At 69.9% G+C, this 56495-nt stretch carries 55 protein-coding genes (2 of these 55 running past the window's edge); 47 read left to right on the top strand and 8 right to left on the bottom strand.

What is annotated here, in order from left to right; all coding sequences use genetic code 11:
• Window positions 1-93 carry the beginning of a LysR substrate-binding domain-containing protein gene (locus WG212_RS02190; RefSeq protein WP_337185418.1) on the bottom strand. The gene continues 855 nt to the left of window position 1, outside the view, so the window shows 93 of its 948 coding nt (coding positions 1-93); it begins with the start codon at window positions 91-93; its stop codon lies beyond the left edge, outside the window.
• Between the two features lie 112 nt (window positions 94-205).
• On the opposite strand from WG212_RS02190, the gene WG212_RS02185 reads away from it, so the two are divergent.
• The 20 genes from WG212_RS02185 to WG212_RS02090 all read left to right on the top strand — a co-directional run bounded on the left by WG212_RS02185 (window position 206) and on the right by WG212_RS02090 (window position 20186).
• Window positions 206-1597 carry a cytochrome P450 gene (locus tag WG212_RS02185; RefSeq protein WP_337185417.1) on the top strand — a complete coding sequence of 464 codons (1392 nt, stop codon included), beginning with the start codon at window positions 206-208 and terminating at the stop codon, window positions 1595-1597.
• A 132-nt stretch (window positions 1598-1729) separates the two neighbouring features.
• Window positions 1730-2107: an NADH-quinone oxidoreductase subunit A gene (locus WG212_RS02180; RefSeq protein WP_337185416.1), complete on the top strand. Its 378-nt coding sequence runs from the start codon at window positions 1730-1732 to the stop codon at window positions 2105-2107.
• Window positions 2077-2685, top strand: a complete 609-nt coding sequence (locus WG212_RS02175; protein WP_337185428.1) for an NADH-quinone oxidoreductase subunit B family protein — start codon at window positions 2077-2079, stop codon at window positions 2683-2685. Before WG212_RS02180 ends, WG212_RS02175 begins: the two co-directional genes overlap by 31 nt.
• On the top strand, window positions 2682-3314 hold the full coding sequence (locus tag WG212_RS02170; RefSeq protein ID WP_337185415.1) for an NADH-quinone oxidoreductase subunit C: 633 nt from the start codon (window positions 2682-2684) through the stop codon (window positions 3312-3314). Before WG212_RS02175 ends, WG212_RS02170 begins: the two co-directional genes overlap by 4 nt.
• Window positions 3314-4543, top strand: a complete 1230-nt coding sequence (locus WG212_RS02165; RefSeq protein WP_337185414.1) for an NADH-quinone oxidoreductase subunit D — start codon at window positions 3314-3316, stop codon at window positions 4541-4543. The genes WG212_RS02170 and WG212_RS02165 overlap by 1 nt, the downstream gene beginning before the upstream one ends.
• The gene (locus tag WG212_RS02160) at window positions 4540-4890 is read left to right on the top strand and encodes a nuclear transport factor 2 family protein (protein ID WP_337185413.1); all 351 of its coding nucleotides are present in this window, start codon (window positions 4540-4542) and stop codon (window positions 4888-4890) included. Before WG212_RS02165 ends, WG212_RS02160 begins: the two co-directional genes overlap by 4 nt.
• A gap of 7 nt (window positions 4891-4897) precedes the next feature.
• The gene (gene nuoE, locus WG212_RS02155; RefSeq protein WP_337185412.1) at window positions 4898-5569 is read left to right on the top strand and encodes an NADH-quinone oxidoreductase subunit NuoE; all 672 of its coding nucleotides are present in this window, start codon (window positions 4898-4900) and stop codon (window positions 5567-5569) included.
• Entirely contained in the window at window positions 5569-6882 is a 1314-nt protein-coding gene (nuoF, locus tag WG212_RS02150) for an NADH-quinone oxidoreductase subunit NuoF (protein WP_337185411.1), read from the top strand. Before nuoE ends, nuoF begins: the two co-directional genes overlap by 1 nt.
• Before the next feature lie 5 nt (window positions 6883-6887).
• A complete protein-coding gene (gene nuoG / locus WG212_RS02145) occupies window positions 6888-8927 on the top strand; it encodes an NADH-quinone oxidoreductase subunit NuoG (protein WP_337185410.1) in 2040 nt (679 codons plus the stop codon).
• Between the two features lie 9 nt (window positions 8928-8936).
• Window positions 8937-10016, top strand: coding sequence for an NADH-quinone oxidoreductase subunit NuoH (gene nuoH / locus WG212_RS02140; protein WP_337185409.1), 1080 nt, complete (start codon window positions 8937-8939; stop codon window positions 10014-10016).
• Window positions 10013-10213, top strand: a complete 201-nt coding sequence (locus tag WG212_RS02135) for a hypothetical protein (protein ID WP_337185408.1) — start codon at window positions 10013-10015, stop codon at window positions 10211-10213. Before nuoH ends, WG212_RS02135 begins: the two co-directional genes overlap by 4 nt.
• Window positions 10213-10704 carry an NADH-quinone oxidoreductase subunit NuoI gene (gene nuoI / locus WG212_RS02130; protein ID WP_293377300.1) on the top strand — a complete coding sequence of 164 codons (492 nt, stop codon included), beginning with the start codon at window positions 10213-10215 and terminating at the stop codon, window positions 10702-10704. The genes WG212_RS02135 and nuoI overlap by 1 nt, the downstream gene beginning before the upstream one ends.
• A 159-nt stretch (window positions 10705-10863) precedes the next feature.
• Window positions 10864-11484 (top strand): NADH-quinone oxidoreductase subunit J, encoded by a 621-nt coding sequence (locus WG212_RS02125; RefSeq protein WP_337185427.1) that lies wholly within the window; start codon window positions 10864-10866, stop codon window positions 11482-11484.
• Window positions 11485-11602: 118 nt separating this feature from the next.
• Window positions 11603-11908: an NADH-quinone oxidoreductase subunit NuoK gene (gene nuoK / locus WG212_RS02120; protein ID WP_337185426.1), complete on the top strand. Its 306-nt coding sequence runs from the start codon at window positions 11603-11605 to the stop codon at window positions 11906-11908.
• 7 nt (window positions 11909-11915) lie between these two features.
• The gene (gene nuoL / locus WG212_RS02115) at window positions 11916-14045 is read left to right on the top strand and encodes an NADH-quinone oxidoreductase subunit L (protein WP_337185407.1); all 2130 of its coding nucleotides are present in this window, start codon (window positions 11916-11918) and stop codon (window positions 14043-14045) included.
• A gap of 18 nt (window positions 14046-14063) precedes the next feature.
• Window positions 14064-15548, top strand: coding sequence for an NADH-quinone oxidoreductase subunit M (locus tag WG212_RS02110; protein ID WP_337185406.1), 1485 nt, complete (start codon window positions 14064-14066; stop codon window positions 15546-15548).
• A gap of 9 nt (window positions 15549-15557) precedes the next feature.
• On the top strand, window positions 15558-16988 hold the full coding sequence (gene nuoN / locus WG212_RS02105) for an NADH-quinone oxidoreductase subunit NuoN (RefSeq protein WP_337185405.1): 1431 nt from the start codon (window positions 15558-15560) through the stop codon (window positions 16986-16988).
• Window positions 16989-16991: 3 nt separating this feature from the next.
• Window positions 16992-17732 carry a biotin--[acetyl-CoA-carboxylase] ligase gene (locus WG212_RS02100; protein ID WP_337185404.1) on the top strand — a complete coding sequence of 247 codons (741 nt, stop codon included), beginning with the start codon at window positions 16992-16994 and terminating at the stop codon, window positions 17730-17732.
• Window position 17733: 1 nt separating this feature from the next.
• Window positions 17734-18507: a type III pantothenate kinase gene (locus WG212_RS02095; protein WP_337185403.1), complete on the top strand. Its 774-nt coding sequence runs from the start codon at window positions 17734-17736 to the stop codon at window positions 18505-18507.
• The gene (locus WG212_RS02090) at window positions 18507-20186 is read left to right on the top strand and encodes a ribonuclease J (protein ID WP_337185402.1); all 1680 of its coding nucleotides are present in this window, start codon (window positions 18507-18509) and stop codon (window positions 20184-20186) included. Before WG212_RS02095 ends, WG212_RS02090 begins: the two co-directional genes overlap by 1 nt.
• A 60-nt stretch (window positions 20187-20246) precedes the next feature.
• On the opposite strand, the gene WG212_RS02085 is transcribed toward WG212_RS02090, so the two are convergent.
• Entirely contained in the window at window positions 20247-20600 is a 354-nt protein-coding gene (locus WG212_RS02085) for a GIY-YIG nuclease family protein (RefSeq protein ID WP_337185401.1), read from the bottom strand.
• A 244-nt stretch (window positions 20601-20844) separates the two neighbouring features.
• On the opposite strand from WG212_RS02085, the gene WG212_RS02080 reads away from it, so the two are divergent.
• The 7 genes from WG212_RS02080 to WG212_RS02050 all read left to right on the top strand — a co-directional run bounded on the left by WG212_RS02080 (window position 20845) and on the right by WG212_RS02050 (window position 28808).
• Window positions 20845-23181, top strand: a complete 2337-nt coding sequence (locus tag WG212_RS02080) for a CoA transferase (protein WP_337185400.1) — start codon at window positions 20845-20847, stop codon at window positions 23179-23181.
• A gap of 67 nt (window positions 23182-23248) precedes the next feature.
• Window positions 23249-23671, top strand: a complete 423-nt coding sequence (gene mce, locus WG212_RS02075; RefSeq protein ID WP_337185399.1) for a methylmalonyl-CoA epimerase — start codon at window positions 23249-23251, stop codon at window positions 23669-23671.
• Entirely contained in the window at window positions 23671-23931 is a 261-nt protein-coding gene (locus WG212_RS02070) for a DUF1467 family protein (protein WP_337185398.1), read from the top strand. The genes mce and WG212_RS02070 overlap by 1 nt, the downstream gene beginning before the upstream one ends.
• A 98-nt stretch (window positions 23932-24029) precedes the next feature.
• Complete coding sequence (locus tag WG212_RS02065; RefSeq protein WP_337185397.1) at window positions 24030-25346, top strand: proline--tRNA ligase; 1317 nt, start codon at window positions 24030-24032, stop codon at window positions 25344-25346.
• Between the two features lie 86 nt (window positions 25347-25432).
• The gene (locus WG212_RS02060; protein ID WP_337185425.1) at window positions 25433-26668 is read left to right on the top strand and encodes a lipoprotein-releasing ABC transporter permease subunit; all 1236 of its coding nucleotides are present in this window, start codon (window positions 25433-25435) and stop codon (window positions 26666-26668) included.
• Entirely contained in the window at window positions 26661-27359 is a 699-nt protein-coding gene (locus WG212_RS02055; RefSeq protein ID WP_337185396.1) for an ABC transporter ATP-binding protein, read from the top strand. The genes WG212_RS02060 and WG212_RS02055 overlap by 8 nt, the downstream gene beginning before the upstream one ends.
• A 93-nt stretch (window positions 27360-27452) precedes the next feature.
• Window positions 27453-28808: an amidohydrolase family protein gene (locus WG212_RS02050; RefSeq protein ID WP_337185395.1), complete on the top strand. Its 1356-nt coding sequence runs from the start codon at window positions 27453-27455 to the stop codon at window positions 28806-28808.
• Between the two features lie 6 nt (window positions 28809-28814).
• Here the strand turns inward: WG212_RS02050 and WG212_RS02045 are convergent, their stop codons facing one another.
• A complete protein-coding gene (locus tag WG212_RS02045; RefSeq protein ID WP_337185394.1) occupies window positions 28815-30044 on the bottom strand; it encodes a hypothetical protein in 1230 nt (409 codons plus the stop codon).
• A 130-nt stretch (window positions 30045-30174) separates the two neighbouring features.
• On the opposite strand from WG212_RS02045, the gene sidA reads away from it, so the two are divergent.
• The 18 genes from sidA (at window position 30175) to lpxB (ending at window position 49138) form a co-directional block, all read left to right on the top strand.
• The gene (gene sidA / locus WG212_RS02040; protein ID WP_337185393.1) at window positions 30175-30264 is read left to right on the top strand and encodes a cell division inhibitor SidA; all 90 of its coding nucleotides are present in this window, start codon (window positions 30175-30177) and stop codon (window positions 30262-30264) included.
• 11 nt (window positions 30265-30275) lie between these two features.
• On the top strand, window positions 30276-33731 hold the full coding sequence (gene dnaE, locus WG212_RS02035) for a DNA polymerase III subunit alpha (RefSeq protein WP_337185424.1): 3456 nt from the start codon (window positions 30276-30278) through the stop codon (window positions 33729-33731).
• A gap of 55 nt (window positions 33732-33786) precedes the next feature.
• A complete protein-coding gene (locus WG212_RS02030; RefSeq protein WP_337185392.1) occupies window positions 33787-34083 on the top strand; it encodes a hypothetical protein in 297 nt (98 codons plus the stop codon).
• 182 nt (window positions 34084-34265) lie between these two features.
• Window positions 34266-35141: a 30S ribosomal protein S2 gene (gene rpsB, locus WG212_RS02025; RefSeq protein ID WP_337185391.1), complete on the top strand. Its 876-nt coding sequence runs from the start codon at window positions 34266-34268 to the stop codon at window positions 35139-35141.
• Window positions 35142-35246: 105 nt separating this feature from the next.
• Window positions 35247-36185 carry a translation elongation factor Ts gene (gene tsf, locus WG212_RS02020; protein WP_337185390.1) on the top strand — a complete coding sequence of 313 codons (939 nt, stop codon included), beginning with the start codon at window positions 35247-35249 and terminating at the stop codon, window positions 36183-36185.
• Between the two features lie 86 nt (window positions 36186-36271).
• Window positions 36272-36991 (top strand): UMP kinase, encoded by a 720-nt coding sequence (gene pyrH, locus WG212_RS02015; RefSeq protein ID WP_337185389.1) that lies wholly within the window; start codon window positions 36272-36274, stop codon window positions 36989-36991.
• Between the two features lie 42 nt (window positions 36992-37033).
• Complete coding sequence (gene frr / locus WG212_RS02010; RefSeq protein ID WP_337185388.1) at window positions 37034-37600, top strand: ribosome recycling factor; 567 nt, start codon at window positions 37034-37036, stop codon at window positions 37598-37600.
• A 27-nt stretch (window positions 37601-37627) separates the two neighbouring features.
• Window positions 37628-38419, top strand: coding sequence for a polyprenyl diphosphate synthase (uppS, locus tag WG212_RS02005; protein WP_337185387.1), 792 nt, complete (start codon window positions 37628-37630; stop codon window positions 38417-38419).
• Window positions 38397-39224, top strand: coding sequence for a phosphatidate cytidylyltransferase (locus WG212_RS02000; protein WP_337185423.1), 828 nt, complete (start codon window positions 38397-38399; stop codon window positions 39222-39224). The genes uppS and WG212_RS02000 overlap by 23 nt, the downstream gene beginning before the upstream one ends.
• Entirely contained in the window at window positions 39212-40408 is a 1197-nt protein-coding gene (gene dxr / locus WG212_RS01995) for a 1-deoxy-D-xylulose-5-phosphate reductoisomerase (protein WP_337185386.1), read from the top strand. The genes WG212_RS02000 and dxr overlap by 13 nt, the downstream gene beginning before the upstream one ends.
• Before the next feature lie 16 nt (window positions 40409-40424).
• Window positions 40425-41642 (top strand): RIP metalloprotease RseP, encoded by a 1218-nt coding sequence (gene rseP, locus WG212_RS01990; RefSeq protein WP_337185385.1) that lies wholly within the window; start codon window positions 40425-40427, stop codon window positions 41640-41642.
• Between the two features lie 29 nt (window positions 41643-41671).
• On the top strand, window positions 41672-44125 hold the full coding sequence (gene bamA / locus WG212_RS01985; protein ID WP_337185384.1) for an outer membrane protein assembly factor BamA: 2454 nt from the start codon (window positions 41672-41674) through the stop codon (window positions 44123-44125).
• Window positions 44126-44132: 7 nt separating this feature from the next.
• The gene (locus WG212_RS01980) at window positions 44133-44771 is read left to right on the top strand and encodes an OmpH family outer membrane protein (RefSeq protein WP_337185383.1); all 639 of its coding nucleotides are present in this window, start codon (window positions 44133-44135) and stop codon (window positions 44769-44771) included.
• Window positions 44772-44811: 40 nt separating this feature from the next.
• Window positions 44812-45828 carry a UDP-3-O-(3-hydroxymyristoyl)glucosamine N-acyltransferase gene (gene lpxD / locus WG212_RS01975; RefSeq protein WP_337185382.1) on the top strand — a complete coding sequence of 339 codons (1017 nt, stop codon included), beginning with the start codon at window positions 44812-44814 and terminating at the stop codon, window positions 45826-45828.
• Window positions 45825-46295: a 3-hydroxyacyl-ACP dehydratase FabZ gene (gene fabZ / locus WG212_RS01970; RefSeq protein WP_337185381.1), complete on the top strand. Its 471-nt coding sequence runs from the start codon at window positions 45825-45827 to the stop codon at window positions 46293-46295. Before lpxD ends, fabZ begins: the two co-directional genes overlap by 4 nt.
• A 4-nt stretch (window positions 46296-46299) precedes the next feature.
• Window positions 46300-47097 carry an acyl-ACP--UDP-N-acetylglucosamine O-acyltransferase gene (gene lpxA, locus WG212_RS01965; protein ID WP_337185380.1) on the top strand — a complete coding sequence of 266 codons (798 nt, stop codon included), beginning with the start codon at window positions 46300-46302 and terminating at the stop codon, window positions 47095-47097.
• Window positions 47097-47954, top strand: a complete 858-nt coding sequence (gene lpxI, locus WG212_RS01960) for a UDP-2,3-diacylglucosamine diphosphatase LpxI (RefSeq protein WP_337185379.1) — start codon at window positions 47097-47099, stop codon at window positions 47952-47954. The genes lpxA and lpxI overlap by 1 nt, the downstream gene beginning before the upstream one ends.
• A complete protein-coding gene (gene lpxB / locus WG212_RS01955; protein WP_337185378.1) occupies window positions 47951-49138 on the top strand; it encodes a lipid-A-disaccharide synthase in 1188 nt (395 codons plus the stop codon). Before lpxI ends, lpxB begins: the two co-directional genes overlap by 4 nt.
• A gap of 250 nt (window positions 49139-49388) precedes the next feature.
• Here the strand turns inward: lpxB and gltA are convergent, their stop codons facing one another.
• Together gltA and gltX are read right to left on the bottom strand one after the other, a co-directional pair.
• Window positions 49389-50669, bottom strand: a complete 1281-nt coding sequence (gene gltA / locus WG212_RS01950; protein WP_337185377.1) for a citrate synthase — start codon at window positions 50667-50669, stop codon at window positions 49389-49391.
• A gap of 52 nt (window positions 50670-50721) precedes the next feature.
• Window positions 50722-52143, bottom strand: a complete 1422-nt coding sequence (gene gltX, locus WG212_RS01945; protein WP_337185376.1) for a glutamate--tRNA ligase — start codon at window positions 52141-52143, stop codon at window positions 50722-50724.
• A 177-nt stretch (window positions 52144-52320) separates the two neighbouring features.
• Here gltX and WG212_RS01940 point away from each other — a divergent pair, with 177 nt between their 5' ends.
• Complete coding sequence (locus tag WG212_RS01940; protein WP_337185375.1) at window positions 52321-54480, top strand: ComEC/Rec2 family competence protein; 2160 nt, start codon at window positions 52321-52323, stop codon at window positions 54478-54480.
• Window positions 54480-54788 carry an ASCH domain-containing protein gene (locus WG212_RS01935; protein WP_337185374.1) on the top strand — a complete coding sequence of 103 codons (309 nt, stop codon included), beginning with the start codon at window positions 54480-54482 and terminating at the stop codon, window positions 54786-54788. The genes WG212_RS01940 and WG212_RS01935 overlap by 1 nt, the downstream gene beginning before the upstream one ends.
• Here the strand turns inward: WG212_RS01935 and lexA are convergent.
• The 3 genes from lexA to trpD form a co-directional block, all read right to left on the bottom strand.
• Window positions 54769-55458 carry a transcriptional repressor LexA gene (gene lexA / locus WG212_RS01930; protein ID WP_293377409.1) on the bottom strand — a complete coding sequence of 230 codons (690 nt, stop codon included), beginning with the start codon at window positions 55456-55458 and terminating at the stop codon, window positions 54769-54771. The genes WG212_RS01935 and lexA overlap by 20 nt on opposite strands.
• Window positions 55459-55578: 120 nt before the next feature.
• Entirely contained in the window at window positions 55579-56355 is a 777-nt protein-coding gene (gene trpC, locus WG212_RS01925) for an indole-3-glycerol phosphate synthase TrpC (RefSeq protein WP_337185373.1), read from the bottom strand.
• A protein-coding gene (gene trpD, locus WG212_RS01920) for an anthranilate phosphoribosyltransferase (protein WP_337185372.1) crosses the window boundary here: on the bottom strand, window positions 56352-56495 show its end. The gene runs 885 nt beyond the window's last position; only the last 144 of its 1029 coding nucleotides appear in the window; its start codon lies off the right edge, out of view; it ends in the stop codon at window positions 56352-56354. Before trpD ends, trpC begins: the two co-directional genes overlap by 4 nt.

Here is a 56495-nt window from a genome sequence, read left to right as displayed (position 1 = left end):
GGCCAGCGTCATCTGGCCCAGGCGGGCGAAGGCTTCGAAAGCCCTGAGCGCGGTCAGGGAGGGAAGCGGGCGCCTCTCTGTCCGGACGGTCACCAGCGACGGCCTCCTGTGACGTCAGCTCACAAGAAAACCGCGGTTATATCGTTTTGCGGATCGCGGCAATCCGCCGATGGTCCGGGACGTCGAACGCGAGGTCTCCCCACCAATGCCCGACGCCGTCGCCGCCGCCGCAATCGCCCTCCCCACCCCGCGATTCCGGCCCCCGGCGCCGGAGCCGCTCGAACGCGATCCCGGCGTGATGATGCTGTTCAACCCGCGCATGACGCGCAATCCGTTGACGGCGATCCCCCGGGAGGCGTTCGAGCGGCCTTACCGCAAGGCGCGGTTCCTCCACCTGACCTATCACGGCGTCTACGAGCCCGACGCGATCAAGCGGGTCCTGCTGGACCGGGCCGACGCCTATGTGAGGCCGGGGCTGGTGCAGAGAATCCTGCGGCCCCTGCTGGGCGACAGCCTGCTGAGCGCCAACGGCGAGGACTGGCGGCGCCAGCGCCGGCTGATGGCGCCGGCGTTCGCGCCGCCGGCCGTGGCCGGCGCGGCTCCGCAGATCGACGCCGCGGCGGGCCGGAGCTGCGCCCGGATGGCGGACGGCGGGGGGACGGTCGACGTGGCCGTCGAGGCCACGCGGGCGACCTTGGAGATCATCGACGCCACGCTGTTCTCGGGCGCCAGCGGGATGCCGTTCGAGGACACCGCCAGCGACGTGCGCGACCTGCTGGCGGGCGGCGGCGAGCTGCGGCTGTCGCAGGTGTTCGGCCTCCAGGCGCTGGACTGGGGCGTCGCCCAGCGGCGCGGCCGGCGCGCGCAGACGCGGCTGAGATCGCGGATGGCCGCGATGATCCGGGCGCGGGCCGAGGCCGACGATCCGCCCGACGACTTCGTCACCCGGATGCTGCGGGCCTTCCTGGCCGAACATCCGCGCGAGGCGGCCGAGCGCCTGACGCTGGACAACGCCATGACGTTCTTCGTCGCCGGCCACGAGACCACGGCGAACGGCCTGGCCTGGGCGCTGTACCTCCTGAGCCGGGACCCTCAGGCCCAGGCCTGGGCGCGGGAGGAGGCGGTCGAGGCGTGGCGCGGCGGCGATCCCGCCGCCGTGGCAGACCGCCTGATGTACCTGCGCATGGTGTGGGACGAGACGCTCAGGCTCTATCCGCCGGTGCTGCGGATCGACCGGCAGGCCACCGAGGACGACGAACTGTGCGGCGAGCCGGTGAAGGCCGGCGACATGGTGACGATCTGGCCCTGGGTGCTCCACCGGCACCGACGGCTGTGGGACGAGCCGGACGCCTTCAACCCGGAGAACTTCGACCCCGAGGCGCGGGCCGGGCGCCATCGCTACCAGTACCTGCCGTTCGGGGCGGGGCCGCGGATCTGCATCGGCATGGGACTGGCCAACACCGAGGCGCTGATCCTGCTGTCGCGGTGGCTGACGGCGTTCCGCTTCGAGCCCGCGGGCGGCGCCGAACCCTGGCCGCGCGCGGACATCGCGCTGCGCGCCGACGGCGGAATTCCGCTCAGGGTCAGCCGCCTCTGAGAACGGCATTCTCCGGTAGTTGCGAAGCGTTCGCAAGTATTCGGAACCGCGTCATTTCGCGTCGCACAAGGGCTGTTTGAAACCCCGGGATGATCGGTCTAGAAGGGCGCCGCGACTCCCGCCGGAGACTCCATGGAAGCCTATCTGACAGAGTACCTGCCCATCGTGATCTTTCTCGGGATCGCGGCGGCGCTGGGCGTCATCTTCATCGTCGCGGCCCTGGTGCTCGCGCCGAAGGCGCCCGACCCGGAAAAGCTGTCGTCGTACGAATGCGGCTTCAACGCCTTCGACGATGCGCGGATGAAGTTCGACGTCCGGTTCTACCTGGTGTCGATCCTGTTCATCATCTTCGACCTGGAAGTCGCGTTCCTGTTCCCGTGGGCGGTGTCGCTGATGAAGCTGCCGGCGGAAACGGCGCAGTTCGCCTTCTGGTCGATGATGACCTTCCTGGGCGGGCGGACGGTGGGCTTCCTTTACGCCTGGAAGAAAGGGGCGCTGGACTGGGAGTGATCGTTCCGGCCGGCCACCCGTCTCCGGTCGCGCCCGCCGGCGCCGCCGGGCGCACGGGCGTCGAGGGCTACGACCCCAAGCTCCACGACCCGTTCTTCGACGGCGTCTCGCAGCGGCTGGCCGACAAGGGCTTCGTGACCGCCAGCGTGGACGACCTCATCACCTGGGCCCGCACCGGCTCGCTGATGTGGATGACGTTCGGCCTGGCGTGCTGCGCGGTCGAGATGATGCAGGCCTCGATGCCGCGCTACGACCTGGAGCGGTACGGCTTCGCGCCGCGCGCCAGCCCGCGGCAGAGCGACGTGATGATCGTGGCCGGCACGCTGGTGAACAAGATGGCTCCGGCCCTGCGCAAGGTCTACGACCAGATGCCCGAGCCGCGGTACGTGATCTCGATGGGCTCGTGCGCCAACGGCGGCGGCTACTACTACTTCAGCTATTCGACCGTGCGCGGCTGCGACCGGATCGTGCCAGTGGACGTCTACGTGCCCGGCTGCCCGCCGACCGCCGAGGCGCTGGTCTACGGCGTGCTCCAGCTCCAGAAGAAGATCCGCCGCACCGGGACGATCGTCCGATGAGCTGGCCGACGACCCCCGCCGAGCTGGACGCGCTGGGCCAGGAGATCCTGGCCGGCGCGCCGGGCGTGATCACCGGCGCCGAGGTGGCGTTCGGCGAGCTGACGCTGACCGGGCCGGCGGCGACGGTCGTCGAGGCTCTGACCTACCTGCGGGACGCGCAGGGCTTCCACCAGCTCATCGACCTCTCGGGCGTGGACTATCCCGAGCGGGCGAAGCGGTTCGACGTGGTCTACCACCTGCTGTCGATGACGAAGAACCGGCGCGTCCGGATCAAGGTGCAGACCGACGAGGACACCGCCGTCCCGTCGGCCGTTCCGGTCTTCCCGGCGGCCAACTGGTACGAGCGCGAGACGTTCGACATGTACGGCGTGTTCTTCGACGGGCACCCGGACCTGCGGCGTATCCTCACCGACTACGGCTTCCACGGCCATCCGCTGCGGAAGGACTTCCCGATGACCGGCTACGTCGAGGTCCGCTACGACGAGGAGCTGAAGCGGGTGGTCTACGAGCCCGTGAAGTCGGTCGAATGGCGCAACTGGGACTTCCTGTCGCCGTGGGAGGGCGCCGAGCGCGGGTTCGCCGCGATCCTGCCCGGCGACGAGAAGACCGCCGAAGAGGGCGCGAAGTGATGGCCGAGACCGCGATCATTCCGTCGGACCCGTCTTCCCTGTTTGGGGGCGAGACCCCGGTCCGCAAGTTCAACATCAACTTCGGCCCGCAGCACCCGGCGGCGCACGGCGTGCTGCGCCTGGTGCTGGAGCTGGACGGCGAGGTGGTGGAGCGGGTGGACCCGCACATCGGCCTGCTGCACCGCGGCACCGAGAAGCTGATGGAGGCGCGGCCCTATCAGCAGACGATCCCGTACATGGACCGCCTCGACTACGTCGCGCCCATGAACCAGGAGCACGCCTACTGCCTGGCGATCGAGAAGCTGCTGGGCGTGGAGGTCCCGTACCGCGGGCTGCTGATCCGCACGCTGTACGACGAGATCGGCCGCATCCTGAACCACCTGCTGAACGTGACGACCCAGGCCATGGACGTGGGCGCGCTGACGCCGCCGCTCTGGGGCTTCGAGGAGCGCGAGAAGCTGATGATCTTCTACGAGCGTGCGTCGGGCGCCCGGATGCACGCCAACTACTACCGCGTCGGCGGCGTGCGGCAGGACCTGCCCGAGGCCCTGGTCCGCGACATCGACGACTGGTGCGACCACTTCCCGAAGATCTGCGACGACATCGAGACGCTGATCACCGACAACCGCATCTTCAAGCAGCGCAACGTCGACATCGGCGTGGTGACGCGCCAGGAGGCGATCGAGCATTCGTTCTCGGGCGTCATGGTGCGCGGCTCGGGCATCGCCTGGGACCTGCGCCGGGCGCAGCCTTACGCGGCCTATGACGAGATGGAGTTCGACGTCCCCCTGGGCGTGAACGGCGACTGCTACGACCGCTACCTCTGCCGGATGCAGGAGATGCGGGAGTCGACGAAGATCATGAAGCAGTGCTGCGAGCGCCTGCTGAAGACGCCGGGACCGGTGCTGACCGAGGATAACAAGATCGGCGCGCCACGGCGGGGCGAGATGAAGCGCTCGATGGAAGCGCTGATCCACCACTTCAAGATCTTCACCGAGGGCTACCGGACGCCGCCCGGCGAGGTGTACGCCGCCGTCGAGGCGCCCAAGGGCGAGTTCGGCGTCTTCCTGGTCTCGAACGGCACGAACAAGCCGTACCGGGCCAAGATTCGCGCGCCGGGGTATCCGCACCTCCAGGCCATGGACTGGATGAACCGCGGCCACATGCTGGCGGACGTCTCGGCCATCCTGGGTTCGCTGGACATCGTGTTCGGGGAGATCGACCGGTGAGCGCGAACGCGACCCTCCAGCCCCTCGATATCATTCAGGGCCAGCTCGACGCCTACAACCGCCAGGACCTGGACGCGCACTGCGCCTTCTTCGCCGACGACGTGGTGGTGGCCGACCTGAACGGGGCCGTGACGATCCAGGGCGCCCAGGCCTATCGGGCGAAGTACACGCAGGTCTTCGCCGACTTCCCCCGGAACCGGGCCGAACTGGTCAACCGGATCCGGGTGGGGAACACCGTGATCGACCACGAGCGCGTCTTCCGCCAGGGCGAAGGCGAGAGCTTCGAGGTCATCGCCATCTACACCCTCGCCGGCGGCCGGATCGCCCGCGTGGACTTCGCGAAGTGAGGCCGGCTTGAGCGTCCGCAGGCTTTCCCCGAACCAACCCGCCAGCTTCGCCTTCAAACCGGCGACGCTGAAGGCCGCGCAGGGCTGGATGGCGAACTTCCCGCCCGGCAAGCAGCAGTCGGCCGTGGTGCCGGTGCTGTGGCTGGTCCAGAAGCAGGACGGCTGGATCAGCGAGCCCGCGATCCGGGCCGTGGCCGAGCTGCTGGGCATGCCGGTGATCCGGGTTCTGGAGGTGGCGACCTTCTACACCATGTTCATGCTGGAGCCGGTGGGCACGCATGCGCTGGTGCAGGTGTGCGGCACCACGCCGTGCCAGAGCCGGGGCGCGGAAGGCCTGATGGACGTCTGCAAGCGCCGCATCGGGCCGCAGAACCACAAGAGCCCCGACGGCAAGTTCTACTGGCAGGAAGTGGAATGCCTGGGGGCGTGCTCGAACGCCCCGATGGCGGCCATCAACGACTACTACTATGAGGACCTCACGCCCGAGAGCCTCGAGAAGCTGCTGGACGACTTCGCCGCCGGCAAGGCGCCCAGGCCGGGCTCGGCGATCGGCCGCCAGGGGGCCGCGCCCGAGGGCGGGCCGACCACGCTGACCGATCCCAAGCTCTACGACGGGTCGCTGGGCAGGAAGATCAAGATCCCGAACCTGCCGCCCAAGGCGAAGAAGGAGACGGCGTGATGGCGGGCATCCTCGCCGACAAGGACCGTATCTTCCTCAACCTCTACGGGGTCCACGACTGGACGCTGGAGGGCGCGAAGGCGCGCGGCGCGTGGAACGGGACGAAGGACATCGTCGCCCAGACGCCGGAATGGATCTGCGACCAGATCAAGGCCTCGGGCCTGCGCGGCCGGGGCGGGGCGGGGTTCGCCACCGGCCTGAAGTGGACCTTCATGCCCAAGCAGGAGAGCGAGCGTCCGCACTACCTGCTGGTCAACGCCGACGAGTCCGAGCCGGGGGCGTGCAAGGACCGCGAGATCCTGCGCAACGACCCGCACCTGCTGATCGAGGGCTGCGTGATCGCCTGCCGGGCGATGCGGTCGCACCAAGCCTACATCTACATCCGCGGCGAGTACGTGCACGAGCGCGAGCGCCTGCTAGCCGCGATCCGCCAGGCGTATGACGCGGGGCTGCTCGGGAAGGGCAGCGTCCTGGGCTACGACGTCGACGTGGGTGTCCAGCACGGGGGCGGGGCCTACATCTGCGGCGATGAGACCGCCCTGATGGAGAGCTTCGAGGGCAAGAAGGGCCAGCCGCGCCTGAAGCCGCCGTTCCCGGCCGGCGCCGGCATCTACGGCTGCCCCACCACGGTGAACAACGTCGAGACGATCTCGGTGGTGGGCACGATCCTGCGCCGCGGGGCCGACTGGTTCGCCGGCTTTGGCACCGAGAAGTCCACCGGCACCAAGCTGTTCGCGGCCTCGGGCCACGTGAACACGCCGTGCGTGGTCGAGGATGCCGTCGGCATCAGCGTGAAGCAGCTCATCGAGGACCATTTCGGCGGCGTGCGCGGCGGCTGGGGCAACCTGAAGGCCGTGATCCCGGGCGGGATCTCGGTGCGGATGATCCCGGCCGACCAATGCGACGAAGCCATCATGACCTACGAGGACCTGGCCGCCCGCGGCTCGGGCCTGGGCACCGGCACCCTGATCGTGTTCGACAAGGACGCCGACCTCGTCAAGGCGATCGCCCGCGCGGCCTATTTCTACAAGCACGAGAGCTGCGGCCAGTGTACGCCGTGCCGCGAAGGCACCGGCTGGATGTGGCGGGTGATGGAGCGGATGGTCACCGGCGAGGCCGAGATGTCCGAGATCGACCTGCTGCTGGACGTGGCCAGCCAGGTCGAGGGCCACACCATCTGCGGCCTGGGCGACGCGGCCGCCTGGCCGATCCAGGGCCTGTTCCGCCACTTCCGCCACGAGGTGGAGGACCGGATCAACAGTTACCGCGCGCGCAAAGGCGTCTACGCCGGCGCCTCCATCGCGGCGGAGTAAGCGGCATGCCTATCGCCAAGGTCGACGGGGTCGAGGTCGAGTTCGAGCCGGGGATGAACGTCCTCCAGGTGTGCGAGCTGGCCGGCAAGGAGATCCCGCGGTTCTGCTATCACGAGCGGCTGAGCATCGCCGGCAACTGCCGCATGTGCCTGGTCGAGGTGAAGCCCGGCCCGCCGAAGCCGCAGGCCAGTTGCGCGCTGCCGGCCGCCGAGGGGCAGGAGATCTTCACCGACACGCCGATGGTGAAGAAGGCGCGCCACGGGGTGATGGAGTTCCTGCTCATCAATCATCCGCTCGATTGCCCGATCTGCGACCAGGGCGGCGAGTGCGACCTGCAGGACCAGGCCATGGGCTATGGCCGCGACGACAGCCGCTACGAGCTGAACAAGCGGGCCGTCGAAGAAAAGCACATGGGTCCGCTCATCAAGACGGTGATGACCCGCTGCATCCAGTGCACGCGCTGCGTCCGCTTCATCACCGAGGTGGCGGGCGTTCCGGACATCGGTCTCATCTCTCGCGGCGAAGATGTTGAAATCACGACCTATCTCGACAAGGCCGTGGCGTCGGAGCTGTCGGCCAACGTGATCGACCTGTGCCCGGTGGGCGCGCTGACCAGCAAGCCGTACGCGTTCAACGCGCGGCCCTGGGAGCTGAAGAAGACCGAAAGCGTCGACGTGATGGACGCCCTGGGCTCGGCGATCCGGGTGGACGCCCGCGGGCCGGCGGTGCTGCGCGTGCTGCCGCGCACCCACGAGGCGGTCAACGAGGAGTGGATCTCGGACAAGACCCGCTATGCGGTCGACGGCCTGGCGCGCCAGCGCCTGGACCGGCCGTTCGTGCGCGAGAACGGCAAGCTGCGCCCGGCGAGCTGGGCCGAGGCCCTGGACACGGTGGCGGCGAAGATCAAGGCGGCGTCGCCCGACCGCATCGGCGTGATCGCCGGCGACCTGCAGGACGCCGAGTCGATGAAGGCGGCCAAGGACCTGTTCGGCGGCCTGGGCGTGACGAGCCTGGACTGCCGGCAGGACGGCATGGTGCTGGGCGACGGCGCGCGCGAGAGCTGGCTGTTCAATTCCTCGATCCAAGGCATTGAAGACGCTGACTTCATCCTGTTCGTCGGCGCCAATCCGCGGCTGGAGGCGCCGGTGCTGAACGCCCGCGTCCGCAAGCGCTGGATGGCCCAGGCGACGCAGGTGGGCTTGGTCGGCGAGGCGGTCGACCTGACCTATGGCTACGAGCACCTGGGCGCCGGGCCGGCCTCGCTGGCGAACCTGGCGAAGTCCAAGTCCGAGTTCGTGAAGGGGCTGAAATCGGCCAAGGCGCCGGCGATCGTCGTGGGCGCGGGCGCGCTGAACCGGCCCGACAGCCTGGCGGTGCTGGCCGCCGCGGCCGGGGTCGCCAAGGCGTTCGGCATGACCTGGAACGTGCTGCACACGGCCGCGAGCCGGGTCGGCGGCCTGGACCTGGGCTTCGTTCCCGGCGAGGGCGGCCGGACGGCGGTCGAGCTGGCGGCGAAGGGCGGGGCCGAGGTGCTGTTCCTGCTGGGCGCCGACGAGATCGACCTGTCGAAGACCGACGCCTTCGTGGTCTACCTGGGCACGCATGGCGACGCGGGCGCGCACCGCGCCGACGTGATCCTGCCGGGCGCGGCCTACACCGAGAAGAACGGCCTCTACGTCAACACCGAGGGCCGGGTGCAGATGGGCTTCCGCGCCGTATTCCCGAAGGGCGAGGCCAAGGAGGACTGGGCGATCCTGCGCGCGCTCAGCGAGCGCCTGGGCGCCAAGCTGCCCTACGACACCCTGGACCAGCTTCGCAGCCGCCTGTTCGAGGAGCATCCCACGTTCGGCCGCATCGACTATGTGGCCGAGGCGCCGGCGGCGATGGACCTCGCTGCCCTGGGCCGCAAGGGCGACCTGTCCGACGCGCCGTTCCGCAGCGCGGTCTCGAACTTCCACCTGACGAACCCCATCGCCCGCGCCAGCGTGACGATGGCCGAATGCGCCGCGCTCGCCTCGGGCCCGGCCAAGATCGCCGCGGAATAGGGGGCGGGCGTGACGGATTTCTGGACCACTCCCGCAGGCTGGACCCTGATCACCGTCGGCCAGATCCTGGCCGTCACCATCTGGATCCTGCTGTCGCTCGCGTTCCTGCTGCTGGCCGACCGGAAGATCTGGGCCGGCGTGCAGATGCGCAAGGGGCCGAACGTTGTGGGCCCCTTCGGCCTGCTCCAGTCGTTCGCCGACTTCCTGAAGTTCCTGCTGAAGGAGGTCGTGGTCCCGGCCGGGGCGGACAAGAGCGTCTTCCTGCTGGCCCCGCTGATCACCTTCATCCTGGCGTTCGGCGCCTGGGCCGTGGTGCCGCTGGCGCCGGGCTGGGTGATCGCCGACCTGAACGTCGGCATCCTCTACCTGTTCGCCGTCAGTTCGCTGGGCGTCTACGGCATCATCATGGGCGGCTGGGCCTCGAACTCGAAGTATCCGTTCCTGGGGTCGCTCCGCTCGGCGGCGCAGATGGTCAGCTACGAGGTCTCGATCGGCTTCGTCATCATCACGGTGATCCTGCTGGCGGGGTCGATGAACCTGACCGCGATCGTGGACCGGCAGGCCGGGGGCTTCTGGAACTGGAACGTCCTGGGCGGGGGCGGCGGCCTGGGCGGCCTGCTGGGCGCGGTGGTGATGGTCCCGATGACGGTGATCTTCTTCATCTCGGCGCTGGCGGAGACGAACCGCCCGCCGTTCGACCTGCCGGAAGCGGAGTCGGAACTGGTGGCCGGCTACCAGGTGGAATACAGCTCCACGCCGTACCTGCTGTTCATGATCGGCGAGTACGCGAACATCGTGCTGATGTGCGCGATGATCACCATCCTGTTCTTCGGGGGGTGGCACGCGCCGTTCCCGACCGGGTTCACCGACTCGTGGGCGCCGACGGCGGCCAGCTTCTTCTACTTCCTGTGGTTCTTCGGGAAGGTGATCTTCTTCTTCTTCATGTTCGCCATGGTGAAGGCGATCGTGCCCCGCTACCGCTACGACCAACTGATGCGGCTGGGCTGGAAGGTCTTCCTGCCGACCTCTCTGGCGGCGGTGTGCCTCGTGGCCGGCTGGCTGGTCTACGTCCGGGGGCCGGTGGCATGAGGACGCTCGCCATCGCCTGCGCCCTGATGCTCACCGCGTGCTCGAGCGGCGCCGGCTACGGCCGGAGCGGCGGCCTGGCCACCTACGACGACCTGCGCGCGGCGCAGGCGGCGTGCGAAGCCCGCGGCGGCGCGCTGCGCCTGAAGCGCAACGGCGACGCCAAGTACCTCGACGACTACGCCTGCGAGACGAAATGATGTTTGACCGGATCGGACAGGCGCTGAAGGGCGCCGCGCTGCTGGACTTCGCGGGCGCCTTCGGGCTGGGCCTGAAGTACATGGCCGCGCCCAAGAAGACGGTGCAGTACCCGCACGAGCGGGGGCCGCAGAGCCCGCGCTTCCGCGGCGAGCACGCGCTGCGCCGCTATCCCAACGGCGAGGAGCGCTGCATCGCCTGCAAGCTGTGCGAGGCGATCTGTCCCGCCCAGGCGATCACCATCGAGGCCGAGCCGCGCGCCGACGGCAGCCGCCGGACGACCCGCTACGACATCGACATGGTGAAGTGCATCTATTGCGGCCTGTGCCAGGAGGCCTGCCCGGTGGACGCCATCGTGGAAGGCCCGAACACCGAGTTCGCCGTGGAGACCCGCGAGGAGCTCTACTACGACAAGGCCCGGTTGCTGGACAACGGCGACCGGTGGGAACGGGAAATCGCGAAGAATCTGGAACTGGACGCACCGTACCGATAGGACGTGCGGCGCGATTCCGCGCCGCCACGACGCACGTCATGGCCGGGCTTGTCCCGGCCACCTATGAACACCCTGGAGAGGCTGGTGTTCATGGGTCCCCGGGACAAGCCCGGGGATGACGATCCGAGCAAATGGATTGAGGGGTTGAACGAAGGCCCAATGGCCCTGCAGGCGATCGCATTCTATCTGCTGGCGGCGGTGACCGTGGCGTCCGGATTCTGCGTGGTCTCGGCCCGCAACCCGGTGCATTCGGTGCTGTGGCTGATCCTGGCCTTCTTCTCGGCCGCCGGTCTCTTCGTCCTGATGGGCGCGGAGTTCCTCGCGATGCTGCTGGTGGTGGTCTATGTGGGCGCCGTCGCGGTGCTGTTCCTGTTCGTCGTCATGATGCTGGACGTGGACTTCGCCGCCCTGCGGCAGGGCTTTGCGCGATACATGCCCGTGGGCCTGCTGATCGCGGGCTTCCTGGCCGCCGAGATGGTTCTGGTGTCGAGCACGGTGGCGGCGCGGGGCGCGGCCGGGGCCGACGCCGTCCCGATGGCGTCGGGCGGGGCCGACGTGACCAACGCCGAGGCGATCGGGCGGGTGCTCTACACGGACTACGTCTACTTCTTCCAGGCCGCGGGCTTGGTGCTTCTGGTGGCCATGATCGGCGCCATCGTGCTGACGCTGCGCCACAAGCCCGGCGTGAAGCGCCAGTCGGTCATGGAGCAGATGCGGCGGACGCCCGCCACGGGCATGAAGCTCGTCAATCCGAAGCCGGGCGAGGGGATCGGGGAATGATCCTCCTTCGCCAGGGCTTCGGAGGACACGCCCTCCACACCGCTCTCCAACTCGCCATAGCGGCCGAACGCCTTCGGAGGACCGATCCTTCGAAGCTCCAACGGAGCGTAGAAGGATGATCATCGGCCTTTCGCACTATCTGGCGGTCGCCGCGATCCTGTTCACGATCGGCGTGTTCGGGATCTTCGTGAACCGCAAGAACGTCATCGTCATCCTGATGTCGATCGAGCTGATCCTGCTGGCGGTCAACATCAACCTGGTGGCCTTCTCGGTCTATCTCGGCAACGTGGTGGGGCAGATCTTCGCCATGTTCGTGCTGACCGTCGCCGCCGCCGAGGCGGCGGTGGGCCTGGCGATCCTCGTCACCTTCTTCCGCACCCGCGGCGACATCGCCGTGGACGACGCCTCGATGATGAAGGGCTGATCCGGTCGTGAACGCAGAAGCCCTCGTCACCATCATCCTGTTCGGGCCGCTGATCGGCGCGATCACGGCCGGCCTGTTCGGCAAGCTGATCGGCGACAAGCCGGCCATGGCCGTCACCACCGGCTTCCTCTTCCTGTCGGCGATCCTGTCGTGGGTGGTCTTCAGCCAGTGGACCTGGGGCGGCCTGCAGCCGTTCACGCTCACCTATGCGCCCTTCATCCATGTGGGCGACTTCGTCTCGAACTGGTCGTTCCGCCTGGACGCGCTGTCGGCGGTGATGCTGGTGGTGGTGACCACCGTCTCCTCGCTCGTGCACCTGTATTCCTGGGGGTACATGGCCGAGGACCCCAGCAAGCCGCGGTTCTTCGCCTACCTGTCGCTGTTCACCTTCGCCATGCTGGCGCTGATCAGCGCCGCCGACTTCATGCAGCTCTTCTTCGGCTGGGAAGGCGTGGGGCTGGCCAGCTACCTGCTGATCGGCTTCTGGCATCACAAGGATTCGGCCAACGCCGCCTCGATCAAGGCGTTTGTGGTCAACCGCGTGGGCGACTTCGGCTTCGTGCTGGGGATCATGACGGTGTTCTGGGCCTTCGGGACCATCGAGTTCGCCAAGCTGTTCCCGCTGATCCAGGGCGCGGTGGGCGAGGGCTGGGACTTCGCCGGCGGCCATTTCTCGCTGATCGACCTGGCCTGCGCGCTGCTGTTCGTGGGCGCGATGGGCAAGTCGGCGCAGTTCTTCCTGCACACCTGGCTGCCCGACGCGATGGAGGGCCCGACGCCGGTGTCGGCCCTGATCCACGCCGCCACCATGGTGACGGCCGGCGTCTACATGGTCTGCCTGCTGTCGCCGATGTTCGAATACGCCCCGGTGACCAAGACCATCGTGACCGTGATCGGCGCGGTGACGGCCCTGTTCGCCGCTACGGTCGGCCTGACGCAGAACGACATCAAGCGGGTGATCGCCTACTCGACCTGCTCGCAGCTCGGCTACATGTTCTTCGCCGCCGGCGTGGGGGCCTACCAGGCGGCGATGTTCCACCTGTTCACCCACGCCTTCTTCAAGGCGCTGCTGTTCCTGGGCGCCGGCTCGGTGATCCACGGCATGGCGCACGAGCAGGACATGCGCCGCTACGGCGCGCTGCAGAAGTACCTGCCGATCACCGCGGTGGTGATGATGATCGGCACCATCGCCATCACCGGCCTGGGCATCCCCGGCGTGGGCCTGGGCGCGCCCGCGCTGGAGCTGGGCTTCGCCGGCTTCTATTCCAAGGACGCGATCATCCACGCCGCCTACGAGGCCGGCGGGGCGGGCCATGCGGTAGGCTACTTCGCCTTCTTCATCGGCGTTCTGGTGGCGGGCCTGACGGCGTTCTATTCGTGGCGGCTGGCGTTCTTCACCTTCAACGGCCACGCGCGCTGGACGCCCGAGGACCTGGAGCACCACTGGCACAACCGCGACCACCACACGCACGACGACCACGCGACCGACGCGCAGCACGAGACCCACAGCGAGCCGCTGCCCGACGCGCATGATCACGGCCATCACGGTGCGCACGGCCACGGCGAGCACAAGCCGCACGAGAGCCCGTGGACGATGCGCATCCCGCTGCTGGTGCTGGCGGCCGGCGCGATCTTCGCCGGCTTCGTGTTCCACCACGAGTTCATCGGCAGCCATGCCGGCGACTTCTGGCGGGGCGCCATCTTCAACCTGCCCGCGGAGCATGCGGGCGAGGGCGGCCACCATGCGCCGCTATGGGTCTACCTCGCCCCGCTGGTCGCCTCGGTCGGCGGCCTGCTGGTGGCGGCCTACATGTACATCTGGAAGGAAGGCCTGGGGGCCAAGCTCGCCGCGCGCGAGGGCATCCTCTACGTCTTCTTCTACAACAAGTGGTTCTTCGACGAGCTGTACCAGGCCACCTTCGTCCGCGCGGCGAAGTGGCTGGGCGACCTGTTCTGGAAGGGCGGCGACCAGAAGATCATCGACGGGCTGGGCCCCGACGGGGTCTCGGCGCTGTCGGTCCGGGTGGGCAAGGGCGCCGGGCGCCTCCAGTCGGGCTACGTCTACCACTACGCCTTCGTCATGCTGCTCGGCGTCGCGGGTCTCCTGACCTACGCGATCTGGGCCTGGTCCGCCTGAGGGGGATGACCACTTAAGATGCCGCTTCTCTCCCTCATCACCTATGCGCCGCTGGTGGGCGTGCTGGGCATCCTGGCCCTGCGCTTCGGCGGGCGTGCGGACGATCCGAAGTCGGCCGAGACGGCGCGCTGGATCGCGCTGGTCACCACCCTGGCCACCTTCGTCCTCTCGGTCCTGCTGGTCGCGCAGTACGACTCCTCGAACCCGGGCTTCCAGTTCGTGGAAGAGACGGCCTGGTTCATGGGCCTGAGCTACCGGATGGGCGTGGACGGGATCTCGATCCTGTTCGTGCTGCTGACGGCGTTCCTGATGCCGCTGTGCATCGCCGCGTCGTGGCGGTCGATCGACAAGCGGGTCCACGAATACCTGATCGCCTTCCTGGTGCTGGAGACGCTGGTGATCGGCGTGTTCTGCGCGCTGGACCTGGTGCTGTTCTACATCTTCTTCGAGTTCGGCCTGGTCCCGATGTTCCTGATCATCGGCATCTGGGGCGGCGCGCGGCGGGTGTACGCCGCCTTCAAGTTCTTCCTCTACACCCTGCTGGGCTCGGTGCTCATGCTGGCGGCGATCCTGTTCATGATCGGGGTCAGCGGGACCAGCTCGATCCCGGCGCTGATGCAGTACGCCTTCACGCCCGAGGCCCAGACCTGGCTGTGGCTGGCGTTCTTCGCGTCGTTCGCGGTGAAGATGCCGATGTGGCCGGTCCACACCTGGCTGCCCGACGCGCACGTCGAGGCGCCGACCGCCGGCTCGGTGATCCTGGCGGGCATCCTGCTGAAGATGGGCGGCTACGGCTTCCTGCGCTTCTCGCTGCCGATGTTCCCGCAGGCCTCCGACCTGTTCACGCCCCTGGTCCTGACCCTGTCGGTGATCGCGGTGATCTACACCTCGCTGATCGCGTTCCGGCAGACCGACGTGAAGAAGCTGATCGCCTATTCGTCGGTGGCCCACATGGGCCTGGTGACCATGGGCATCTTCGCCGGCAACGCCGAGGGCGAGCAGGGCGCCATCTTCCAGATGCTGAGCCACGGGGTGATCTCGGGCGCGCTCTTCCTCTGCGTCGGCGTGATCTACGACCGCATGCACACCCGCGAGATCGCGTTCTACGGCGGGCTGGTGAAGCGGATGCCGTTCTACGCGGGCGTGTTCATGCTGTTCACCATGGGCAACGTGGGCCTGCCGGGCACCAGCGGCTTCGTGGGCGAGGTGCTGGCCATGGTGGGCGTCTACGAGGTGTCGACCTGGGCGGCCATCCTGGCGGCCAGCGGCGTCATCCTCTCGGCGGTCTACATGCTCACGCTGTACCGGCGCGTGGTGTTCGGCGAGATGACCAATCCGAAGCTTTCGGCCATCGAGGACCTGGACTGGCGCGAGATCGCGATCTTCGCGCCGCTCGTGATCGCCACCCTCTACATGGGCGTGCAGCCCAACTCCGTGTTCAACGTGACCCAGGCGTCGGTCGACCAGCTCGTGCAGGTCTATCGTGCGGCCATCGGCGGGTAGGGACGTTCGATGACCTTCACCGACAATCTGGCGCTGGCCCTCCCTGAGATCGTCCTGGCCCTCGGCTCCCTGGGCCTGCTGGTCGTGGGCGCCTTCGCGCCGAAGCAGACCCGGCTGGTGGGCGGCGGCGCGGTGCTGGTGCTGCTGGCGGCGGCCGTGGCTTCGGCGACGCAGCCGTTCGGCGAAGCGTTCGGCGGCGGGCTGATCTCGGACGCGGCGGCCAGCTTCGCCAAGGTGGCGATCTACCTGGCCTCGGCCGTGGCGATCCCCCTGGGCCTGCCGTGGTTCGAGCGGCGGGGCGTGCGGGTGTTCGAGTTCCCGGTGCTGGTGCTGCTGGCCGCGCTGGGCATGGGCATGATGGCCTCGTCCGGCGACCTGATCTCGCTGTACGTGGGCGTCGAGCTGTCGTCGCTGTCGCTCTACGTCCTGGCGGCGATGCACCGCGACAACCCGAAGGCCTCGGAAGCCGGCCTGAAATACTTCGTCCTCGGGGCGCTCTCGTCGGGGATGCTGCTGTACGGGGCCAGCCTGGTCTACGGCTTCTCGGGCTCGACGCTGTATTCCGAGATCGCCGCGGCGGCCGGTTCGGGCGCCGACACGGGCCTCCTGTTCGGCCTCGTCTTCCTGATCTGCGGCTTGGCCTTCAAGGTCTCGGCGGCGCCGTTCCACATGTGGACGCCGGACGTCTACGAAGGCGCGCCGACGCCGGTGGTGGCCTTCTTCGCCGCGGCTCCGAAGCTGGCCGCGATGGTGCTGTTCGCCCGCGTGCTGGCTGACGGGTTCGCCGGCGCGGCCGATCAGTGGCAGCAGGTGCTGGTTGTCCTGGCCCTCATCTCGGTGGCGGTCGGGGCCTTCGGCGGCCTGGTGCAGAAGAATCTGAAGCGCCTGTGGGCCTATTCCTCGATCGCCAACGTCGGCTACGCGGTCCTGGGACTTTCGTCGGGTACGTCGGACGGCGTGCAGGCGATGCTGATGTTCATGATCCTGTACATGATCGACGTGACGGGCTTCTTCGCCTGCCTGGCCGCGCTGTCGCGCGACGGGCGGCCGATGGAGACGATCGACGACATGGCGGGCCTGATCAAGGAACGGCCGGGGCTGGCGCTGGCCATGACCGTCTTCGCGCTGTCGGCGCTGGGCCTGCCGCCGTTCTCGGGCTTCTGGGCCAAGGTCTTCGTCTTCAAGGCGGCGATCGACGCCGGACTCTGGGTGGCGGCGGTGATCGGCCTCGTGGGATCGGTCGTGGCGGCCTTCTACTACCTGCGGCTCATCAAGGTGATGTGGTTCGACGGCAGCCCCGGCGCCACCGACAAGCCGCCGGCCGAGGCGCGGGCGATCGCGGCCGTGACGGCGATCTTCGCCTTCCCGGTCGTGCTGGTCGCCCTGGTCTGGCTGACCCCGCTGGCCCAGCGCGCGGCGCTGTCGCTGGGCCTGGCCTAGGGCTTGGTCGCGACCCCGCCCATCGAGGCCTACGAGGAACTCGACTCCACCAACGCCGAGGCGCGACGCCGCGGCGAGGCGGGCGAGGGCGGCCCCGTCTGGATCACCGCCGCCGTCCAGACCGCCGGGCGCGGGCGGCGGGGACGGGCGTGGTCGACGCTCCGCGGCAACCTGGCGGCCACGCTACTGGCCACCACGGACCGGCCGCCGGGCGAGGCGGCGCAGCTTTCCTTCGTGGCCGCGCTGGCGGCGTGCGACCTGGCCGACACCTGCCTGGGGCCCGGCGCGGCGCGGCTGAAATGGCCGAACGACGTGCTGGTCCACGGGCGCAAGGCCGTGGGCATCCTGGTGGAATCCGGCACGCGGCCGGACGGACGGCTGTGGCTGGCGGTGGGGATCGGGGTGAACCTCGCCCATGCGCCCACCGACGTCGAGCGCCCCGCGACGGCGTTCGCCGACCATATGGCGGGGCCGCCGCCGACCCCGCGCGCGGCCCTGGACGTCCTGGCGCCGGCCTTCGAGCGCTGGCGGGTCGCGTGGACCACGCAGGGGTTCGCGCCCATCGCCGCGGGCTGGTCAGAGCGGGCGACGGGCCTGGGACAGCCGTGCGAGGCGCGGTTGCCGAACCGGACCCTGCGGGGCGTCGCCGAGGGCCTGGACGCGGACGGGGCGCTCCGGCTGCGGCTGGACGACGGCGGGCTGGAGCGGATAACCGCGGGCGACGTGTTCTTCGGGGAGGCGTGACATGCTGCTGGCCATCGAGCAGGGCAACACCAACACCCTGTTCGCCGTTCATGACGGCGAACGGTGGACGGCGCAGTGGCGGGCCGGCACCGACTCCACGCGGACGGCCGACGAATACGCCGTCTGGCTTTCGCAACTCCTGGGCATGGCCGGCCTGGCGCTGGGGGCTTTCGACGCCTGCATCATCTCCAGCGTGGTGCCGCAGTCGATCTTCAACCTGCGCAACCTGGCGCGGCGCTACCTGCACGTCGAACCGCTCGTGATCGGCGAGAACGTGGACCTGGGCATACCGGTCCGCATCGACAAGCCGTCCGAGGCCGGCGCCGACCGGCTGGTGAACGCGGTGGGCGCACACGCCGCCCATCCCGGCGCCCTGATCGTCATCGACAGCGGCACGGCGACCACATTCGACATCATCGCCGCGGACGGCGGCTTCGAGGGCGGGGTGATCGCGCCGGGCATCAACCTGTCGATGGAGGCGTTGCACTCGGCCGCCGCCAAGCTGCCGCGGGTGGCGATCCAGAAGCCGCAGCGGGTGGTCGGCACCGATACGGTGGGCGCCATGCAGTCGGGCGTGTTCTGGGGCTACATCGCCCTGATCGAAGGCCTGATCTCGCGGATCAAGGCCGAGCGCGCCGAACCCCTGACCGTCGTCGCGACCGGCGGTGTCGCCTCGCTGTTCCACGGCGCGACGACCAGCATCGATCACTTCGACTCCGACCTGACCATCCGTGGCATGCTGGAGATCTGGCGGCGGAACACGAAGAAGGCCTGATGGCGAAATCCAGAGACGACGAACTCGTCTTCCTGCCGCTCGGCGGGTCGAACGAGATCGGGATGAACTTCAACCTGTACGGCTTCGGCCCGGCGCACGACCGCAAGTGGATCGTGGTCGACCTGGGCGTGACGTTCGGCGACCAGACCACGCCGGGCGTCGAGGTGATCCTGCCCGACCCGACGTTCATCGAGGCGTACGCCGACCGCATCCTGGGCATCGTGCTGACGCACGCGCACGAGGATCACATCGGCGCCGTGGCCTGGCTGTGGCCACGGCTCCAGGCGCCGATCTACGCGACGCCGTTCACCGCCTTCATCCTGCGCGAGAAGCTGCGCGAGGCCGACCTACTGGACGAGGTGGAGATCACCGAGGTCCCGCTGGGCGGGCGGATCGAGCTGGGGCCGTTCACGCTGGACCTCATCACCCTGACGCACTCCATCCCCGAGCCGAACGGCCTGGCGATCCGCACGCCGCTGGGCACGATCCTGCACACCGGCGACTGGAAGATCGACCCCGACCCGCTGCTGGGGGACGTCACCGACGCCGCCGCGATCCGCCGGCTGGGCGACGAGGGCGTGTTGGCGATGGTGTGCGACAGCACCAACGTCTTCGTGGACGGCCACGCCGGGTCCGAGGCCGACGTGCGCGAGGCCATGACGTCGCTGATCGGCGGCCTGAAGGGCAAGGTGGCGGTGGCGTGCTTCGCGTCGAACGTGGCGCGGATGGACAGCGTGATCCGCGCGGCCGAGGCGGCGGGGCGCCGCGTCTGCCTCGCCGGGCGCTCGATGCACCGGATGGCGGCGGCGGCGAAGTCGGTCGGCCTGATGCAGGACATCCAGCCCTTCCTGGACGACACCGAGGCCAAGCACCTGCCGGAGAACGCGGTGCTCTATCTCTGCACCGGCAGCCAGGGCGAGCCGCGGGCCGCGCTGGCCCGGATCGCCGAGGGCACGCATCCGCACGTGAAGCTGGCCTCGGGCGACAGCGTGGTCTTCTCCAGCCGGGTGATCCCGGGCAACGAGATCCCGATCCGCAACCTGCAGAACAAGCTGACCGAGCGCGGCGTGCGGCTCTACACCGAGCGCGACCATCCGGGCATCCACGTCTCGGGCCACCCGTGCCGCGACGAGCTGGCCGAGATGTACCGCTGGGCGCGGCCGCAGGTGGCGGTGCCGACGCACGGCGAGCGGCGCCACCTGATGGAGCACGCGGCCTTCGCCCGCGACCTCCAGGTGCCGCAGCAGGTGACGCCCCGCAACGGCGACCTCGTGCGGCTGGCGCCCGGCCGCGCCGAGGTGATCGACGAGGTGCCCGCCGGCCGCCTGTTCGTGGACGCGGGCGTGCTGACGCCCGAGAACGGCGATGCGCTGCGCGAGCGCCGCCACGCCGCCTACAACGGGATGATCGCGGTCTCGGTGGCGCTGGACGGCCGCAGCCGGATCGTCAGCGGCCCGCAGGTGCGCGTCCTGGGGCTGCCCGCCGACGGCGAGAGCGCGCTGGACGACATCCTCGACGAACTGGCCGACGAGGCCGAGCAGGCGCTCAAGCGCCTGAAGGGCGAGGACCGGGATCTCGACGACACCATCGAGACCATGATCACCCGGGCGGTGAAGAAGGCCAGCCAGCGCATCTGGGGCAAGCGGCCCGTGGTGGAGACGACGGTGCTGCGGATATAGATCCTTCCGCTCATCCCGGCGAATGCCGGGACCCAGATCATATGGTTCGGCGTGGCGAAATCAGACGCCCGCCATAGGCGCTGCGTCTCTGCGATCCAACTCGGCCAGCCAGGCTTCCACATCCACGTCCGCCCCACAGACCTCCTCGAACAGGTCCCGCCAAGTCGGGTTTCGCTCTTCGATCAGCAGCAGCTTCCATGATCGGCGCCACTCTTTGATTCGCCGCTCTCGGCGGAACGCCTCTTCGCGCGATCCATGCTCTTCGAACCATACGAGCCGTTTGACCCCATACTTCATGGTGAAGCCGCCGTAGATTCCCTCGCGGTGCTCCCAGATACGCCGCGCCAGATCGTTCGTGTGACCGACGTAGGTCGTTCCATTGCGGTGGCTCGCAAGGATGTAGACATGGAACATGTTCTTACAATGTTCCATGATGCCGTACTTGTCGAGATGTGACTGCCGACGAACTGAGCCATACGATCTGGGTCCCGGCATTCGCCGGGATGAGCGGAGTTGTTTTCGGTTCGCGCCGACGCCAGCCCGAGCCCGTCGAATCTCGCCCATGCCGCTTGCCGCGCGTTCGAAGGGCGGGTTTGATGGCCTTAGCGAGACGCGGGCAGCCGCGCGATAGGGTAAGGGCAGGGGAGGCCGGCTGCGCATGTCCGCGTACAGGGGCGTTCGGATCGTCGACTTCACGCAAGGGGTGGCCGGGCCGATGGCCGCCATGCTGCTGGGCGACCTGGAGGCCGAGATCGTCAAGGTGGAGCCGCCGGGCGGCGACCGGGCGCAGCGAACGGCCGGCTATCAGACCTGGAACCGCAACAAGCAGGTTCTGACCCTGGATCTCGGCGACGGCCAGGGGCTGGCGGCCGCGCGGACGCTGATCGCGGGAGCGGACGTCGCGCTGTTCGACCACGCGCCGGGACGCCTGGAGGCGCTGGGACTGGACGCCGAGACGCTGACGGCGGCCCATCCCGGACTAGTCCACGCCTGGATGCCGCCCTACGGGACCACGGGCGAGTGGAGCGACCTGGCGCCGCACCACCTGCTGCTGGCCGGCCTGACGGGCGTCGCGTTCCGCCAGGGCGCGTGGAGCGACCAGCCCGTGCATCTGACGCTGCCGATCGCCTGGTATGCGCAGGCCGTGCTGGGCGCAGGCGCGATCGGGGCGGCGCTGTTCGAGCGGACCCGCAGCGGGCGGGGCCAGGGACTGGTGGTCACCGGACTGCACGGCGCGGCCGAGGCGGCGCCGCCGTCCAAGGTCTTCGTCGAGCCGCCGCTTCCCCGGCCCGTGCCGCCGGGCGGCAACCCGCGCTACCGGCTGTATCAATGCGCGGACGGGGAATGGTTCTTCCTCGGGACGCTGTTCAACAACTTCTATCGCAAGGCCTTCGAGGTGCTGGGCCTGGAGGACGCCTTCGACGCGCTTGAGGCCGACATGCTGGCGGCGCGCGACCTCCTGGAAGGCATGTTCCTGACGCGGACGCGGGACGAGTGGCTGGAGGCGCTGCGGGCCAACGACGTGCCGTGCGGACCCATCGGCCGCCGCGAGGCCTGGTTCGCCAGCGAGGTGGTCCGGGACGCGGGCCTGAGGCTGGAACTGGCGCATCCGACGCTGGGCGTGGTGGCCACGCCCGCGCCCTCGGTGAAGTTCGCGACGACCCCCGCCTCGGTGCGCGGACTGGCGAAATCCATCGCCGCACCGCCAGCCTGGTCCCCGCGGGCGGCGCCTGAGTCCGGCGCTCCGGACCCAGGCGCTCCGGACCCAGGCGCTCCGGACCCAGGCGCTCCGGACCCAGGCGCTCCGGACTCAGGCGCTCCGGACTCAGGCGCTCCGGACTCAGGCGCTCCGGACTCCGGCGGGCCGCTGGCCGGCGTGAAGGTTCTGAACCTGGGCACGGTGATCGCGGGCGCCTATGCGGGCACCATCCTGACCCAGCTCGGCGCCGACGTGGCGAAGATCGAGCCGCGGGAGGGCGATCCCTTCCGGTCGGACGGCTCGCAGTTCATGGCCTACAACCGCGGCAACCGGGCGTTGGGGCTGGACCTCAAGACACCCTCGGCGCGGGCGCTGTTCCTGGATCTGGTCCGGCAGGCCGACGTCGTGATCGACAATTACCGGCTGGGCGTGCGGGGGCGCCTGGGCATCGACTACGCGGCGCTGAAGGCCGCCAACCCCCGGATCATCTCCTGCTCGATCAACGCCTATGGCGAGAGCGGGCCGCGGGCGGCGCTGCCGGGGTTCGACCCGCTGCTCCAGGCCGAGGGCGGGATGATGGCGGGACAGGGGGGCGCGGGCGACCCGGTCCTCTACACGATCGCCGTCAACGACATCGCCACGGCGGCCACCGTCGCAGGGGCCGTGATCGCCGCCCTGAACGCGCGCGAGCGAACCGGCGAGGGCCAGGAGGTGCTGACGAGCCTGATGGCCCAGAGCCTGCTGTTCCAGAGCGGCGAGGTGACCACCTACGACGGCCGGCCGCCGAACGTGGACGGCGACGTCGACTGTATCGGGGTCTCGGCGTTGCACCGCTTCTATGCGTGCGCCGACGGCTGGATCGGCCTGGTGGCCGAGACCGGGGCCGAAGCCCGCGCGCTGGGCGAGGTTGTGGGGCTGGACCTGGACGACGGGGCCCTGACCGAGCCTCGCGACGGCGCGCTGGCCGACGGGATCGCCACAGCCCTCGCGGCGCGCCCGCGGGGCGAGGCGCTGACGGCGCTCCGGGCGGCGGGCGTCGCCGCCGCGCCGGCGATCCGCGGCGCCGAGGCCCTCGAGGACGCGTTCCTGGCGCAGAACGGCTTCGTGGAGGCCTGGACGCATCCCCGGCTCGGGCCGGTGGTCAGCACCAGGGCCTTCTCGGCCTTCTCGCGGACGCCGACGGGCTTCTCGCGGCCCACGCCGGACCTGGGCGAGCATTCCGCGGAGATCCTGGGGGGGTATGGCGTGCCGGCCGACCGTATCGCCGAACTGGTGGCGCAGGGGGCGGTGTTCTGAAGGGCCGGTGCGCCTCGTTCCGCAAGGTGATCTCGCCCCGGCGCGCGAGGCGGCGTATAGGCGGGGCATGATCGGGAAACTGAACCACGTGGGCGTCGCGACGCCCTCCATCGAGCAGTCGGTCGCGCTGTATCGCGACGTGCTGGGCGCCACGAAGATCGGCGAGAAGTTCGCCCTGCCCGAACAGGGCGTGTGGGTGTGCTTCGTCGACCTGCCGAACAGCCAGATCGAACTGATCGAGCCGCACGGCGACGCCTCGCCCCTGAAGGGCTTCCTGGAGAAGAATCCGGCCGGTGGCCAGCATCACATCTGCTTCGAGGTGGCCGACATCGAAGCGGCGCGCGACGACATGGTCGCCAAGGGCGCCACGGTGCTGAACGGCGGCAAGCCGCGGATCGGCGCCCACGGGACGCCGGTGATCTTCGTGCATCCGAAGAACATGGGCGGGGTGCTGGTCGAGCTGATGGAAACGCCGAAAGAGGCGCATTGATGGGCCCGTTCACCTCGATCGCCGTCTTCCTGACGATCTGGTGGACGGTGCTGTTCGCCGTGCTGCCGTTCGGGGTGCAGTCGCATGCCGAGGCCGGGATCGACAAGGGCGACGGCGGCGACCCCGGGGCGCCGGTGGATCCGAAGCTGAAGCAGAAGTTCCTGGTCACCACGGGGATCACCGCGGTGATCTTCGCCGTCCTGTGGGTCGTGCTGTGGCTCGGCCTGATCAAGCTGCCGCCGCTGCCGCGGACGCATTGAGCCGGGCCGGCCGGGGAACCCGCGTCGTCGCCTCATCGTTGCCAAGGTTCGCGCGGCAAGGCTATCACGGCGCCTTCGCCTGACCGGACGGGAATCCCATGCGCCTTTCGCGATACTTCATGCCGACGCTTCGCGAGGCGCCCGCCGACGCGCAGATCGTGTCGCACCAGCTCATGCTGCGCGCGGGGCTCATCCGGCAGGAGGCGGCGGGCATCTATGCGTGGCTGCCGCTTGGGCTGAAGGTGCTGAAGAAGATCGAGCAGATCGTGCGCGAGGAGATGAACCGCGCCGGCGCCGTCGAGATCCTGATGCCCACGCTGCAACTCGCCGACCTGTGGCGCGAGAGCGGCCGCTACGACGACTATGGCGAGGAGATGCTGCGCATCAAGGATCGCCACGAGCGCGACCTGCTGTACGGCCCCACGGCGGAAGAGGTCGTGACCGATATCTTCAGGAGTTACGTCAAATCCTACAAGGATTTGCCGAAGAATCTTTACAACATCCAGTGGAAGTTCCGCGATGAGCGGCGGCCCCGGTTCGGGGTGATGCGCGGGCGCGAGTTCCTGATGAAGGACGCCTACAGCTTCGACATCGACGAGGCGGCGGCGCGGCGCGCCTACAACCGGATGTTCCTGGCCTATCTCAACATCTATTCGCGCCTGGGCCTGAAGGCGATCCCGGTGCGGGCCGACACGGGGCCCATCGGCGGCGACCTCTCCCACGAGTTCATCATCCTGGCCGAGACGGGCGAGAGCCAGGTCTTCGCCCACCGCGACCTGGTGGAGATGGGCGCGCCCGGCCCCGACATCGACTGGGACGGCGATCTCCAGCCGCTGGTCGAGAAGCGCACGACGCTCTACGCCGCTTCGGACGAGATGCACGACGAGGCCGCCTATGGCGCCCTGCCCGAGGACAAGCGGATGACGGCCCGCGGCATCGAGGTGGGCCACATCTTCTACTTCGGCGAGAAGTACTCGGCGCCGATGGGCGCGAAGGTGACGGGGCCGGACGGCAAGGACGTGGCCGTCCAGATGGGCTCGTACGGCGTGGGCGTCTCGCGGCTCGTGGGCGCCATCATCGAGGCCAGCCACGACGACGGCGGCATCATCTGGCCCGACAGCGTGGCGCCCTTCGGCGCCGCGGTGCTGAACCTGCGCGCCGGCGACGCGGGCTGCGACGCCACGTGCGAGGCGGCCTACAAGGCGCTGTCCGAGGCGGGGATCGATCCGCTGTACGACGACCGCGACGACCGGCCGGGCGCGAAGTTCGCCGCCACAGACCTCGTGGGCATCCCCTGGCAGCTCATCGTCGGGCCCAAGGGCGTGGCCGAGGGGGTGGTCGAGCTGAAGCGACGCGGTACGGGCGAGCGCCAGACGCTGTCGCTCGACGCCGCGATCAAGGCCATCACGGGTTGACCGTCTCCGCCCAGGACGTCTCCGCCCAGGACGTCGCAGGTCAGGGCTTCGCGGGCCGGGCCCGGCCGTTCGGGCTCTGGGAGCGGATGGTGGCGTGGCGCTACCTGCGGGCGAAGCGCCAGCAGGGCGGCGTGGCGCTGATCTCGGTCATCTCGTTCATCGGCATCATGCTGGCCGTGGGCGTGCTGATCGCCACCATGTCGGTGATGAACGGGTTCCGCGCCGAACTGCTGGGCCGGATCCTGGGCTTCCAGGGCCACGTGTTCGTCACCGGCGGCGTGCTGGACGGGCCGGGTCGCGACGTGGCCGCCGACGCCATCGCGAAGGTTCCGGGCGTCACCCTGGCGGCGCCGGTCATCGAGGCCCAGGCCATCGCCATCGGCCCCAGCCAGATCACCGGGGCCCTGGTGCGCGGCATCCGCGCCGGGGACCTGGCGAAGACCCGGCTGGTGTCGGGCAACATCGTCCAGGGCCGGCTGACCGGGTTCGGCCAGGGCGAATACGGCGGCGACATGATCGTGGTGGGCGAGCGCCTCGCCCAGTCGCTGGGGGTCATGCCCGGCGACACCCTGACCCTGATCTCGCCGGCGGGCGGCGCCACGGCGTTCGGCGGCACGCCGTTGCAGAAGCCCTACACGGTGGCCGCGACCTTCAGCGTCGGCATGAGCCAGTTCGACCAGGCCTACATCTACATGCCCCTGGAGCAGGCCCAGCTCTTCTTCGGCCGCGAGGACAGCGCCGACGCCATCGAGGTGAAGGTGGTCGATCCCGACAAGGCCCCGGCGCTGCGCGCCGACATCGCGCGGGCGGCAGGGCCCGCGGCCATCGTCACCGACTGGACCCAGCGCGACACCGCCTTCTGGGGCGCGCTGGCCGTGGAGCGGGTCGCCATGCGGCTGATCCTGGGGATGCTGATCGTGATCGCGGCGCTCAACATCATCTCGGGGCTGGTGATGCTGGTGAAGAACAAGACCCGCGACATCGCCATCCTGCGCACCATCGGGGCGGGGCAGGGCTCGGTGCTGCGCATCTTCTTCATGACCGGCGCCACGATCGGCGCGCTGGGCACGATCGCGGGCGTGACGCTGGGCGTGCTGTTCTCGGTCTACATCGGACCGATCCAGAGCTTCGTGGAATGGGCCACCGGCACGCAGGTGTTCGCCTCGGACGTCTACTACCTGTCGCGGCTGCCCGCGAAGGTCGATCCCGTCGAGGTGGCGGGGATCTCGGTCTTCTCGCTGGGCATGGCGTGCCTGTGGAGCCTCATTCCCGCGTGGCGGGCGTCGCGCCTCGATCCCGTGGAGGCGCTTCGCTATGAGTGACGCCGTCCTCTCGATCCGCGGCCTCGAGCGGACCTATGTGACCGCGGCCGGGGCGCTGCCCGTGCTGACGGGCGTGGACCTGGACGTGCGGCCGGGCGAGATCGTGGGGCTGGTGGGCCCGTCGGGGTCGGGCAAGTCGAGCCTGCTGCACGCCGCCGGACTGCTGGAGCATCCCGACGGCGGTCGCATCGCCATCCAGGGGCGGGACTGCACCCACCTGAACGAGCGCGAACGCACCCGCGTGCGGCTGGCGACCATCGGCTTCGTCTACCAGTTCCACCACCTGCTGCCCGAGTTCTCGGCCCTCGACAACGTGGCCCTGCCGATGATGATCGCCGGCGCCGGGCGTCGGGCGGCCGGCGACCGGGCGCGCGAGCTGCTGACCAGCCTGGGCCTGGGCGAGCGGACCCACCACCATCCGCCGCAGCTCTCGGGCGGGGAGCAGCAGCGCGTGGCCATCGCGCGCGCTCTGGCCAACCGGCCGCGGCTGCTGCTGGCCGACGAGCCCACGGGCAACCTGGACCCGACGACCTCGGGCGCCGTGTTCGACAGCCTCTATGCCCTGGCCCGCAGCCAGGGCGTGGCGGCCGTGGTGGCGACCCACAACCTGGAACTCGCCGGGCACATGGACCGGGTGCTGGCGCTCCGGGAGGGTCGCCTGGAGCCCTGGACCCCGCCGACTGCGGCCTGAGCCGGCGGAGGTCCGGTCGGGCGGGACGGGTGCGGCTGGACAGGCCGGATCGCGCCGATAGGCTGCGGCGCCTGTCATCGGGGGACTCCAGTCATGCGCCTGTCCGTCGCCGCGGCCGCCGCCGCGCTCTGCCTTGTCGCCGCGCCGCAGGCGTCGGCCCAGACCGCGCCCGTCACCACCGTGATCCACGCCGGCGGCCTGCTGGACCGGCCGGGCCAGGCGCCGCGGGGGCCCTCGACCCTGGTGATCCGGGACGGCCGGATCGCCGCCGTGCAGGACGGCCATGCCGACCCGGCGCAGGCCGGCGGACCGGGCGCGCGGCTGATCGACCTGAAGGACCAGTTCGTCCTGCCGGGCCTGATCGACATGCACGTCCACATCTTCAGCGACGACGACAAGCTGAGGGGCCGCATCGAGGGGCCGACCCGCGACATCGAGGACGTGGTGATCCTGGGCGCCGACAACGCCCGGCGGACGCTGGAGGCCGGGTTCACGACCGTGCGCGACCTGGGCAGCGACGTGCGCAGCGTCACCGCCCTGCGCGACGGGATCGCCGCGGGCCTGCTGCCGGGGCCGACCATCGTCGCGGCGGGCGGCGCGATCTCGGTCACCGGCGGTCACGGCGACGGCTCCAACAACCTCAACCGCGACCTGACCGCGGCGGCCCACGTGCGCCAGGCCACCGTCTGCAACGGGCCGGAAGACTGCCGCCGGGCGGTGCGCTCGCAGATCTCGCAGGGCGCCGAGGTCATCAAGTTCATGGCGACCGGCGGCGTGAACTCGAACGTCGCCGGCGGCCTGGGCCGGCAGATGTACGACGACGAGATGAAGGCGGTGGTCGAGACGGCCCACATGTTCGGCCGCAAGGTGGCCGCCCACGCCCACGGGACCGACGGGATCGAGGCGGCGCTGCGGGCGGGCGTGGATTCCATCGAGCACGGCACCTTCGGCACGGCCGGCACCGACGCGCTGTTCCGCAAGACCGGCGCCTGGTTCGTGCCGACCATGCTGGCGCCCCAGGCGGCCCTGGCCCAGGCGCGGGCCGGTTCGCGGTCGCGCAACACCCTGGACAAGGCCGAGGTGGCCGCGAAGGCGGCGATGGAGAACCATCGGCGCGCGATCGCCTCGGGCGTGAAGATCGCGTTCGGCACCGACACCGGCGTGTCCAGCCACGGCGACAACGCCAAGGAGTTCGCCCTGATGGTCGGCGTGGGCATGACGCCGGCCCAGGCGATCAAGGCCGCGACCGCGGACGCCGCCGAACTGCTGGGCCGGCGCGAGACCCTGGGATCCCTGGAGCCGGGGAAGGACGCCGACATCGTCGCGGTGGCCCGGAACCCGCTGGCCGACGTGACCGAGCTGGAACGGCCGACCTTCGTGATGCGCCGCGGGGTGGTCCACAAGCTGGGCGGCCAGCGCCAGCCGTTCCCGCCGGCCGAACGGCCGTGACGCCTTTCAGTCTCCGCGCCGCCACGGCTGGCCGAACAGGCTTTCGACGAGGCTGACGACGTCCGCCTCGGCCTCGGGCGTGAAGGTCGCGCGCGCCTCGATCAGGTCGTCGCCCCGGCGGTGGAACCACAGCGCCTGCTGCTGGCCGGAACTGTCCTCCCACCGATGGCCGGCGTCGGCCGAGCGAAGGCGTTCCGTCGTCGTCCGGCGGCCTGAAACGCCGGTCGAGGCCTTCGAACCCGCGATCTGTTCGGCGATGTAGGCCCGGTCGGTCCTGGGGTCGGCGAGGCGCTGGCTGAAGACGGTGATGTAGCTCTCCCCGGCCTCGAACACGCAGGCCAGGTCCAGGTGGTCGGGACGCGTGTCCATCACGATCAGGCGGGCGCGCTCGAACGCGCCATGGCGGGCCGGACACTCGAGGCCGGAACCGTGGAGCCGTATCGCGTCGCCGGCCATCGGAACGAAGTAGCGGCCGTCCGGCCCGTAGAGCGTGGCCGTCCGGCGGCGATCGAGCAGCGCCGGACGGTAGAGGTCGGCCTGCACGCCGCTGCGGCTGGTGGCGGCCACGGTGACCGCCGCGCCGGGACGGTCGAAAAGCGCGATCGGCGCGGCGTCGCCCTCCACGACGTTCACCACGTCGTCGGCCAGTTGCTTGGTTCCGGGCGCCGAGTCGTAGGCCGCGAAGACGAAGCGCCGTTCGCCCGTCGCGCCGACGAGGAGATAGACGGGCGGCTTCGTGCGCGGGACGAGCGGCGTCATCGCCGCCGCCCACCGGCCGGCGTCGTCCAGCGCGGGCGCTTCCGCGACGAAGAAGTAGTCGGAGGTCCCAGGCCCGCGGATGACGCGCGGCGGGGCAGGGGCGACACCGCCCGAGATCGTCCAGGTCACGCCGTCGGCCTGGAAGCGCGCCAGTTCGCAGGGCGGCGCGTCCTCGATCGCGCCGGCCGGCCAGTCGGCGGCGCCGGCCGGATCGTCCAGGGCCAGGAAGACGGCCGCGCTCAGCGCCCGCCGCTCGGCCTCGGCCATCCCGTCGCGAAACCGCAGGGGCCGGCCTTCGCCGCTCCAGGCCCCGACGCAAGGCGAAGGTGCGGCCCCAGGCGTCAGGGAGGTGTCCGGCGCGGGGGTGGCCAGCGCAGAGGCGCCCAGCATGGGGGCGGCCAGCGCGAAACCGCCAGCCGCCAGGACGGCGAGCAGCGGCGACGGCCCGGCCGTCCGTCTGTGTCGTGTCGCCCTCAAGTTCCCGCCCCCACGTTCCAGCAACGGGCGCCAGCCTAGCGGCTTGACCTATGGAACAAAAGGTGAAAAGGAACGAAAACGGAACGCGCCTACAGGTTCTCCACAGGCGCCCCACAGGAGGATGCGGAAGATGGTTCGCTTGGCCCGGGAATCGCTGGCGTTTGCGTCGGTGGCCAGCTTTGTCTGGATGGTCTGTTCGGTGGCCGGCCTGGTGGGCTGACCGCCATGCGCATGGGGGAGGCCGCGATCGTGCAGGGCGTGGATGGCGGCGGGGGCGACGGGTTCGTCCACCTTCGGGTCCGCTCGGCCTACTCCCTGCTGGAAGGCGCCATCAAGGCCGACAAGATCGGCGCCCTGGCCAAGGCCGACGGCATGCCCGCCGTCGCCATCGCCGACCGCGCCAACCTGTTCGGCGCGCTGGAGTTCTCGGTCGCGACGAAGGGCGAGGGCGTCCAGCCGATCATCGGCTGCGCGCTGCCGGTGCGCGGGGTGGGCGAGGCGCCGCCCGAGCGCTGGGCCAAGATCCCCACGGTGACCCTGCTGGCCCAGACCGAGCAGGGGTATCTCAACCTCTGCGAGCTGTCGTCGCTGGCCTATCTCGAGATCGAGGCCAGCGACGAGCCGCATGTCCCCTGGGCGAAGGTCTGTGACCTGTCCGAGGGCCTGATCCTGCTGTCCGGCGGCCCCGACGGGCCCGTGGACCATCTGTTCGCGGCCGGGAAGGCCGACGAGGGCCGGGCGGCGCTGACCGAGATGAAGCGGGCGTTCGGCGACCGCTTCTACGTCGAGCTGCAGCGGCACGGGGCGGCGGCCGAGGCGGCGGCCGAGGGCGGGCTGGTGGCCTTCGCCTACGACGAGGACGCGCCGCTGGTCGCCACCAACGACGTCTATTTCAGGAACGCCCAGGCGCATGGCGCGCACGACGTGCTGCTGTGCATCGCCGACGGGGCGTTCGTGGGCCAGGACGAGCGGCGGCGGGTCACGGCCGAGCACGGGTTCAAGTCGGCGGCCGAGATGCGCGCCCTGTTCGCCGACCTGCCCGAGGCCTGCGACAACACCCTGGATATCGCGCGGCGCTGCGCCTTCATGGTGGGCAAGCGCGACCCCCTGCTGCCCCAGTTCACCGACGGCCGGATCTCGGAGGCCGAGGAACTGGCGCGGCAGGCCCGCGACGGGCTGAGGGCGCGGATGGCGGCGGGGCGCGCCAACGTGCGGCCGGTCGAGGAGTACGAGGCCCGCCTGGAGCGCGAGATCCAGGTGATCACCCAGATGGGGTTCCCCGGCTACTTCCTGATCGTGGCCGACTTCATCAAGTGGGCGAAGGCGCGGGGGATTCCGGTCGGGCCGGGGCGTGGCTCGGGCGCGGGGTCGCTGGTGGCCTATTCGCTGACCATCACCGACCTCGACCCGTTGCAGTACGGCCTGCTCTTCGAGCGCTTCCTCAACCCGGAGCGGGTCTCGATGCCCGACTTCGACATCGACTTCTGCCAGGAGCGGCGGGAGGAGGTGATCACCTACGTGCAGCAGCGCTACGGCCGCGACCGCGTGGCCCAGATCATCACCTTCGGCACGCTCCAGGCCCGCGCCGTGCTGCGCGACGTGGGCCGGGTGCTGCAACTGCCCCTCGGGCAGGTGGACCGGCTGGCCAAGATGGTCCCGGCCAACCCGGCCAACCCCGTGACGCTGGCCCAGGCCCTGGAGATCGAGCCCCGGCTGAAGGAGGAGGCGAAGCGCGAGGAGCCGGTGGCGCGGCTGCTGGACATCGCCCAGGAGCTGGAGGGGCTGTACCGCAACGCGTCCACCCACGCGGCGGGCGTCGTGATCGGCGACCGCCGGCTCACGGAACTGACGCCGCTCTACCGCGACCCGCGCTCGGAGCTGCCGGCCACCCAGTTCAACATGAAGTGGGTGGAGAGCGCCGGCCTGGTGAAGTTCGACTTCCTGGGCCTGAAGACGCTGACGGTCATCGACCGCGGGGTGAAGTACCTGGAGAAGCGCGGCGAGCTGGTCGACATGGCCCGGCTGCCGCTGGACGACGACAAGACCTACGAGCTGATGAGCAACGCCCAGACGATCGGCGTCTTCCAGTTCGAAGGGCAGGGCATGCGGGACGCCCTGCGCCAGCTTCGGCCCAACTCCATCGAAGATGTGACCGCCATCGGCGCGCTGTATCGCCCGGGGCCGATGGACAACATCCCGACCTTCGTCGACTGCAAGTTCGGCCGCAAGGAGATCGACTACCTGCACCCCATGCTGGAGGAGGTGCTGAAGGAGACCTACGGGATCATCGTCTACCAGGAACAGGTGATGCAGATCGCCCAGATCCTGGCGGGCTACAGCCTGGGCGAAGCCGACCTCCTGCGCCGCGCCATGGGCAAGAAGAAGAAGGAGGAGATGGAGCTTCAGCGCGCCCGGTTCGTCTCGGGCGCCGAGGCCAAGGGCGTGCCGGCGGTCCAGTCGGGCGCGATCTTCGACCTCGTCGACAAGTTCGCAGGCTACGGCTTCAACAAGTCGCACGCCGCGGCCTACGCGTTCCTGAGCTACCAGACGGGCTGGCTGAAGGCGAACCATCCGGTCGAGTTCTTCGCCGCGTCGATGAGCCTCGACATCGCCAACACCGACAAGCTGGCGGTCTTCTACCAGGACGCCAAGCGCTTCGGCGTGCGGATCCGCCCCCCTTGCGTGAACCGCTCGATGGCCGACTTCGATGTCGAGAACGGCGAGGTGCTTTACGCCCTGGGCGCGATCCGCAACGTCGGCCTCCAGGCGATGCAGCACGTGGCCGAGGTGCGGCGCGAGGGCGGGCCGTTCCGCGACATCTTCGACTTCGTCGAGCGGGTCGATCCCAGGCAGGTCAACAAACGCACCTTCGAGACCCTGGTCCGGGCGGGCGCGTTCGACACCATCCATCCCAACCGCGCCGAGTTGCTGGCCTCGGCGGAAGCGCTGATCGGCCACGGCCAGGCGCTGGCCTCGGATCGCGCCGAGGGCAAGGTGAGCCTGTTCGGAGAGGACCTGTCGGGCGGTCACCGGCCACGGCTGACGCGGGCCGAGCCGTGGACGCCGACCGAACGCCTGGACGAGGAGCTGGCGGCGGTGGGCTTCTACCTCTCAGGACACCCGCTGGACGACATGGTGGAAGCGCTCAGGCGCAAGCGGACCGACCTGCTCACCGACGCCGTCGCGCGCGCCGCCGCCGGCGCCGAGGCGCTCAGGATGGCCGGCGTCGTGCGCCGCAAGCAGGAGCGGCCGTCGCGCTCGGGCGAGAAGTTCGCGTTCGTGACGTTCTCGGACCCGACCGGGGAGTACGAGGTGCTGTTCCCGCCGGAATCCCTGCGCAAGTGCCGCGACCTGCTGGAGCCGGGCAAGGCCGTGGTGCTGAAGGTGCGCGCCAAGGCCAGCGAGGGCGAGGTGCGCTTCTTCGGCGACGACGTCGAGCTGGTGGAGAAGGCGGTGGAGAACGTGGTCGCGGGCCTGAGGGTCCATGTCTCGCCCAGCGCCGAGATCGAGGCCATCAAGAAGCGCCTGGGCGTCTCGAACGGCCGGGGCGGGGAGGTGGTGCTGACCGCCCAGCTCGGCGGCGGCCGGGAGGTGGAGATGCGGCTGCCGGGCCGCTTCCCGCTGGACGGGGCGGTGCGCGGGGCGCTGAAGACCGCGCCGGGCGTGGTGTTCGTCGAGGAGCTGTAATGGCGCGTTGACGTCTTGCGTGCTTTCCTTAGTGCAGCAATTCGGGGGGTCGAAAATGAGAACGGCGCTGATATCGGCCGCGCTGACGGTCGTCCTGGCGGGGTCCGCAGCGGCTCCGGCGTTCGCTCAAGGGACCTACGGCGGCCGCCAGCCCTGGGCGCCGGCGGCCAAGCCGGCCGCCCCCGCAGCGCCTTCCGCGCCGAAGGCGCCGGCCGCCCCGGCGTTCAAACCCTACAAGGGCGTGTCCACTTACGAGCGCCCCGAGGGCCGCTCGCCCTATCAGGCTGCGCCGAAGCCCAAGGCCCCGACGACCAGCGTCTTCGGCCCGGACCCCAAGCGCAAGACGTGGTAGCCGCACCGACGGGCGTCGCCGCTTCGTCTTGATTTCCGGCCTGTTTCCCACTACATGCGCCGCTCCAATCCACACGCGGGTGTGCGGTCTTGGGCGGGGAGACATCCCGTCCTGTCCGTTCCGGTCCTCTTCGGAGGGTTTGCCCGCGGCGGTCCAACCGGAAGAAAGAGACGATACAGACGATGGCTCTGCCTGATTTCTCCATGCGCCAGCTCCTGGAAGCCGGCGCCCACTTCGGCCACCAGACGCACCGCTGGAACCCGAAGATGGACAAGTACATCTTCGGCTCGCGGTCCAACATCCACATCATCGACCTGTCGCAGTCGATCCCGCTGCTGCACCAGGCCCTGGTGAAGGTGCGCGAGGTCGCCGCCGGCGGCGGCCGCATCCTGTTCGTCGGCACCAAGCGGCAGGCCTCCGAGCCGATCGCCACGGCCGCGAAGCGCTGCGCCCAGTACTATGTGAACCACCGCTGGCTGGGCGGCACGCTCACCAACTGGCGCACGGTGTCGGGCTCGATCACGCGCCTGCGCGAACTCGACGGCGTGGTGACCGGCGAAGGCCAGGGCCGTTCGAAGAAGGAACTGCTGCAGCTCACCCGCGAACGCGACAAGCTGGAGCTCAGCCTGGGCGGCATCAAGGACATGGGCGGCATTCCCGACCTGATGTTCGTGATCGACACCAACAAGGAAGCGATCGCGATTCAGGAAGCCCGGAAGCTCAACATTCCGGTGATCGCCATCCTGGACACGAACTGCAACCCGGACGGTATCACCTATCCGATCCCCGGCAACGACGACGCCGCCCGCGCGATCCAGCTCTACTGCGACCTGCTCGCCGACGCGGTGCTCGATGGCCTGGCCGCCGGCCAGTCGGCCGCGGGCGTGGACCTGGGCGCCTCGGAAGCGCCGATCGAGCCGACGCTGGCCCGTGAGCTGACGCCGGAACCGGCGGCCGAACCCGAGGTCACCGCGCCGGAAGCTGCGGCCCTCGAAGCCGAGATGACCGGCGCCGAAGCCCCCGCGGCCGATGCGGCGGGCGAAGAACAGGCCGGCTGAGGCGCTCTCGGGCGCCTGGTCGGAGGACTGGCTGTCACAAAACCCTGACGACGGGCCCTCACACCGGGGGTCTGTCGTGATTCAAAGACCTTGAAGGAGCTGACCATGGCGGAAATCACCGCTGCGCTGGTCAAGGACCTGCGCGAAAAATCCGGCGCCGGCATGATGGACTGCAAGAAGGCGCTGCAGGAAACGGGCGGCGACGTCGACGCCGCGATGGACTGGCTGCGGACGAAGGGCCTGGCCAAGGCGGCCAAGAAGGCCGACCGGGCCGCGGCCGAAGGCCTGGTGGCCGGCAAGATCGCGGCCGACGGCAAGACCGGCGTGCTGGTCGAGTTCAACGCCGAGACCGACTTCGTGGCCAAGAACGAGTCGTTCCAGAACGCGGCGCGCGCGTTCGCCGAGGTGGCCCTGACCACCAGTGGCGACGTGGACGCGATCACCGCGGCCAAGACGGCGTCGGGCGAGGTCGTCAGCGACGTGATCACCAACCTGATCGCGACGATCGGCGAGAACATGCGCCTGCGCCGCGCGGCCAAGCTGTCGGTCGACCAGGGCGCGGTGTCGCTCTACCTGCACAACAAGCAGGGCGACGACGTGGCCCGCCTGGCGGTGCTGGTGGCGCTGGAAGGCCCGGGCGACCAGGCCGTCCTGGGCGAGGTGGCGCGCAAGATCGCCCTGCACGTGGCCGGCACGCCGACCCCGCCTCTGGCGCTGACGTCGGACGAGCTGGACCCCGCCGTGGTGGCGAAGGAGCGCGAGATCCAGACCCAGACGGCGATGGAGTCGGGCAAGCCCCGCGAGATCGCCGAGAAGATGGTCGAGGGCCGCATCCGCAAGTGGCAGGAGGAGGTCGTTCTCCTGAAGCAGCCGTTCGTCATGAACCCGGACCAGACCATCGAGCAACTCGTCGCCGAGACGGGCAAGCAGGTGGGCGGGGCCGTGTCGCTGAAAGGCTTCGTGCGTCTCGCCCTGGGCGAAGGCGTGGACAAGAAGGCCGACGACTTCGCCGCGGAAGTCGCTTCGATGACCGGCGGCGCCTGAGCCGCATCGCTGAGACTGCCGGGGCGCGGCGCGTTCGACGCGCCGCGCCCTTGCTGTATGTTCCGTTCGCCAATCAGGACTCGCCCATGCCCGCCGACAAGCCGCGCTACAAACGCATCCTCCTGAAGCTCTCGGGGGAGGCGGGCGTCGGCGGCGACAAGTTCGGCATCGATCCGGCGACCCTGGCCGCCGTGGCCGACGAGATCGCCCAGGTGACCCGTGCGGGCATCCAGGTGGCCGTGGTGGTCGGCGGCGGCAACATCTTCCGCGGCGCGGCCCTCGCCGAAGCCGGCATGGAACGGGCCAGCGCCGACTACATGGGCATGCTGGCTACCGTGATGAACGCGCTGGCGCTGCAGGCGGCGCTCGAAAAGCTGGGCGTCTTCACCCGCGTGCAGTCGGCCATCCCGATGGACGCGGTCTGCGAGCCCTATATCCGCCGGCGCGCCCTGCGCCACCTGGAGAAGGGCCGGGTGGTGATCTTCGCCGCCGGCGTCGGCGCGCCGTTCTTCACCACCGATTCCGGCGCCGCCCTGCGCGCGGCCGAGATGGGCGCCGAGGCGCTGTTCAAGGGCACCAGCGTGGACGGGGTCTATACCGCCGACCCCAAGGCCGACGCCTCGGCCACGCGCTACGAGACCCTGAGCTACACCGACGTGCTGGCGAAGAACCTGAAGGTTATGGACGCCTCGGCCGTGAGCCTGATGCGCGACAACCAGATCCCGATCGTGGTGTTCAACATCCGCGAACGCGGCAACCTGCTGAAAGTGCTGAAGGGCGAAGGGGTCTTCACGACCATCGCCTGACCCGAGTATTCCCGGACAACGACAAGAGACGGAGACGCCGACATGGCCGCGACCGAAAAGCCGGTGCTGTCGAAGTACAAGGACCGCATGGACAAGGCGGTCGCCGCCCTGAAGGAGGAGTTCGGCTCGCTGCGCACGGGACGCGCCTCGGCCAGCCTGCTGGACCAGATCCACGTCGAAGCCTATGGCGCGAGCACGCCTTTGAACCAGGTGGGCGCGATCAGCGTCCCCGAACCCCGCATGATCACGGTCAACGTCTGGGACCGCGGCCTGGTGGTGTCGGTGGAGAAGGCGATCCGCGCCTCGGACCTGGGCCTCAACCCGGTCGTGGACGGCACCACCCTGCGCCTGCCGATCCCGCCCCTGACCGAGGAGCGCCGCAAGGAGATCGCCAAGATCGCCGGCAAGTACGCCGAGCAGCAGCGCATCGCCATCCGCAACGTGCGCCGGGACGCCAACGACGACTGCCGCAAGGCCCAGAAGGACGGCGTCATCAGCCAGGACGAGGAGAAGCGCATGGAGGCGGAGGTGCAGAAGTTCACCGACGAAGCCATCAAGCGCGTGGACGAAGCCTTGAAAACCAAGGAACAAGAGATCATGCAGGTCTGATCTCCCGGACAGGATCGCACGCGCCTCATGGCCTCCGCCCACACGCCGCCGTTCGGGGACACCCCCGGCCACCCGCCCGGGAGCGAAGGCGAGGGCGTTCGGCCGCTGCACGTCGCGGTGGTGATGGACGGGAACGGGCGCTGGGCGAAGCAGCGGGGCCTGCCGCGGTCTCTGGGACATCGCGCCGGCGTCGAGGCGCTGCGCCGCACGGTGTCGGCCGCCCCGAAGCTGGGGATCGGCTGGCTCACCGTCTTCGGCTTTTCGACCGAGAACTGGAGCCGGCCGGCGGCCGAGGTGGCCGAACTGATGGCGCTTCCCAAGCGGTATTTCGAGACCGACCTGGCGCGGCTGGAGCGGGAAGGGGTTCGTGTGCGTGCGCTGGGCCGCCGGGAAGGCCTGTCGAAGGAACTGATCCGGCTTCTGGACGAGGCCCAGGCCCGCACCGCCGGCAACGACGCCTTCCACCTGAACATCGCCTTCAATTATGGCGGGCAGGCCGACATCGTCGACGCCGCCCGCCGGTTCGCCGAACAGGTGGCGGCCGGGACGGCTCGTCCCGGGGACCTGGACGAAGCGCGCTTCGGCGGCCTGCTCTCGTCCTCCGGCGCGCCGCCGCCCGATGTGATCGTGCGGCCGTCCGGCGAGCAGCGGCTGTCGAACTTCCTCCTGTGGGAGGCGGCGTACGCCGAGTTGGTGTTCCAGGACGTCCTCTGGCCGGACTATGGCGAAGAGCACCTGAGGGCCGCATTGGCCGAATTCGCGGCCCGGGACCGGCGCTATGGCGCAATCGTTGCCGATGACGTCCTCGCCGCCGGCTAAGCGGTTCGACTGGTCCAACCTCGGCTTGCGCGTGGCGTCGGCCGTGGTCCTGGTCCCGGCGGCGATCGCGGCGGCGTGGTTCGGCGGCTGGCCGTATCTGGTGCTGATCGCCGTGGGCGTGGCGCTGCTGGCCATCGAGTGGGGCGGCATGAGCGCCCCGGTCGCGCCGACGCGGGTCGCCGCGGCTGTCGCCGCCGCCGTTCTCATAGCTGTTTTCGTCGGTTATCGGGGTGACTTCATCTGGGCGTGGGGCGCGATCCTGGTCACGGCGGCCGGAGCCGCGGTGATCGCCCGGGGGGTGGCCGAGCGGCCGGCGGACGCCGCCTATGGCGTGCTCTACATCGCGCCCGCGGCGCTTTGCCTGGTCTGGCTTCGCTCCACGAACCAGGGCCACTGGTGGACGCTGATGCTGTTCGCCGCCACCTGGGCGGCCGACATCGGCGCCTTCGCCGTGGGCAGCACGCTCAAGGGCCCCAAGCTCTGGCCGCGCTTTTCACCCAACAAGACCTGGTCCGGCTTCGTCGGGGGCCTGGCGGCGGCGACGGGCGTCGGCGCGCTCATGGCCACGCAGTCGGCGTTCGAGCTCAACGTCTGGGCGGCGGCCGGCATCGGGCTGGCCGTGGGCCTCGCGACCATGGCGGGCGACCTCTGGGAATCGGCGCTGAAGCGACGATTCGGGGTGAAGGATTCCGGAGACCTCATTCCCGGACATGGGGGCCTGCTCGACCGGGTGGACGGCCTGATGTTTGCTGTGGTCGTGATGGCGGCGCTCCGGCTCGCCAACCATTGGGGATGGGGACATTGAACCTGCCGCGGAAGGTCAGCGTCCTGGGCTCGACGGGCTCGATCGGCGTCTCGACCCTGGATCTCTTCGAACAGGCCGATGTCGAGATCGACGTCGTCGCCCTGACGGCCGGCCGCAATGTCGCCCGCCTGGCCGAGCAGGCGCTGCGCTGGCGCCCGGCGCTGGCGGTGCTGGAGGACGAGGCCGGCCTACCGGAACTGCGTGAACGCCTGAGGGGCTCGGGGATCGAGACCGCAGCGGGCGCGGGCGCGGTCAGCGACGCCGCGGCGGCCGACGCCCAGTGGGTGATGTCGGCCATCGTGGGATTCGCCGGGCTGGCGCCCACCCTGGCCGCGGCGCGGGCCGGGGCGGTGATCGCGCTGGCCAACAAGGAGAGCCTCGTCTGCGCGGGCCCCTCGCTGCTCCGCACGGCGAAGCTGGCGGGCGGGGCCGTGGTGCCGGTGGATTCCGAGCATTCGGCCATCTTCCAGGTGCTGGACCCGGCGATCGCCGATTCGGTCTCGCGCCTCATCCTCACCTCGTCGGGCGGGCCGTTCCGCGACGCGACCTCCGGCGAGATGGCCGCCGCCACGCCCGAACGCGCCCTGGCGCATCCCAACTTCTCGATGGGCGCCAAGATTTCGATCGATTCCGCGACCATGATGAACAAGGGCCTGGAGGTCATCGAGGCCGCCTACCTGTTCTCCATGCCGCCCGAGCGGATCGAAGTCCTGGTCCATCCCCAGCAGATCATCCACAGCCTCGTCGAATACGCCGATGGCTCGACCCTGGCCCAGCTCGGCCCCCCCGACATGCGCCCGCCGATCGCCTGCGCCTTCGCCTGGCCCGACCGGTTGCCCTGGCCGGCGCCCAAGCTGGACCTGGTGACGGCCGGCCCGCTGACCTTCCAGCATCCGGATTCCAGCCGCTTTCCGGCCCTGGCCATCGCCAAGCAGGCCCTGGTGACGGGCGGGGAAGCCCCGGCGGCGATGAATGCGGCCAACGAGCGCGCCGTCGCGGCGTTCCTTGACCGGCGTATCGGCTTCCTCGATATCCCCCGGGTGGTGGCCGAGACGCTGGAGCGGATGGATCGTTCCTCGGAACTTTCCAGCCGGGACGGGGACGCCGTCGAACGCGCCCGCGGCACCGACGCGGCGGCCCGGCGGGTCGCCGACGCGGTCGTGAGCGGCCTCTGCGCCGCCTGATGGAGTAGACGCGCCCATGATCCCGTTCCTCCAGACCGCGCTGCTCTACGTGATCCCGTTCCTGCTGGTGCTGGGCGTGGTGGTGACGGTCCACGAGCTGGGCCACTTCCTGGCGGCCAAGGCGCTGGGGACCAAGATCGACCGGTTCTCCATCGGCTTCGGCCGCGCCATCGCGTCCTGGAAGGACAAGGGCGGCGTCGAGTGGCGCCTGGGCTGGCTGCCGATCGGCGGTTACGTCCGATTCGCGGGCGACGAGAACGCCGCCAGCATCCCCGACGCCGAGGATCTGGCGGACATGCGCCGCGAACTGGTCGCCCAGGGCCGGGGGCCGGAGATCGCCCGCTACTTCCACTTCAAGCCGATCTGGCAGCGGGCGACGATCGTCGCAGCGGGGCCGATCGCGAACTTCCTGTTGGCCATCGCGATCTTCGCCGCCCTGCTGATGTCGTTCGGCGAATGGGTCCTTCCGGCGCGGATCGCGGTAGTCGAGCCCGATACTCCCGCGGCGGCGGCGGGCTTCCGGCCGGGCGACCTGATCGTCCAGGCGGCGGGTCGGCCCGTCACCCGATTCGACGACATCCGCGAGGTCGTCACCGTGCGGGCGAACGTGCCCACGGAATTCGTCGTCGACCGTGGCGGCCAGCGGGTGACGCTGAACGCGACGCCGGCGTGGCGCACGACAGACGATCCGGTCGCCGGTCGCCAGCGCATCGGAACCCTGGGCATCCGGCCGGCTCAGGGCCGGGATGATTTCGTCCAGGTCCACTACGGCCCCATCGAGGCCGTGGTGCGCGGAACCGACCGTACGTGGCGGACGCTGCAGACCACGATCTACTACCTCGGCCGGATGATCACCGGACAGGTCCACGCCGACGAACTGAGAGGGCCGCTGGGCATCGCCACCGTGACGGGCAAGGTCGCGGCTCTCGGCGCAGAGGGTTCGGACGGGCTCGGTGACATGCTGCTCCGCTCCGGCGTCAACCTGCTCCAGCTCGCCGCCCTGATCTCGGTGAGCATCGGCTTCATGAACCTGTTGCCCGTGCCGGTGCTGGATGGCGGCCACCTGATGTTCTACGCCTACGAGGCGGTCGCCCGGCGCCCTCTTGCCGCCAAGGTTCAAGCGGCAGGGTACCGCGTAGGCCTTGCGCTCGTTCTCGGTTTGATGTTGTTCGCCACCTGGAACGATTTGCAGCGCCTGCGTGTGTTCAATCTGTTCGGCGGCCTATTCTCCTAGGCCCGCTCGTCCCTCAAACGGCTGATTCGATGCTCAGAACCCGCGCCTCCAGCGCCGCGCTCGCCTCCGGCCTTGCCCTGCTTTTCGGCACGACCGCGCTCGTCGCGCCCGGCGTCGCCGTGGCCCAGCAGGAGCAGGGTGGGGTCATCCAGCGCATCCTCGTCCAGGGCAACGAACGGATCGAGGCCACGACGGTTATTTCGTACCTGCCGGTGGCGGCGGGCGAAGCGGTGGACGCCCAGCGGATCGACCTGGCGCTGAAGGCGCTCTTCCGCACCGATCTGTTCTCGGACGTCTCGATCGACTTCCAGAACGGCGACCTCGTGGTCACCGTGGTCGAGAACCCGATCATCAACCGCGTCATCTTCGAGGGGAACTCGGGCCTCAAGGAGGACAAGCTCCGCGACGAGGTCACGGTGCGGCCGCGGGGCATCTTCACCCGCGCCAAGGCGCAGGGCGACGTTCAGCGGATCGTGGAGCTCTACCGGCGCTCGGGCCGGATCTCGGCCACCGTCACGCCCCAGATCATCGAGCTGCCGCAGAAGCGGGTGGACCTGATCTTCAAGATCGACGAGGGGCCGAAGAGCGGCATCCTCTCGGTCAACTTCCTGGGCAACCGGGCGTTCTCGGACAACGACCTGCGCGACGTCGTCGTGACCGAGGAAAGCCGCTGGTACAAGTTCTTCTCCTCGTCCCAGGCGAACTACGACCCCGACCGCATGGAGTACGACAAGGAGCAGCTCCGGAAGCACTACCGCAATCGCGGCTACTACGACTTCCGCGTCTCGTCGGCGGTGGCCGAGCTGTCGCCCGACCGGAACGGCTTCGTGGTGACCTACACCGTCGACGAAGGCCCCCGGTACCGGTTCGGCAAGGTCGAGGTGCAGACCGAGCTTCAGAAGCTGGACAAGCGGGTGCTGGAAGCCCTGATCCCGATCCGGTCCGGCCAGGGCTATCAGGACGAGGCGATCGAGCAGGCGACCGACGCGCTCACCTTCGCCGCCGGCGCTGCCGGCTTCGCCTTCGTGGACGTCCGGCCCCGCTATACCCCCGATCGCGAAAAGGGCGTCGTGGACGTGACCTTCCAGGTCGCCGAGGGGCCGCGGGTCTACGTCGACCGCATCGACATCGTGGGCAACACCCAGACCCTGGACTACGTCATCCGCCGCGAGATGAGCGTGGTGGAGGGCGACGCCTACAACCGCGCGCTGGTCGATCGCTCGAAACGCCAGATCCGCGCGCTCGGCTACTTCAAGGAAGTCGAGATCGAGGAGGTCCAGGGCTCGGCCCCGGACCGCACCGCGCTCCAGGTTCGGGTCGAGGAGCAGCCCACGGGCGAGCTGTCGTTCAGCGCGGGCTATTCCTCGGTCGACCAGCTCGTGCTGGACCTGGGCGTGACCCAGCGCAACTTCCGCGGCCGGGGCCAGGACGTCCGCGCGCGGATCTCGGTGGGCTCGCTGCGCCAGCAACTGGACTTCTCGTTCACCGAGCCGCGCTTCCTGGGCCGCGACGTGGCCGCGGGGATCGACCTCTACGGCTACCGGTACGACCTGTCCGAGTTCTCGGCCTACGAGACCACCACCTACGGCACGACCTTCCGGGCGAACTTCCCGCTGAGCATCGATAGCCGGGGCGCGATCCGCTACACGCTGCGCCAGGACGAGATCAAGATCGACGACTTCTTCTGCACGGCCACCACGAACGAGGACGGGTCGGTGAATCCGCCGGTCTATTCGGCCGTGCTGTGCGATCAGGTGGGCACCTTCCTGACGTCGCTGGTGGGCTACGGCGCGCGCCTGGATCGCCGGAACGACTTCCTGAACCCGACCCGGGGCTTCTACGTCGACTTCAACCAGGACGTGGCGGGCCTGGGCGGCGACGTGAACTTCATCCGCACCGACATCGAGGCGGCCTGGTTCTACGGCTTCACCAAGGACTTCATCTTCTCGATCACCGGGTCGGCCGGCTACGTGACCGGATGGGGCGGCGATCCCGTGCGGATCAACGACCGCTACTACAAGGGCGGCCTGACGTTCCGTGGCTTCGAGACCGCGGGCATCGGTCCCCGTGACGTCGGCCTCCAGCGCACCGACGCCCTGGGCGGCAAGGCCTATGCGATCAGCACGGTGGAACTCACCGTCCCGACCTTCCTGCCCGAGCAGTACGGGATCAAGGCGGCGCTGTTCTCGGACTTCGGCACGCTGGGCAAGCTGGACAAGCGCGACCTGCTGTTCCGCGCAGGCGATGCGGGCTGCACCGTGCTCGATCCGAACGATCCGACCCAGACGATCACGACGCCGGCCGTCGTGGGCACGCGCAATCCCTGCATCCGCGACGACCTTTCGCTTCGTGCATCGGCTGGCGTCAGCATCTTCTGGCGCTCGCCGATGGGGCCCATCCGCTTCGATTTCAGCCGCGTTTTGGCCAAGGAAGACTACGACAAGACCGAAACGTTCCGGTTCTCCACTTCAACCAGGTTCTAGGAAAAGCATGACCCTCAAGACCCTCGCCGCGGCCGGCTGCGCCGCAGCCGTCGCGCTCAGCGGCGCGGCTCCCGCCTTCGCCCAGGTTCCGCCGCCGGCCACGACCACAGCCCCCCAGGTGACCCACGGCGCCGTTGCGCCCGGCCTCTGCGTGGTCTCGGTCGAGGCCGCGATCGGAGGCTCGGCGGTGGGCAAGTTCGTCCAGACCCGGCTCCAGCAACTGGTCGGCCAGGTCAACGCGGAGCTGAACGGCGAGCGCACGGCCATCGAGAACGAGGGCAAGACCCTCGAGAGCCAGCGCGCCACCCTGGACCAGAACACGCTGGAGCAGCGGGCGTCCGCCCTCCAGGTCAAGGCCAACGCGCTGCAGCGCAAGGCCCAGCAGCGCGAGCGCGAGCTGCAGGTGACCGAGCAGAAGGCGTTCGGCCGCGTCGGCGAAGAGATGGAGCCCCTGATCCGTCAGGCCTACCAGGCCAAGGGTTGTTCGGTGCTCGTGAACCGCAACTCGATCATCCTGGCCAATCCGGCGGCGGACATCACGCCCCAGGTGGTCACGGCGCTGAACGCCAAGATCACCCAGTTCACGTTCGATCGTGAACGCCTCGATCAGCAGGGCAACCCGGTCGGCGCCGCCGCGCCGCGCTGACGGGGCGACGCGCGGGGCGAGTCCGCCTAGAAGACAGGTCATGCCCGATCCGCGCTTCTTCGAAGACCTGGGCCCGGTCACGCTCGGCGAGCTGGCCGGGCTGACCGGCGCCGCTCCGCTGGGCCCCGAGGCTGCGGGGCGACGGGTGAGCCGTGTCGCCGTGCTGGCTCATGCCGGCTCCGACAGCATCACCTTCCTGGCCGATCGCAAATATGCCTCCGCCCTGGCCGGTGCGGGGGCGGGCGCTTGCTTCCTGCCGACAGGGTCGGAGGCGCTGGCGCCCGAGGGTTGTGTCGTGCTGTCGGTCGCCAACCCGCACGCGGCCTATGCGCTGGCCGCCCAGCGGCTGCACCGTCCGCGCGAAGGCGGAGGGGAGCGCGTCGCCGCCGACGCCCGACTCGAAGCCGGCGTGGTCCTGGGCCCCGGCGCGGTCGTGGGGCCGGCGGCGCAGATCGGCCGCGACACCCGCATCGGCGCCAATGCGGTGATCGGCCCGGGGGTCGCCATCGGCCGCGACTGCGACATCGGCCCCGGCGCCACCATCGGCTTCGCCCTGGTGGGCGATCGGGTGCGGATCCTCGCGGGCGCGCGCATCGGCGAGCCCGGATTCGGGGCGACGGCCGGACCGAAGGGATTGATCGACATCCCCCAGCTCGGCCGGGTGATCATCCAGGACGGGGTGTCGATCGGCGCCAATACGACGGTGGACCGGGGCGCCTACGACGACACCGTGATCGGCGAGAACACCAAGATCGACAACCTGGTGCAGATCGCCCACAACGTCCGCGTCGGGCGGAACTGCGTCATGGCCGCGCACACGGGCATCTCCGGCAGCGTCGCCATCGGAGACGGGGCCCAGTTCGGCGGGCGGGCCGGGGTCGCCGACCATGTGACCATCGGCGCGGGCGCCCGCGTGGGGGCCGCCGCGGGCGTCATGAAGGACATTCCGGCGGGCGAGACCTGGGGCGGCATGCCGGCGCGGCCGATCCGGCACTGGTTGAAGGAGACGGCGTGGCTCGCCCGCATGGCGAACCGCCGAGGGGGGCAGAACGCATGACACGCAAGGCGCCGACAGGGGTCAGCCCCACGGATATCGACATCACCGAGGTCCTGCAGCGAATCCCGCACCGCTTTCCGATGCTGCTGGTGGACCGGTGCGAAGAGTACAAGCCGTCGGAATCCATCGTCGGCATCAAGTGCGTGACGGTGAACGAGCCTTTCTTCCAGGGCCATTTCCCGGACTATCCCGTCATGCCCGGCGTGCTCCTGATCGAGGCGATGGCGCAGACCGGCGCCGTCCTGATGTCGAAGTCGCTCGAGGTGGACACCGCCGGGAAGGCCATCTTCTTCATGAGCGCCGACAACTGCCGGTTCCGCGCCCCGGTGCGGCCGGGCGACGTGATCCGGATGCCGGTCCGCGTGGTCCGCCATCGCGGCGATGTCTTCAAGTTCGCGGGCCAGGCCCTCGTCGGCGACAAGGTCGCCGCCGAGTGCGAGTTCGCCGCCATGGTGGTGGAGACCTGATCCGTTGGCCGCAAACGTTCATCCCACCGCCATCGTCGGGGATGGCGCCGTGCTGGCGGACGGCGCCAGCATAGGTCCGTTCTGCGTCATCGGTCCCCAGGTTCGCATCGGCGCCGGCACGCAACTCACCTCCCACGTCGTGGTCGAGGGGCGCACCACGATCGGCGCGGGCAACACCATAGGGGCCTTCGCGGTCCTGGGCGGGCCGCCCCAGCATACGGCGTATCGCGGGGAGGACACGGCGCTGGAGATCGGTGACGACAACGTCATCCGCGAGCACGCCACCATGAACCTGGGCACGCCGAACGGCGGCGGGGTCACACGCGTGGGGTCCAACGGCTTCTACATGATCGAGTCCCACGTGGGGCACGACTGCCAGGTCGGCGATCACGTGATCCTGACGAAGCAGGCGACCTTGGGCGGGCATTGCCAGATCGGAGACTATGTCATCGTCGGCGGCCTCGCGGCCGTGCATCAATTCAGCCGGGTCGGGCGCCACGCGATGATCGGCGGCCTCGCCGCCGTGGTGAAGGACGTCATCCCCTACGGCTCGGTCTGGGGCAATCACGCACACCTCGAGGGCCTGAACCTGGTGGGCCTGAAGCGCCGGGGGTTCGATCGCGACACGATCAACACCTTGCGCGCCGCCTATCGCCTGCTGTTCGCCAACGAGGGCACCTTCCAGGAGCGGCTGGAAGACACCGCCGAGACCTACGCCGGCTCGCCGGAGGTGATGGAGATCATCGACTTCATCCGCGCCGACGCCAGCCGCCCGCTCTGCCTGCCCGAACGCGAGGTGTGATGGACCGGCTGGGCCTCATCGCCGGGGGCGGGGGGCTGCCGGTGGAGATCGCCGAACACTGCCGGCGCTCAGGCCGCCCGATCTTCGTCGTGCGCCTGAAGGGGTTCGCGGGCGAGGATCTCGCCGGCTATCCGGGCGCGGACGTGGGCCTGGCCGAACTGGGCAGGTGCATGAAGGCGCTGAAGGCGGCCGACTGCCGCGCCGTCTGCCTGGCCGGCAACGTGGCGCGCCCCGACTTCGCGAGCCTGGTCCCGGACCTGCGCGGCCTGGCGGTGCTCCCCCGCGCCGTCGCGGCGGCCAGGGCGGGCGACGACGCGCTCCTGCGGCTGCTCGTGGGCGAGTTCGAACGCGAGGGGTTCCGGGTGGAGGGCGCGCACGAGGTGATGGCGGACCTCTCGTTGCCCTGCGGCGCGCTGGGACGACTTCGTCCGGCGGACGAGGCGACGACGGCGGACGCCCTGCGCGCCCTGGACACCGCACGGGCGATCGGCCGGCTGGACATCGGTCAGGCGGCGGTCGTCGCCCGCGGCCTGGTGCTGGCGGTGGAGGCCCAGGAGGGCACGGACGCCATGCTGGCCCGCGTGGCGAACTTGCCGCCCCATCTGCGCGGCGTGGCGGGCGCCGGCGTGGGTGTGCTGGCCAAGGCGCCCAAACCGATCCAGGAGACGCGGGTCGATCTGCCCACCATCGGCGTCGCCACGGTGGAGGGCGTTGCGCGGGCCGGCCTGGCCGGTATCGCGGGAGAAACCGGCCGCCTGCTGGTGCTGGAGCGGGATGCGGTGATCGCGCGGGCCGACGAACTGGGCGTCTTCATCCTGGGCGTCGATACGTCCGCCGGCGGGCCAGGCGGCGCATGAGCGGCCGCCCGCTCACGGTCATGCTGGTGGCCGCCGAGGCTTCGGGCGACGACCGCGGGGCGAACCTGGCCCGGGCGCTGAAGGGGCGGCTGGGCGATGGCGTGCGGCTGGTCGGCGTCGGCGGCGCGCGGATGCGGGCCGAGGGGGTCGAGAGTCCCTTCGACATCTCCGAACTGTCGATCCTGGGCCTGCTGGAGGGCCTGATGGCCTGGCGCAGGGTGGTGCGGCGCGCCGACGAGGCGGCGGCCCTGGCCGAGCGCGAGCGGCCCGACATCGCCGTCCTGATCGACTCGTGGGGCTTCACCCTGCGCGTGGCGCATCGGCTGCGTCGACGGCTGCCGGACATGCCCCTGGTGAAGTATGTGGCTCCGCAGGTCTGGGCCTCGCGGCCTGGCCGGGCCAGGACGACCGCCGAGGCCTTCGACCTTCTGCTCACCATCCACGTCTTCGACGCTCCGGCCTTCCAGCGCGAGGGCCTGGAGACGGTGTTCGTCGGCGATTCGACTCTGGCCCTCGATTTCAGCGCCGCCGATCCGGCCCGGATGCGGGAACGCGTCGGTGCGGGACCTGATGAGCCGATCCTGCTCGTGGCGCCGGGGAGTCGCCCGTCCGAAATCCAGCGCGTGCTGCCGGCCTTCGAGGACGCCGTGCGCATCCTCAAGGCCGAGCGGCCCGGACTGCACGTCGTCGTTCCGGCCGCGCCGACGGTCGCCGCAACGGTGAAGGCGCAGGTGGCCGGCTGGCCGCAGGGATGCCATGTGGTGGAAGGCGAGGCCGCCAAGCGCGACGCGATGACGGCCGCGACGGTGGCCCTGGCCTGTTCCGGCACCGTGACCACCGAACTGGCGCTGGCCGGCTGCCCCGTGGTGGTCGGCTATCGCCTGGGACCCGTGACCCACGCGATCCTGAAGCGTCTCATCCGCACGAAGTACGTGACGCTGTTCAACATCGCCGCCCAGGATTTCGTCGCGCCGGAGCTGATCCAGGACGACTGCAACGGCCCGGCGCTCGCGCGCGAGGCGACCCTCAGGATGGACGATGCCGAGCTGCGTCGCCGTCAGGTCGAACGGCAGTCGGCGGCGTTGCTGAAGATGGGCCGCGGCGGGCCCGATCCGGGCGAGGCGGCGGCGGACGCGGTGCTGGAGCTCGTCACAAGCAAAGGGTGTCATCCTGGTTTCGCATAGCGAAGACCGGGACCCACGAACGAACGAGGCGTCGATCTCCCTGGAGGGGCGCGGCGCAGATGTCATGCGCATCCTGCGGCATCGACGCACGGCCCTGGGATGGGTCCCGGTCTTCGGCTTCGCCGAAACCGGGATGACAGCCGTTGTTTGATGACACGGAGTGTTTGATCACACCCGTTGTTGATGACACGGGGCGGTGATGGGGAGGCGGTCGGGCGAGCGCCAGCGCTCACCCGACGACCCTGGAGACCTAGCGCTTGTCGATCGCCGTGTAGCCGCGCAGCGGCGCGCCCGTGTAGATCTGGCGCGGCCGGCCGATCTTCTGGGACGGGTCCTCGATCATCTCCTTCCACTGGGAGATCCAGCCGACCGTGCGGGCCAGGGCGAACAGCACCGTGAACATCTCGGGCGGGAAGCCCAGGGCGCGCAGCGTGATGCCCGAGTAGAAGTCGACGTTCGGATAGAGCTTGCGCTGGATGAAGAACTCGTCGCTGAGGGCGATCTTCTCAAGTTCCATCGCCACCTTCAGCAGCGGGTCATTCTGGTGGCCCACGGCGGCCAGAACTTCGTGGCAGGTGGTCTGCATGACCGTCGCGCGCGGATCGTAGTTCTTGTAGACCCGGTGGCCGAAGCCCATCAGCAGGCGCTCGCGGTTCTTCACGCCCTGGACGAACTCGGGGATGTTCTCGACCGTCCCGATCTCCTTCAGCATGTTGAGCGCTTCTTCGTTCGCGCCGCCGTGCTTGGGCCCCCACAGCGAGGCGATGCCCGCGGCGATGCAGGCGAACGGATTGGCGCCCGACGAACCGGCGAGACGGACCGTCGAGGTGGACGCATTCTGCTCGTGGTCGGCGTGCAGGATGAAGATGCGGTCCATGGCACGGGTCAGGACCGGATTGGGCGTCCAGTCCTCGGCCGGCACCGAGAAGCACATGCGAAGGAAATTCTCGGCGTACGAGAGGTCGTTGCGCGGATAGACGAACGGCTGGCCGCGCGAATACTTGAACGCCCGCGCCGCGATCGTCGGCATCTTGGCGATCAGGCGGTGCGCGGAGATCATCCGCTGCTCCGGATCGTCGATGTCGGTGCTGTCGTGATAGAACGCCGACATCGCGCCGACGGCGCCGCACATGATCGCCATCGGGTGGGCGTCGCGACGGAAGCCCTGGAAGAAGCGGTCGAACTGCTCGTGCACCATCGTGTGGTACGTGATGTTCTTGTCGAACTCGGCGAACTGGGGCGCCGTGGGCAGCTCGCCGTGCAGCAGGAGGTAGCAGACCTCCAGGAAGCTCGACTGTTCGGCCAGTTCGTCGATCGGGTAGCCGCGATGCAGCAGCACGCCCTTGTCGCCGTCGATGAAGGTGATCTTGCTCTCGCAGGAAGCGGTCGACGTGAAGCCCGGATCGTAGGTGAAGACGTCCGCCTCGCCGTACAGCTTGCGGATGTCGACAACGGGCGGGCCGTCCGTGCCCCTCAGAACCGGCAGGTCGACCGACTTCCCGTCGATCTCGAACTTCGCCGTATCGCCCATGGGACCCCCTTCGCGGTTGCGAGATAAAACGATTGTTTGCGCTTATAGCGCTTTACGCAGCGAGAGAAAGCGCGTCGTCGATCCGGCCCAGACTCTCCTCGCGGCCCAGCGCCGTCATGGCTCCGGCCAGGTCGGGCGCGGGCGCGCCGCCCGAGAGCATGGCGCGCAGTAGCGGGCCGAACTTGCCCAGTCCTACCCCTTCGGACTCGCCGAAGGCCCGCAGCGCGGCCTCCAGAGGGGGAACCGACCAGTCCTCCACGCCGGCCAGGGCGGTGCGCAGGCGCGCCATGCGTCTGGCCAGTTCGGGATCGGCCAACTGCGTGCGGGTCTTTTCCGGCAGCTCCAGCGGGCGGGGCCTGAGGGCGAAGACGACCGCATCCGCCAGTTCCAGCGTGGTCCTGGCCCCGTCACGCACGAACGGGACGACATGCGCGATCAGGGCCTCGTCACCCGGGCGAAGCGCGACGTCCCGGCTCTCGAGGATCGCGACCACCAGGCCGGCCAGGCGGAGCGGGTCGGCCTGACGGATGTAGTGGTTGTTGAGATGGTTCAGTTTGTCCCAGTCGAGGCGGGCCGGGGCGCTGACCACGTCCTTGATGTCGAACCACTCGATGGCCTGCGCGTCCGAGAAGATCTCGTCGTCGCCGTGCCCCCAGCCCAGCTTGGCCAGGTAGTTCCGCATGGCTTCGGGCAGATAGCCCATGTCGTCGAACTCGCTCACGGCCTGGGAGCCGTGTCGTTTCGAGAGCTTCTTGCCGTCAGGGCCGTTGATCATCGGCAGGTGCGCCCAGGCGGGAACCTCCCATCCCAGACCCTGGTAGATCAGGGTCTGACGCGCGGCGTTGTTGAGGTGGTCGTCGCCGCGGATCACGTGGGTGATCCCCATGTCGTGGTCGTCGACCACGACGGCCAGGTTGTAGGTCGGCGTGCCATCCGTGCGCAGCAGGATCAGGTCGTCCAGCGTCCGGTTCTCGAACCGGATCGGCCCCTTCACCTGGTCATGCACGATGGTCTCGCCCGCCTGTGGCGCCTTCAGCCGCACGACGAAGGGCCGGTCGGGCGCGTCGTTCGGCGACAGGTCGCGCCAGGGCGAGCGGATCACGCGGCCCTCGGCCCGGGCGGCCTCGCGCTCGGCCTCCAGCTCGTCCGGGGTCATGTAGTCCCGGTAGGCGGCGCCACGGGTCAGCATCTCGTCCACGACGGCGCGGTGGCGGTCGGCGCGGGCGAACTGGAACACGGGCGCCTCGTCCGGCTCCAGGCCCAGCCAGGCCAAGCCGTCGAAGATGACCTGCACGGCCGCGTCGGTGGACCGCTCGCGGTCGGTGTCTTCTATCCGCAACAGGAACTGGCCGCCGGTGTGGCGGGCATAGAGCCAGTTGAAGAGGGCCACGCGCGCGGTGCCGATGTGCATCATGCCGGTGGGCGAGGGCGCGATCCGGGTGCGGACGGGGCGGGCTGCAAGAGGGGCGGACATGGCTCAAGTCTGGTCTTCGCGGGCGGGCCGGCCTCTTACCATGACGTCCCGAAAAGGAAACGCCGGGGCGCCCGCCGCCGCATTCTCCGACGACGCGGAGACTGCGTTCTGCGGCGTCGGGCTTGGCGTCGGCGGGGTCTTCGCGGCAAGGTTGAGGCCGGGCTCGGGGGGGACCTCTTGGACGCGCTTGGAACGGCGGCGGCGGATAGCGCCGGGCGGGAACCCGCCCTGGCGTCGGCGCGCGCCTGGCTGGGGGCGCAGGCCTGGGCCCAGGCCGACCGCTGGACGCTCTGGACGCCCGTCGCGTTCGGCGGAGGGTGCGCGCTCTACTTCACCCTTCTGCGCGAGCCCCAGGCCTGGGTGGCGTGGGCGCTGCTGCCGGTCGTCCTGGGACTGCTCGTGGCGACCCGATGGAGCCCGGCGCGGCTGGTCACGATCGCCCTGGTGCTGGGGGCCTGTTTCGTGGGCGGCTTCTCGACAGCCAAGCTCCGGGCCGAGGCCGTTAAGGCGCCGGTGGCCCGGGCCGGCGGCCAACCGCAGTGGGTCGAGGCCTGGGTGGTCGACATCGCCTCGCCGGGGCAGGGCGGCCCGCGGCTGCTGCTGGCGCCGGTCCGGATCGGCGACTGGCCCGCGCGGACGACTCCCATCCGGATGCGGGTGACCCTGCGCCCGGGAACCCCGCTGCCGCGTCCGGGCGAGGCGGTGCGCCTGTTCGCGATCCTCAACCCGCCACCGCCGCCGGCGAGCCCGGGCGCCTACGACTTCGCGCGCGACGCCTACTTCAGGAGCGTCGGCGCCGTAGGGTTGGCCCTGCGCCCGCCGGTCGCCGTCGAAGCCGAGGCGCCGGCGCCCTGGCGGCTGGGCCTCACCATGCGGATCAACGCGGTCCGCTGGAGTCTTACCGAGAAGATCGTCGCGGCCCTGGGAGCGGAGACGGGCGGCCTGGCGGCGGCGATGACGACGGGGCACGAAGCCTTCATCCCACACGAGCAGGTCGAGAACCTGCGCGATTCCGGCCTGGCCCACATCGTCTCGATCAGCGGGTTGCACATGGCCATCGTCGGCGGCTTCGTCTTCGCCGCGGTCCGGCTCCTGGTCGCCGCGTGGCCGTGGCTGGCGCTGAGGGCGCCCGGCAAGAAGGTGGCCGCCTGTGTCGGGCTGGCCGCCGTGGGCGGCTATCTGGTCCTTTCGGGCGCGCCGCCGCCTGCGGAGCGCGCCGCCATCACGGCCGCGGTCGCGTTCCTCGCCGTCTTGGCCGACCGGCAGGCGATCAGCCTTCACGCCCTCGCGCTGGCGGCGATGGCGGTCCTGCTCCTGCAACCCGAGGCCATAACGGGTCCGGGCTTCCAGATGTCGTTCGCGGCCACCGCCGCCCTGGTGGCCCTGGCCGAGATCTGGCCGCGGCCTGTGCGCGAGATCGACGTGCCCTGGCCGATCCGCTGGACGCAGACCGCGGCGACCTGGACCGCGGCCAGCCTGGCGGTGAGCTTCGTGGCCGGCCTGGCGACCGGGCCGTTCGCGATCCAGCATTTCAACCGGGTGGCCACCTGGGGGCTGTTCGCCAACCTGGCGGTGGCGCCGATTTCGTCCTTCCTGATGATGCCCGGCCTGGCGCTGGGGGCGACGCTGACGCCCTTCGGGCTCGGACAGGCGCCGCTCGAGGTCGCGGGCTGGTCCATCGCGCTGATGAACCGGGTCGCCGAGATCGCCGCCTCGGCGCCGCTGGCGCAGGCGGTGATCCCGAGCGCCCCAGGCTGGGTGCTGCCCGTGAGCTTCCTGGGGCTGCTGTTCGTCTGCCTGTGGGCGGGTCCGCTCCGGTGGACGGGCCTGCTGGCCGCGACAGCCATCCTCTGGGCGCCGCGCCCGTCGCCGCCCGACGTCTGGGTGGCCGCCGACGGCGCCGCGGTGGCGGTGCGCGATGGCCGCGAGGCGGTGCTGATGCGGCCGGACGTGAAGCTCTTCGGCGCCGAACTCTGGGCCCGGCGTCGCGGCCTGACCCCGCTGGTCAGCGACGCGGAACGGGACGCGCGATTCACCTGCGACCAGTGGAGCTGTGCGCCGGGCGCGGACGCCCCGGTCCGGGTGGCGGCGGCCTGGAACCTGCGCCGGCCGCTGAAGGCGGGGCGGCTGGAGGAGCTGTGCGCGGGCGCCGATCTCGTGGTCCTGCGCAACGACGTCCGGCCCGAGAGCTGCGGCGCACGCCTTGTGCTGACCGAGCGCGACTTCCTGGCCGGCGGCTCGGTGGAGCTCTGGCGGACGGGCCAGGGCTGGCGCGCCGCCTGGGCGCAGGCGTATCGGGGCCGGCGGCCCTGGACCTGGGGATACGATCCGCGGTGATGTTCGCCCGAAACCTCCGGTCCCGCGTGCGCTCGGGCGAGATCACCAGCAGCATCCGGTTCTGGCTGACGCCGCGTGTGCGCGTGGGCGGCCGCTACCCGCTGGCGGACGGCCACATCAAGGTGACGCGGCTCCAGGAGATCGACCTTTCCGACGTCACCGAGGCGACCGCGCGCGAGGGTGGCTTCGAGAGCCTCGCCGCCCTCATGGAAACCGCCCGCCATGGACGTGGCGAGCGGGTGTTCCGTGTGGACTTCGTCTTCAGGCCCGGCGCGCCGGGCGACGGGCTCAGTGATAGCGGCGGATGAGGCCGACCAGCTTGCCCTGCACCGACACGCGGTCGGGGCCGAAGATGCGGGTCTCATAGGCCGGATTGGCGGCTTCCAGCGCGATGGAGGCGCCCTTCTTGCGCAACCGCTTCAGGGTGGCTTCCTCGCCGTCCACCAGGGCGACGACGATGTCGCCCGAGACGGCGCTGTCGGTACGGCGGATCACCACGAAGTCGCCGTCCAGGATGCCGGCGTTGATCATCGAGTCGCCCGAGATCTCGAGCACGAAATGCTCGCCGGCGCCCAGGATCGTCTCGGGCACGGGGATGCGGTCGCGTTCCTGCTGGATCGCCTCGATGGGCGTACCGGCCGCGATCCGGCCCAGGATGGGCAGCTCGCGGCTGTCGTTGGCGGCGGCGGGCATGGCCGCGCCGGCCTCGACGAGCTGTGGCTTGAACGGCGCGCGGCCCTTGGGCGGGGCGGCCGCCGTAGCCTGCTGCGGCAGCTTCACCACCTCGAGCGCACGGGCCCGATGCGGCAGGCGGCGCAGGAAACCGCGCTCTTCCAGCGCCGTGATGAGACGGTGGATGCCGGACTTCGAGGCGAGGTCCAGCGCTTCCTTCATCTCGTCGAAGGATGGCGAGACCCCGGTCTCTTTGATCCGCTCATGGATGAACATGAGCAGCTCATGTTGTTTGCGGGTGAGCATCTGTGAACCTCGAAGAACAAAGCGCAAACGTCTGTGGATGTTCTCCAAGCGTTCTGGGTTAATGTCAAGCGATACTGTCAGCCGTTGAAAAGCTTGGCTTTTTGGGCGCCGGCCGCCGACTCAGCCCAGGAGGGCGCGAGTCGCGGCGGCGACGTCGGCCTGGCGCATGAGACTCTCGCCGACCAGCATGGCGCGGGCGCCGCTCGCTTCCAGCCGGGCGGCGTCTGCGGCCGTGAAGATGCCGCTCTCGGTCACGAGGAGGGCGTCCGCAGGCGCGAGGGCGGCCAGACGCTCGGTCACGGCCAGGTCGGTTGCGAAGCTGCGCAGGTCGCGGTTGTTCACGCCCACCAGGGTCGCGCCCAGACGCCCGGCGCGGGCCATTTCGGCCTCGTCGTGGACCTCGACCAGGGCGTCCATGCCATGCGCCGCGGCCTCGGACATCAGTTCGGCGGCGAGGCCGTCGTCCACCATCGCCAGGATCACCAGGATGGCGTCCGCGCCCAGGGCCCGGCTCTCGGCGACCTGCCAGGGATCGACCAGGAACTCCTTGCGCAGGCAGGGCAGGGCGGTGGCGTCGCGCGCGGCGGTGAGGAACGCATCGGCGCCCTGGAAGCTGGGGCCGTCGGTGAGGATCGACAGGCAGGCCGCGCCGCCGGCCTCATATGCCTGCGCCAGCGCGGGCGGGTCGAAGTCGGCGCGGATCAGGCCTTTCGACGGGGACGCCTTCTTGATCTCGGCGATCAGAGCCAGGCGGCCGGGGGCGTGCGCCCGCTCCAGCGCCGCCTTGAAGCCCCGCGGCGGCGAAACGCCGGCGGTGGGCGCCACGGGCCGGGCCGCGCGGCGCTCGGCGACTTCCTGGCGCTTGTAGGCGGCGATCCCGGCCAGGACGTCGCTCATGCCGGCTCCTGCGTCAGGGGTGCGATGGCCACCAGCTTTTCCAGGGCGGCCTTCGCGCGGCCATCGTCGATGACGCGGCCTGCGAATTCGACGCCTTCCCGCAAGGTCTCAACCTTGTCGCCGACGAGGAAGGCGGCGGC

Origin of the sequence: Phenylobacterium sp., from assembly GCF_037189685.1 — a bacterium.
Taxonomy (GTDB): domain Bacteria; phylum Pseudomonadota; class Alphaproteobacteria; order Caulobacterales; family Caulobacteraceae; genus Phenylobacterium.
Note: the sequence above shows the minus strand (reverse complement) of the source record. Positions and strands in the feature narration are given on the sequence as shown.

Bases quoted from the DNA above. Each gene is read 5' to 3' on its own strand.
- WG212_RS02180 (WP_337185416.1), top strand. From the start codon at position 1,730: ATGGAAGCCTATCTGACAGAGTACCTGCCCATCGTGATCTTTCTCGGG.
- WG212_RS02090 (WP_337185402.1), top strand. From the start codon at position 18,507: ATGGCGAAATCCAGAGACGACGAACTCGTCTTCCTGCCGCTCGGCGGG.
- lexA (WP_293377409.1), bottom strand. From the start codon at position 55,458: ATGCTCACCCGCAAACAACATGAGCTGCTCATGTTCATCCATGAGCGG.
- WG212_RS02065 (WP_337185397.1), top strand. From the start codon at position 24,030: ATGCGCCTTTCGCGATACTTCATGCCGACGCTTCGCGAGGCGCCCGCC.
- WG212_RS02000 (WP_337185423.1), top strand. From the start codon at position 38,397: ATGACGTCCTCGCCGCCGGCTAAGCGGTTCGACTGGTCCAACCTCGGC.
- WG212_RS02050 (WP_337185395.1), top strand. From the start codon at position 27,453: ATGCGCCTGTCCGTCGCCGCGGCCGCCGCCGCGCTCTGCCTTGTCGCC.
- rseP (WP_337185385.1), top strand. From the start codon at position 40,425: ATGATCCCGTTCCTCCAGACCGCGCTGCTCTACGTGATCCCGTTCCTG.
- WG212_RS02055 (WP_337185396.1), top strand. From the start codon at position 26,661: ATGAGTGACGCCGTCCTCTCGATCCGCGGCCTCGAGCGGACCTATGTG.
- WG212_RS02080 (WP_337185400.1), top strand. From the start codon at position 20,845: ATGTCCGCGTACAGGGGCGTTCGGATCGTCGACTTCACGCAAGGGGTG.
- trpC (WP_337185373.1), bottom strand. From the start codon at position 56,355: ATGAGCGACGTCCTGGCCGGGATCGCCGCCTACAAGCGCCAGGAAGTC.
- lpxD (WP_337185382.1), top strand. From the start codon at position 44,812: ATGCCCGATCCGCGCTTCTTCGAAGACCTGGGCCCGGTCACGCTCGGC.
- lpxB (WP_337185378.1), top strand. From the start codon at position 47,951: ATGAGCGGCCGCCCGCTCACGGTCATGCTGGTGGCCGCCGAGGCTTCG.
- nuoF (WP_337185411.1), top strand. From the start codon at position 5,569: ATGGCGGGCATCCTCGCCGACAAGGACCGTATCTTCCTCAACCTCTAC.
- nuoI (WP_293377300.1), top strand. From the start codon at position 10,213: ATGTTTGACCGGATCGGACAGGCGCTGAAGGGCGCCGCGCTGCTGGAC.
- gltA (WP_337185377.1), bottom strand. From the start codon at position 50,669: ATGGGCGATACGGCGAAGTTCGAGATCGACGGGAAGTCGGTCGACCTG.
- WG212_RS02060 (WP_337185425.1), top strand. From the start codon at position 25,433: ATGGTGGCGTGGCGCTACCTGCGGGCGAAGCGCCAGCAGGGCGGCGTG.
- frr (WP_337185388.1), top strand. From the start codon at position 37,034: ATGGCCGCGACCGAAAAGCCGGTGCTGTCGAAGTACAAGGACCGCATG.
- nuoN (WP_337185405.1), top strand. From the start codon at position 15,558: ATGACCTTCACCGACAATCTGGCGCTGGCCCTCCCTGAGATCGTCCTG.
- mce (WP_337185399.1), top strand. From the start codon at position 23,249: ATGATCGGGAAACTGAACCACGTGGGCGTCGCGACGCCCTCCATCGAG.
- WG212_RS01935 (WP_337185374.1), top strand. From the start codon at position 54,480: ATGTTCGCCCGAAACCTCCGGTCCCGCGTGCGCTCGGGCGAGATCACC.
- WG212_RS02085 (WP_337185401.1), bottom strand. From the start codon at position 20,600: ATGTTCCATGTCTACATCCTTGCGAGCCACCGCAATGGAACGACCTAC.
- bamA (WP_337185384.1), top strand. From the start codon at position 41,672: ATGCTCAGAACCCGCGCCTCCAGCGCCGCGCTCGCCTCCGGCCTTGCC.
- fabZ (WP_337185381.1), top strand. From the start codon at position 45,825: ATGACACGCAAGGCGCCGACAGGGGTCAGCCCCACGGATATCGACATC.
- WG212_RS02125 (WP_337185427.1), top strand. From the start codon at position 10,864: ATGGCCCTGCAGGCGATCGCATTCTATCTGCTGGCGGCGGTGACCGTG.
- WG212_RS02110 (WP_337185406.1), top strand. From the start codon at position 14,064: ATGCCGCTTCTCTCCCTCATCACCTATGCGCCGCTGGTGGGCGTGCTG.
- dxr (WP_337185386.1), top strand. From the start codon at position 39,212: ATGGGGACATTGAACCTGCCGCGGAAGGTCAGCGTCCTGGGCTCGACG.
- WG212_RS02030 (WP_337185392.1), top strand. From the start codon at position 33,787: ATGAGAACGGCGCTGATATCGGCCGCGCTGACGGTCGTCCTGGCGGGG.
- nuoG (WP_337185410.1), top strand. From the start codon at position 6,888: ATGCCTATCGCCAAGGTCGACGGGGTCGAGGTCGAGTTCGAGCCGGGG.
- WG212_RS02095 (WP_337185403.1), top strand. From the start codon at position 17,734: ATGCTGCTGGCCATCGAGCAGGGCAACACCAACACCCTGTTCGCCGTT.
- tsf (WP_337185390.1), top strand. From the start codon at position 35,247: ATGGCGGAAATCACCGCTGCGCTGGTCAAGGACCTGCGCGAAAAATCC.
- gltX (WP_337185376.1), bottom strand. From the start codon at position 52,143: ATGTCCGCCCCTCTTGCAGCCCGCCCCGTCCGCACCCGGATCGCGCCC.
- WG212_RS02070 (WP_337185398.1), top strand. From the start codon at position 23,671: ATGGGCCCGTTCACCTCGATCGCCGTCTTCCTGACGATCTGGTGGACG.
- WG212_RS02170 (WP_337185415.1), top strand. From the start codon at position 2,682: ATGAGCTGGCCGACGACCCCCGCCGAGCTGGACGCGCTGGGCCAGGAG.
- WG212_RS02165 (WP_337185414.1), top strand. From the start codon at position 3,314: ATGGCCGAGACCGCGATCATTCCGTCGGACCCGTCTTCCCTGTTTGGG.
- WG212_RS01980 (WP_337185383.1), top strand. From the start codon at position 44,133: ATGACCCTCAAGACCCTCGCCGCGGCCGGCTGCGCCGCAGCCGTCGCG.
- sidA (WP_337185393.1), top strand. From the start codon at position 30,175: ATGGTTCGCTTGGCCCGGGAATCGCTGGCGTTTGCGTCGGTGGCCAGC.
- dnaE (WP_337185424.1), top strand. From the start codon at position 30,276: ATGGGGGAGGCCGCGATCGTGCAGGGCGTGGATGGCGGCGGGGGCGAC.
- WG212_RS02135 (WP_337185408.1), top strand. From the start codon at position 10,013: ATGAGGACGCTCGCCATCGCCTGCGCCCTGATGCTCACCGCGTGCTCG.
- pyrH (WP_337185389.1), top strand. From the start codon at position 36,272: ATGCCCGCCGACAAGCCGCGCTACAAACGCATCCTCCTGAAGCTCTCG.
- uppS (WP_337185387.1), top strand. From the start codon at position 37,628: ATGGCCTCCGCCCACACGCCGCCGTTCGGGGACACCCCCGGCCACCCG.
- rpsB (WP_337185391.1), top strand. From the start codon at position 34,266: ATGGCTCTGCCTGATTTCTCCATGCGCCAGCTCCTGGAAGCCGGCGCC.
- lpxI (WP_337185379.1), top strand. From the start codon at position 47,097: ATGGACCGGCTGGGCCTCATCGCCGGGGGCGGGGGGCTGCCGGTGGAG.
- WG212_RS02185 (WP_337185417.1), top strand. From the start codon at position 206: ATGCCCGACGCCGTCGCCGCCGCCGCAATCGCCCTCCCCACCCCGCGA.